Below are 43,817 nucleotides of genomic sequence, written 5' to 3' on the forward strand. Positions count from 1 at the left end.
CGATCGACGGCACCCTCGTCGACGACGTGGGCGCCGTCGACGCGCCGGTCGACGTCGCGCGGCTCGCCCGGCTGCTGGCCGCCGAGCTGACCGCCCGCACCGGGCTGGCCAACGACGAGTTCGTCGAGCAGGTGCTCGGCAGTCGCGACGCGCTGGCCACGCTGTTGCGTGACCGCCCGTCCCGCGACCCCACCCCGACCGGCGAGCCGGTGGTGGACGGCTACGTCGACTCCGAACATGCCCTCGTGCACGGGCACCCGCACCACCCCAGCCCGAAGTGGCGCAGTGGTGATCCGGCGAGTTGGGGCCGCTACGCCCCGGAACTGCGCAGCGCCTTCCGGCTGAGCTGGCTCGCGGTGCCCGCCGATCTGGTGGCCGGTGACGGACCGGTCGACGAGCTGATCGCACCGCTGGATCCGCCGGACGCGCCACCCGGGCACCACCTGCTGCCGGTGCATCCGTGGCAGCTGGACCTGATGCCGCCGACCGACCCGAGATTGCGCCGGCTCGGCCCGGCCGGCGTACCGGTCCGCCCGACCGCCAGCGTCCGTACGCTCTACGCCCCCTCGGTGGACCTGTTCCTCAAGACCAGCCTGCACGTACGCATCACCAACTGCCTACGCAAGAACGCCCGCTACGAGTTGACCGGAGCGGTGGCGTTGACCCGGTTCCTGTCCAGCGTGCCGCTACCCCCGCGGGTCGGGTTGCTGCGCGAACCCGGCTACCGGACCGTCGACCTGCCGGGGGCGGACGAGGCGTACGGCACGATCCTGCGGACCGGCGTCCGCGAGCACCTGCGGCCGGACGAACGGGTCGTGCTGGCGGCGGCGCTGACCACCGCGCCGCTGGTCGTGCCGGAGCCGTTCGACTGGTGGCGGGCCTACGTCGAACTGTTGGTGCCCACCGTGCTGCGACTGTGGATCGAACACGGCGTGGTCCACGAGGCACACCTGCAGAACGTGCTCGTGGTGCTGGATCGCGACGGCCGTCCGGTCCGCCTGATCCTGCGTGACCTGGAGGGACTGAAGCTGGATCTGGGCCGGTTGGCCGCCTGGCCCGACCGGGTTCCCCGGCAGGCCGCCTACACCACCGCGCAGGCGACCCGGCGCGTGGTCTACTGCCTGTTCGTCAACCATCTCGCCGGTCTCGCCGGTGCGCTCGCCGACGGTCACCCCGGCATCGAGCCCCGGCTGTGGCGGACGGTCAGAGAGGCCGTCGAGGCGACGTACGCCCAGCTCGGTGCGCCGGCCGAGCTGATTGCGCTGCTCGACGGCGCTCCGCTCGCCGCGAAGGCGAACCTGCTGGTCCGCTGGCACCGGGCCGCCGACCAGCAGGCGCCCTACGTCGCGGTGCCCAACCCGATCGGCGCTACCGGATGAACCACCCCACCTACGTCTACGACCTCGCCGCCCTGGCCACGCACGCCGCCGCCGTCCGGGCGGCGCTGCCGGAACGGGTCGAGTTGCTCTACGCGGTCAAGGCCAATCCCGACCCGGGGATGCTGCGCACCCTCGCCGCCACTGTCGACGGTTTCGAGGCGGCTAGTCGCGGCGAACTGCGCCACCTCGCGGCCGTGCTGCCCGGCCGGCGGGTGGCCGCCTTCGCCGGACCGGGCAAGACCGACGCGGATCTCTCGGCCGCACTGGCTGCCGACGTGCACCGGGTACACGTCGAGTCCGCCGCCGAACTGCACCGGCTGGCCGCCCTGGCCCGGGCCGCCGGGCGTACCGTCGACGTGCTGCTGCGGGTGAACCTGCCGGTGGCCACACCGGGCGCGGTCCTGGTGATGGGCGGGCGGCCCAGCCCGTTCGGCATGGACCCGCAGCAGGCGGTCCGGCTCGCCGCCGATCCGCCGGACGGTGTCCGGGTCCGGGGCGTGCACGCCCACCTGGCCAGCGGGCTCGACGCGGCGACCGCCGGCGTGGTGGCCCGCGAGGTGACCGGCTGGGCGGTGCGGCAGGTAGGCGCGGAGGAGGTCAACGTCGGCGGCGGCATGGCGGTCGACTACCGCCACCCGGAGCACCGCTTCGACTGGCCCGGCTACGGTCGGCTGCTCGCCGAGGTGGCGGACACCTACCCGACCGTCCGGCTACGGATCGAGCCCGGCCGCGCCGTCGCGGTCTACTGCGGGTCGTACGTCACCGAGGTGATCGACGTGAAGCGGTCCCAGGGTCAGTGGTTCGTGATCGTGGCCGGCGGCACCCATCACCTGCGGACCCCGGCGGCCAAGGGGCACTCCCAACCCTTTCTGGTGGTGTCCCGGGCCGGCACCGGGCCCCGGACCGACGGGGGCCCGGTCACCGTCGTCGGCCAGCTCTGCACCCCCAAGGACGTGCTGGCCCGCGACGCCGACAGCGGCCCGGTCGCCGTCGGCGACGTGCTGGTGTTCTCGATGGCCGGCGCCTACGCGTGGAACATCAGCCACCGCGACTTCCTCCTGCACGATCCGCCCGACTTCCGGGCCGGAGATCCACTTGCCGTCGCCCGGAACTGGGGGCGTTGATCACCGTGATCCGCTGACGCCCTCAGCTCGACAGGGCCGACACCCGGCATGACGATCCTCGGAACCACTGCCGTCCGGCGCGTCGCTGCTGGTCGCCGCCGTGCTCTGCTCGATGATCGGCTACCTGACCGTCGTCGGGCGACGCCTCTACCAGTGCCCGATCTCGGCGCCCTGTGCTCCGTCGTGGTGCTGCACGACCTGAGCCCCGCCGCGTACTGGACCGGCCCGGCGATGACTGACAGGACCATCGCCGAGCCGGACCCGGTCAGTGCGGGTGGGGCCGTCAGAAGTCGTCGTCGAAGGCGACCGTGCCGGTGACTCCGACCTGGTAGGCCGACACCCGCCGTTCGAAGAAGTTGGACAGCTCCTGCACGTCCTGCAACTCCATGAAGGCGAACGGGTTCTTCGACCCGTACCGCGGCGCGATCTCCAACTGCGCCAGCCGGCGGTCGGCGACGTGCTGGAGATACTCGCGCATGTCGGCCAGGGACAGTCCGGACACGCCCTGTTCGAGCAGGTCGGCGGCGAACTGCACCTCGCACTCGACGGCCTCGGCGAGCATGTCCCGGACCTGCTGCTCCATCTCGTCGTCGAACAGGTCCGGCTCCTCGGCGCGTACGGTGTCGACCACGTCGAAGGCGAAGGCCATGTGCATCGACTCGTCCCGGAACACCCAGTTGGTGCCGGAGGCCAGACCGTGCAGCAGGCCCCGGGACCGCAGGAAGTACACGTAGGCGAAGGCGCCGTAGAAGAACAGGCCCTCGATGCAGGCGGCGAAGCAGATCAGGTTCAGCAGGAACGCCCGCCGGTCCGCGCGGGTCCTCAGCTCCCGCAGCTCGAAGATCGAGTCGATCCACTTGAAGCAGAACTCGGCCTTGCGGGCGATCGACGGGATGTTCTCCACCGCCGCGAACGCCGCGAACCGTTCCCGCTCGTCCGGCACGTACGTGTCCAGGAGGTTCAGGTAGAACTGGACGTGCACCGCCTCCTCGAACAGTTGCCGGGACAGGTAGAGCCGGCCCTCCGGGGAGTTGACGTGCTGGTAGAGGTTGAGCACGAGGTTGTTGGCCACGATGGTGTCGCCGGTGGCGAAGAACGCGACCAGCCGGGACACCAGGTGCTGCTCCGCCGGGGAGAGCTTGGCCAGGTCGGCGAGGTCGGAGTGCAGGTCGACCTCCTCCACGGTCCAGGTGTTCTTGATGGCGTCCTTGAACCGGTCGAAGAACTGCGGGTAGCGCATGGGCCGCAGGGTCAGGTCCATGCCGGGGTCGAGCAGCATCTGCCGCTGACCGGTGTCGGGTTCGGAAACAGTGGTCACTGGCACGCCTCGCAGCTCTCGGGGTTTTCCAGGGAGCAGACCAACGCCTCGTCGTCGCTTACCGCGACGATCGGCTTGACGGCGACGGTGGCCTGCTGGATCCGGGTCGCCGGACGCGACCGCAGGTAGTAGGTGGTTTTCAGCCCGGCCTTCCAGGCGTACAGGTACATCGAGGAGAGCTTGCCGATGGTCGGCGCGCTCAGGAACAGGTTCAGCGACTGCGACTGGTCGATGAACGGAGCCCGGGCGGCGGCCAGGTCGATAAGCGCCCGCTGCGGCAGCTCCCACGCGGTCCGGAACAGCTCCCGCACCTCCGCCGGCAGCTCGGCGATGCCCTGCACCGACCCCTCGGCCCGCTTGATCTGCTCCCGGATCGACGCGGTCCACAGTCCGCGCGCCTTCAACTCCCGGACCAGGTAGGTGTTGATCTGGAGGAACTCGCCGGACATCGTCTCGCGCTTGAACAGGTTGGACACCTGCGGCTCGATGCACTCGTAGCACCCGGCGATCGAGGCGATCGTGGCGGTCGGTGCGATCGCCACCAGCAGCGAGTTGCGCAGGCCGTGGCGGGCGATCCGCTCCCGCAGCGCGGTCCACCGCGACGCCTGCGTCACCTCCGCGCCGCACAGGTCGGGATGCAACTCACCCTTCGCGGCGCGGGTTTCGGCGTACGCGGGGTGCGGGCCGAACCGCTCGGCCAGCCCGGCCGACGTCTCCAGCGCGGTCAGGAAGATCTCCTCCTGGACCCGGGTCGACAACTCCCGGGCCGGCGCCGAGTCGAACGGCAGACGCAGCGTGAACAAGGCGTCCTGCAGCCCCATCAGGCCGAGCCCGACCGGTCGCCAGCGCGGGTTCGACACCGCCGTCTGCTCGGCCGGGTAGTAGTTGATGTCGATCACCCGGTCGAGGAACACCACCGCCGTGCGTACCGTCGCGCGCAGCTTCTCCCAGTCGACGCCGTCGGCGGTGACGTGCGCGCCCAGGTTGACCGACCCGAGGTTGCACACGGCCGTCTCGGTGTCGCTGTTGACCTCCAGGATCTCGGTGCACAGGTTCGACAGGTGGATCGTGTTGCCGGGCGCACCGGTCTGGTTGGACAGCCGGTTCGCCGCATCCTTGAACGTCATCCACCCGTTGCCGGTCTGCGCGAGCGTACGCATCATCCGGCCGTACAGGTCGCGGGCCTTGACCGTCCGGACGGCCTTCTTCTCCGCCGCCCGGTACGCCTCGTCGAACGCCTCACCGAACAGGTCCGGCAGCTCCGGCGCGTCCGACGGGTCGATAAGCGACCAGTCGGCGTCGGCCTCGACCCGGCGCATGAACTCGTCCGGGATCCAGTTGGCCAGGTTCAGGTTGTGGGTGCGCCGGGACTCCTCCCCGGTGTTGTCCCGCAACTCCAGGAACTCCTCGACGTCCGGGTGCCACGGCTCCAGGTACACGCAGGCCGCGCCCTTGCGGCGGCCACCCTGGTTGACCGCCGCCACCCCGGCGTCGAGGGTCTTCAGGAACGGCACGATGCCGTTGGATTTGCCGTTGGTTCCCCGGATCAGCGCGCCCCGGCCCCGGATCCGTGACCAGGAGATGCCGATGCCGCCGGAGAACTTCGACAGCTTCGCCACCTGGTGGTAGCGCTCGTAGATCGAGTCGAGTTCGTCGCGCGGGGAGTCGACCAGGAAACACGACGACATCTGGGTGTGTCGGGTGCCCGAGTTGAACAGCGTCGGCGAACTCGGCAGGTAGGCCAGGCTCGACATCAGCCGGTAGAACCCGATCGCCTCACCCGGTGTCTGCGACAGCCCGCAGGCCACCCGCAGCAGCCAGTACTGCGGCGTCTCCACCACCAGCCGGGTCTGTGGATGCCGCAGCAGGTAGCGGTCCGCGACGGTGCGCAGCCCGAAGTACTCGAACCGCAGGTCACCGTCCGGGTCCACGGCGTCGTCCAGCTTGCGCGCGTTACGGGCCACGAACGCGGCGGTCGCGTCCCCGATCAGCCCGAGGCCGTGCGCGTACCGGATGGACTGGCTGAAGCTGGCCACCTGCTGCCCACGGACCTCCTTGTCCACGTACGCGGCCAGCAGCCGCGCCGCCAGCTTCGAGTACTGCGGCTCCGTACCGATCAGCTCGGCGGCCGTCTGGATGGACAGCTTGTCCAGCTCGGCAGTGGTGGCACCGTCGTACAGGCCGCTGATGGTCTTGGTGGCCACCCGCAGCGGATCGACCTCGTCGAGGTCGGCCACCCACCGCTCCACCGCCCGGACGATCTTGTTGACGTCCACCGGTTCCGTGGCGCCGTCGCGCTTGCGGACCTGCATCACCTGCCGGCGCTGCTCCGACACACCCGCGTCGGAGGCCGGCATCTCCCGCACGACCGTCACGTCTCTCTCCTCGCGCCGTCTACCGAGGGCCTCGGACACGCGGGAGGACGCCACGGGAACCGCGCAGGCGGCACGGCCCGTTCCTGGCGTCGGCCGTCCCACGCGGCCTGCGGCCGCCGCCCACGAGTGCGGGCGGCGTGCTGGCAGGTCTTCGGACTCGTGGGCGTGCTCGCGCGCTCCTACTGGCCGTCGCTTCCCAGGCCGGAGCCCAGTGCTGTGTGACGGCTGTCGTTCCCACTCACCGCTGCGGGGCAGCCCCGGATTTCCACCGGGTTCCCTCTTGCCTCGGCCGCCCCGGATGGGCGCCGAACCAGCTACGGGAGACACCATATATGGGCGGCCGGCGAACGCAAGACACCAGATGGTGTGTCGGCGTGTCCGTGCAACAGAGGTCACATCCGGCTACGCCGGCCGGCCGGTCCGTGCTTGACCGGTCCCCGGCAGGCGGGCGTACGAAAAGGACGGCGAATGCGCCGGGGCGCCGATCGTCGGTCACGCCCCGGCGTGGCTACCCGCCCCGCAGGTACACCTCAGCCACGCGAGGAACCTGGTCGTCAGCTCGCCGGGATCCTCGCGCGGCAGGTCGTCCAACGCCGCCGTCAACAAGGCACCCGCGTACATCGACAGGCCCACCCGGTCCCGGCCGTACGCCTCGGCGAGCCGCACCCGCGCGGGTGCGCACGGCCACGACGGTTCGCCCTCGCAGCTGGCGCACGTCCACTCCGGCCGGCGCGGCAGGTGCTCGTCGGCGAGCCGGGCGGGCAGGGCGTCGACGGCCCGGCCGATTCGCACCGCCTCGGCGGCCATCGCGTCTCGATAGCTGACGGCACGCCCAGTCATGCTGGCCACCGGGTGTTGCGCCGGGTCGAGCAGGCGTTGCCGGGCGGCCTCCTGCTCGACGGTCTCCCGCCATTGCCCGCCGTTTGCCAGCGGCATCGGCCGCCGCCGCAGCCACCGCCAGAACCTGTGCCACCTGCTCACACCATCACCTCCGCCGAAGTTCGGGGACGGGGGCGGCGGTACGTGGGGGCGCACCGCCACCACCCACGTGAATCGTGCGATTGCGGTGGGCACTCAGGGCAGGTGCGAGGCGTCCGGCGTCCTGTCCGGGACGGTTGACGGACAGCTCAGCCGGTGGCGACCGCGAGTGCCTGCCGGTACTCCTGCGTCCATGCGGCGTCCCGCTGGTCAGGCGGCAACCCGGCCAACCCGGCCCGCAGGTTGTCGATGCCGGCCGACGTGTCGCCGAGCGCCAGATAGGCCAGCCCGAGACCCATCCTGCTGAACGTGGGCGTCAGCCAGTAGGCCAGGACCGGTGCCTGCTCGCGCTCGGCCGCCTCGGTGAGGTCGCTCGCCTCTCCGAGGAGCCCTGCTGCTGAGCGCCGATCGCCGAGTAGCGCGTATCCGTGGGCGGCCTGGACCGCGTCGCCGACGCGTTGCAGCGCCGTCGCCCCGGGTGTGTGGTACGCGGTGAGAAAATGGCGCACGATGCCGCGCGGGTTGCCTCGCTGCCGCTCCAGGTAGCCCCGGAAGTTCTCCACCTGCGCCGCGAGCGGGCCACTGTCAACGGCGTCGGCCTGCCTGGCGGCCTCGATCAGCACCTGTATCGCCTCACCGTCGTTGCGGGCTTCGGCATGCAGCCAGCCGACGAACTGCGTCCACTCCGCCACCAACTCGTGCAGCTGGCCGACGTAGGGGCCAGCGGCCCGCTCGGCGAGGTGCTGCACAGTGGACCGCTGCGCCACCATTGCCGGCAGTGTCACCGGAGCCGGCAGGACGTCGTCAAGGCGACGTTGCGCAGCCAGCACTTCGGCGAGCAGCCGCACGGCAGCGGCGTCGAGGCGGGTCGGTTCGGCGAGCACGTACGCTAGGCGGTCGTCGTCGTCGGGGGTGGTCACGGTTGGTGCATCGACGACCATCGCGGCCAGCGTCCCACCGGCCTGAAGGGTGTCGTCAAGGTGCGCGGCGAGTTCGCGGGACGGTCGGGTACGACCCGTCTCGAGGTCGTGCACGTAGCTCTTCCCGACGTACGCAAGGCGAGCCAGATCGCGCAGCGACAGGCCACGGAGACGGCGAAGTCGGGCAAGCTCAGCGGGGAACCGTGGGTCAACGACGGTACGCGCGCTCGGCGGCATGGCGAAGCTCCCGGGTGAAGGACAAGGCGGCGATCTGCTGGCCTCCACACCAGCGAGCCGCCACAATCGACGGTACCCGGCTCCGACAGGCAGCGGCAGCAAGCGCCGGACGAGCCGGGCCGTGTCGGCAACATGGCGACTCGCACGGACCTGCCGATTCCGGTCATCGGCGGAGGCACGCCCGCCGCATCATCGTCATCGGCCCGAGATTCAGCCGAGGTCGGAGGTCGACCCTGCTCCGCGATCGTTGGAGCATGGTGGCTCGAACGCGCGCGAGGACACGACGGATCGTCGCCACGCTGGCCGCCCCACTGCTCGTGCTGACCGCCCTGACCGCCTGCACGCCAGAGATCAAGGGCATCACTGGCCTCACCGTGGATGCTGACGGCCGGCCGCTCGCGGCACTGGCCTGGTGCGCGGACAAGCCGCCGGACGTGATTGTCCTTGCCACCGAACGCGCGGTCTCGCCCACCCCGTCCCTCGCTCCGGAACCATCCGCGAATTGGCCGAGCTGGCCGGGCCGGGACTACGACGTACCCCGGGACGCGACCTCGCCGGCCACCGTCCAACTGCCGGGATTCCCGCCCGATCCTGCCCCTGATCGGCGCGCCGCCTTTCGCATGTGCGGCGTCGCCGGCAACAACAGCTTCACCACCCACTCGGTTACCTTCCGGCTGCCCGAACTGGTCGGCCTGCAACCAGGATCAGTCATGATCACCGCAATCGTGAACAACGACGAGTTACCGAAGTACGTCTCCCTCGACGAGTTCGCACGCCTCGGCAGGGCCGAGTGCTGACCTCGCGCGGTTCTGCCATCCTGGCCGGGTGAAGCCCAACCTGGAGAGAATCCCAGGGAAGCAGGACCGACTCGCGGAGGAGATCCTCGCCCGCGCTCCGCGACGCATCGAGCAGAGCTTCGTACGCTCCCTCGACCCCTCCAACGCGCTCGCCCTCGGCCGCTACGGCGCCCGCCTCGCCACCCTGGCATTGCGCCAGAACTCCGTCGATCTGCTACGCCACTCAGTGCTCGCGACCGGCCTCGCCCGATCTGACGTCCGACGACGACCGGGACTTCATGGTGGCTCTGGCGGTGCCGTGGATCGTGGCACAACAGCTCGGCGGAAACCCGGCCGAGGTGTTCGCCACGGTCGGCGACAGCCTGCCGGACGGGCCGGTCGCCAGACTGGTCCACACCTTCGGAGCCCGTACCGACATCACCCTGGACGCCTTCGGCTGGGAATTGGTGACGACAGCCGACGGCCCGGACTTCCGGCCGGCGTCCTGATCACAGAAGCACCTCGGGAGTGCCGGCTTGCGCTTGGCCGACGGCCTGAGCGATGGCGAGGGTGTGCTGATACTCGCGCCACTGGGCCAATTTGCCGCCCAGGGCCCGTGGATTGCTGCAGAGCGCGTACATCCCTGTAGGCTGCCAATTTCCTCCCAGGACTCTCCATGGCTCCGTCCGACCGCTTCGAACGGGCGGGACTTCGAGCTGCACTGCCCGAGACACTTTCAACGCACTCGTCGACATCGCTCGACAGCTACAGAGCGCCTGGCCGGGCCGGCGCCGACCCTGAGGCCCGGGGCGGCCTAGCGACCGCATGATGAGGGCTAACCGTCTGCCGTAGGTGCAGTTCACCGCACCCACGGCCGTCACTCTGCATCATTCGAATCAGTCCGTTTACGCTCGATTTCTGCCTTGATCTCCGACGCCCGCCGTTGCAACGGCAGGGCCTCCTCCGCCCGCCTCAGGGCTGTCAGCGTGGCCGCCAGGTTGTTCAACCGGAGCGCGATAGTGGGGTGTCCTGCCGGCAACGCCGCCTCGCTGATCTCCAACGCCCGCCGCTGCAACGGCAGCGCCTCCTCCGCCTGCCCCAGCGCCCTCAGCGTGCCCGCCAGATTGTTCAACCGGGTGGCTATGTCGGGGTGTCCTGCCGGCAACGCCGCCTCACTGATCTCCAACGCCCGCCGTCGCAACGGCAGCGCCTCCTCCGCCTGCCCCAGGGCTTTCAGCGTGCCCGCCAGGTTGTCCAACCGGGTCGCGATAGTGGGGTGTCCTGCCGGCAACGCCGCCTCACTGATCTCCAACGCCCGCCGCTGCAACGGCAACGCCTCCGCCGGCCGCCCCAGATCGCTCAGAGTGCCCGCCAGGTTATTCAACTGGATCGCGATGTCGGGGTGTTCTGCCGGCAACGCCGCCTCACTGATCTCCAACGCCCGCCGCTGCAACGGCAACGCCTCCGCCGGCCGCCCCAGACCCGCCAGCGTGTATGCCAGGTTATCCAACCGGGTCGCGATAGTGGGGTGTCCTGCCGGCAACGCCGCCTCACTGATCTCCAACGCCCGCCGCTGCAACGGCAACGCCTCCGCCGGCCGCCCCAGATCGCTCAGAGTGCCCGCCAAGTTGTCCAACCGCAGCGCGATGGTGGGATGTCCTGCCGGCAACGCCGCCTCACTGATCTCCAACGCCCGCTTCTCAGCTTGTAGAGCCTGGTTGTACCTTGCCTGCGTGTAGTAGTAGAACCCCAGTTGGCCCAGCAGGTACGCGAAGGTCAGATCTACGGTGTCCTCGGGAATGTGGTGTGCGATCGCTTCGACATGTGGGGCTAACACCCTCCACTGCGGCCAGGCATCGACATTATCTGATGGATTGCCCGGCGGGCGGGCTTGGTCGAGCAGGGCCAACGCATTATTAATCGCCTTTTGCCACAACGACTCGGGCAGGTCGCTGCCCTCGTCGTGGTAGTCAGCCTCGGCCTGCGTCTGCGCTTGGCTGCGGACCACCGTCTGGAGAAGCCGGTGAGTGCTCACTGTCGTCTGCGTGAGCGTAACCAGGTTGTACGACGCCAACGCTGATAGCGCCTGGTCAACAGCACCGTGCTGTTCGGAATATCCGGCCAAGATTGAGCGCGGCACCTCGTCGGCCGCGTAGCACGACAAGATTCGCAGCAGGTCGATCGCTGCGGGCCGGATGTCGCGCAGCCGGTCGAGGGTAAGTAGCCAAACCTGGGCCACCGCCCGTTCCGCCTGGTCCCCCTCCGCGATCGTGTTCAACACCTCGGCAGGCTGGGCACGCAGCCGATCCAGATAGACCGACACTGGCGAACGGGTCTGCCTTAGATAACCGGCCGCCTGCTGCAACGCCAACGGCAGATACCCCAACTCGTCGGCCAACACCGCCGCCGCCAACAGATCCTGCTGTTGCCCAGGCTCCAGCAACAGCCGCACTGCGGATTCACGATCCAGCATGTCCAGATGCAGACACCCGTCGACCAGTGTCTCCCAGTTCACGTCACGCCGCGTCGTGATCAAGAGGTGCCCGGTGTCCAACTGGGCTACCAGCGGCTCGACATCCGAGCGCTGCTCCACATTGTCCAGCACTAGCAACCAACCCGACTGGTTCTGCAACCAGCCGATGGCCCAGCCCGCAGCCTCCGCTGCCGTCACCGTCAGCACCAACTCCGGGTTCAACCGGGCCGTCAACGCCGCCAAACCGCTCTCGATCGCCGCCGGGCTGTCAGCAGTCACCCACCACCGCACCAGATACCGGTTTCGCCACCGGTGGGCGTACTGCAACGCCAACTCGGTCTTACCCACCCCACCGAGACCATGCACCGCCTGACAAATCACCCCGCTGCCGGCCGACATCACCTCCTCCAACTTGGCGAACTCGTCCTCACGGCCCACAAACAACCGTGTCGCCGGCTTGGGCAGGTTATGCAACCGCTCCCCCACCTCGGGTGCCGTCGATGCCCGATGCACCTCGATCCTCCGCGCATCGACCTTCGCACCGTCGCCCGTGATAGCAAGCCCGCTGATCTCACCTGCCGCGATCGACCGGCCGCCCTCAGCGCTCACCCCACCAGGGTCGGCAGCATCCTCATCGGTCATCGCGTCACCTGGCCGCCATCCCCGGTGATCACCACCCCGCTGACCGTCTGGCCGGCGACAGAACGCTCACCCAATGCCGTGATCGTCACCCCCGCTGACGCCAGCATCTGCGACAACTCAGTAGCCAACCGAGCGTCGGCAGCCACCGCCTTGCGGATCTGCAACCGCAACGCCGCCAACCGATCCTGATCAGCCGGATCCTCGGCTACATCCATCACCGCCGCTTCCACCAACGGCGCTGACTCCTTTCGTCCCAGCAACCGGCGCAACAACCGACCACCTAGGCCGACCGTCGCATCCGCCGCCACCTCCTGCACCCTCGCCACCACACCCGCCCCGTACGCTCCGGCAGCCGCCGCCACGTACGGCACCACCGCACCAGCCAACGCAGTCACATCCGGATCCATGAAGCCCCACCACTCTCCGAGCCAGCTACCAGCGACCTCGATCAGTACCACACCAGGGCACGCAGTGTCACGGTGCAACCACAACCGCCGCCATCCCGTCCGCCCGTCAACCCGACCTCCTGGGGATCGGGCCGCCGCCCGGTCCGTCATCTCAAGACAGCCTTGACGCTCGTACGGACGCGGGCGCGTCGGGCGGTGGTCTGCCCGGCTCGCCCGGGTCAACGGCGGGCGGAGTGCATGTCCTGCGGCACACCTACACCTTGGTCCTGCTGGATGCCGGGGAGAGCGTCAAGGCCCTGTCGACGTACCTGGGCCACGCCGACCCCGGATTCACCCTGCGGACCTACACCCACCTGCTGCCGACCAGCGAGGACCGCACCCGCCGGGCCATCGACAAGGCGTTCGGTGACGACCAGGCCGACGATGACGAACCAGAAGCCCGTGCGTGCCTGGAAACGGCATGATCATGGTCCAATGCCCACCGCAGGTGCCTGACGTACAGGTCACGGCACCTGCGGGCGTCACTTGGCGTTGAAGTAGCTGGCCTCGGGGTGGTGGACGACGATGGCGTCGGTGGCCTGCTCCGGCATCAGCTGGAACTCCTCGGACAGTTGCACCCCGATCCGCTCGGCGCCGAGCAGGTCCACGATCTTCGCCCGGTCCTCCAGGTCGGGGCAGGCCGGGTAGCCAAACGCGTACCGGCAGCCCCGGTAGTCGGTGCGCAGCAGGCCGGCCAGGTCGGCCGGGTCGTCGTCGGCGACGGTACGACCGTCGGGCAGCCGCAGCTCGGCCCGGACCCGCTTGTGCCAGTACTCGGCGAGGGCCTCGGTGAGCTGCACCGACAGGCCGTGCACCTCCAGGTAGTCGCGGTACTCGTTGCGGGCGAACAGCTTGGCCGCGTACTCGCTGACCGGCTGGCCGACGGTGACCAGCTGCAACGCGACCACGTCAGGGTCGTCGCCGCGTGGGCGGAAGAAGTCGGCCAGGCACAGCCGCCGCTCCTGCCGCTGCCGGGGGAAGGTGAACCGGGCCCGCTCGGCGTGCCCGTTCTCGTCCAGGACGACCAGGTCGTTGCCCTCCGAGTACGCCGGGAAGTAGCCGTACACCACGGCCGCCTCCAACACCTGGTCGGCGATCAGCCGGTCCAGCCAGTAGCGCAGCCTCGGCCGGCCCTCGGTCTCCACCAGATCCTCGTACGACGGGCCCTTGCCGCCGCGCGCACCGCGCAGCCCCCACTGGCCCATGAAGGTGGCCCGCTCGTCCAGCAGCGCCGCGTAGTCGGCAAGCGGCACCCCCTTGATCACCCGGGTGCCGTGGAACGGTGCGACCGGCACCGGCACGTCGACCGCGACGTCGGAGCGTACCGAGGTGTCGTGCAGTTCCGGCAGCGACTCGGCGACCACCGCGCGCTGCCGTTCGCGGCGGGCCCGCCGGGCCGCCAGGGCCGCCTCCCGCTCGGCGTCCACCACGGGGGCGCCGCCGCGCTTGGCGGCCATCACCCGGTCCATCAGGGACAGCCCCTCGAAGGCGTCGCGGGCGTAGTGCACCTGGCCGGGGAACATCGACCGCAGGTCGTCCTCGACGTACGCCCGGGTCAGCGCCGCGCCGCCGAGCAGGACCGGCCAGCGCTCCGCGACCCCGCGCGACGCCATCTCGACCAGGTTCTCCTTCATGATGACGGTGCTCTTGACCAGCAGACCCGACATGCCGATGGCGTCGGCGCGGTGCTGGTCGGCGGCGTCGAGGATGGCGGAGATCGGCTGCTTGATGCCGATGTTCACCACCTCGTAGCCGTTGTTGGACAGGATGATGTCGACCAGGTTCTTGCCGATGTCGTGCACGTCGCCCTTGACCGTGGCGAGCACGATGCGGCCCTTGCCGCCGTCGTCGGCCTTCTCCATGTGCGGTTCGAGGTACGCCACCGCGGTCTTCATCACCTCGGCCGACTGCAACACGAACGGCAGCTGCATCTGACCGGAGCCGAACAGCTCACCGACGACCTTCATGCCGTCCAGCAGGATGTCGTTGATGATGAGCAGCGGGGCGGTGCCGGCCGCCATCGCGGCGTCGAGATCGGCCTCCAGGCCGTTGCGCTCGCCGTCGATGATCCGCCGCTTGAGCCGCTCGTTGAGCGGCAGGGCCGCCAACTCCTCGGCCCGGGTGGCGCGCGCCGAGGCGGCGTCGACGCCCTCGAAGACCTCGATGAACCGCTGCACCGGGTCATAACCCTCGCGACGCCGGTCGTAGACCAGGTCGAGGGCGATCTCGCGCTGCTCGTCGGGGATCTTCGACATCGGCAGGATCTTGCTGGCGTGCACGATCGCCGAGGTGAGCCCGGCCTGCACGCACTCGTGCAGGAAGACCGAGTTGAGCACCTGCCGGGCCGCCGGGTTCAGTCCGAACGAGACGTTCGAGACGCCCAGCGTGAAGTTCACCCCGGGCCAGCGGCGGGCGATCTCCCGGATCGCCTCGATGGTCTCGATGCCGTCGCGGCGGGTCTCCTCCTGACCCGTGGCGATCGGGAAGGTAAGCGCGTCGATCAGGATGTCCGAGCGGTGCATCCCCCACCGACCGGTGAGATCCTCGATCAGCCGCTCGGCCACCCGTACCTTCCACTCCGCCGTGCGGGCCTGGCCCTCCTCGTCGATGAGCAGCGCGACCACGGCGGCGCCGTGCTCGGCGACCACCGGCATCACCCGCGCGTAGCGGGACTCCGGGCCGTCACCGTCCTCGAAGTTCACCGAGTTGACCACGCACCGGCCGCCGAGCATCTCCAGGCCGGCCTCGATCACCGCCGGCTCCGTCGAGTCCAGCATGATCGGCAGCGTGGAGGCGGTGGCGAACCGGCCGGCCAGCTCACGCATGTCGGTGGTGCCGTCCCGGCCGACGTAGTCGACGCAGAGGTCCAGCAGGTGCGAGCCGTCGCGGGCCTGGCTCCGGGCGATCTCCACGCACGCCTGCCAGTCGGCGGCGAGCATCGCCTCCCGGAACGCCTTGGAGCCGTTGGCGTTTGTCCGCTCCCCCACCATCAGCACGCTGGCGTCCTGCGCGAACGGCACATGGTGGTAGATCGAGGAGACACCCGGATCGGTACGCGGCTCACGGGCCACCGGCCGGGTCCCGCCCAGCCGTTCGGCGAGCAGCCTGATGTGCTCCGGTGTCGTGCCGCAACAGCCGCCGACCAGGGACACGCCGTATTCGGTGACGAAACGTTCCATGGCGTCGGCCAGTTCCACCGGGGTCAGCGGGTAGGCCGCGCCGTCGGCGGTGAGCTGCGGCAGGCCCGCGTTCGGCATCACCGACAGCGGGACGGTGGCGTGTTGGGAGAGGTAGCGCAGGTGCTCGCTCATCTCCGCCGGACCGGTGGCGCAGTTGAGCCCGATGAGATCGACGCCGAGCGGCTCGATCGCGGTCAGCGCGGCACCGATCTCGCTGCCCAGCAGCATCGTGCCGGTGGTCTCCACGGTGACGTGACAGATCAGCGGGACCTTGCGGCCCAGCTCCGCCATCGCCCGGTGCGAGCCGACCACGGCGGCCTTGACCTGAAGCAGGTCCTGGCAGGTCTCGATGATCAGCGCATCCGCGCCACCCTCGATCAAGCCGGCGGCGTTCTCCTGGTACGCGTCGCGCAGCGTGGCGTAGGCGGCGTGGCCGAGGGTGGGCAACTTGGTGCCCGGGCCGATCGAGCCGAGGACGAACCGGGGCCGCTCGGACGAGGTGTAGGCGTCGGCTGCCTCGCGGGCGATCCGCGCACCGGCCTCGGACAGCTCCCGGATCCGGTGCTGGATGTCGTACTCGCCGAGGTTGGCCAGGTTCGCGCCGAAGGTGTTCGTCTCCACACAGTCCGCGCCCGCCGCCAGGTACGCCTCGTGCACGCCACGGACGACGTCCGGCCGGGTGACGTTGAGGATCTCGTTGCACCCCTCCAGACCGTCGAAGTCGTCCAGGGTCAGGTCCGCAGCCTGCAGCATCGTGCCCATCGCCCCGTCGGTGACGAGGATCCGGTCGGTCAACGCGTCGAGCAACGAAGTACGCACCAACCCAGGTTAATGCGATTGGGCGGGCCCGCACCCCTGCGTGCCGTCCGATCCCACATTGTGTCATCGGGATCACGCCGCCCGTTTTCGCCGGCAATGCCCAACACCGTGGTCTACGCGCAGTCCGACGGCGGCGCCGACGCCCGGCCCATCCGGCGCGGCCGGCGGGCCGGGTCCGGGCCCGGCACGTAGGCTGACTGACGTGAAGGACTACAGCGACACCGCCACGCACCGTGGGCGGACGACCGGGACCGCGTCCCGGACCGCCGGTGACGAGCAGGAGGTGACGGCGTGACCGAGTTCGACGGGCTGCCGGTGCTGCGGTCCCCGGTCGCCATCTGCGCCTTCGAGGGGTGGAACGACGCGGCGGACGCGTCCACCGCGGCGGTCGAGCACCTGGAGCAGGTGTGGGAGGCCCGGCCCGTCACCGAGCTGGATCCGGAGGACTTCTACGACTTCCAGGTCAGCCGGCCCACCATCGCCATGTCCGACGGTGCCACCCGTCGGGTGGAGTGGCCCACCACCCGGTTCACGGTCGCCAGCCCCGCCGGCACCGAGCGGGACGTGGTGCTGATCCGCGGCATCGAGCCGAGCATGCGGTGGCGGACCTTCTGCGAGCAGGTGCTGGAGATCTGCCACAGCCTGGAGGTCGAGCGGGTGGTGCTGCTCGGTGCCCTGCTGGCCGACGTGCCGTACACCCGGCCGCTGCCGATCAGCGGCAGCGCCTCCGACGCCGACGCCGCACGCCGCTACCAGCTCACCCCCACCCGGTACGACGGGCCGACCGGGATCGTCGGCGTGCTGCACGACGCCTGCACCCGGGCCGAGGTCGACGCCGTCTCGTTCTGGGTCCACGTGCCGCACTACGCCAACAACCCGCCCTGCCCGAAGGCCACCCTCGCCCTGCTGCACCGGGTCGAGGAGGTGCTCGACCTGCCGGTACCCATGGCCGACCTGGCCGAGGAGGCCGCCGAGTGGGAACAGCGGGTGCGCAGCGCGGCCGAGCAGGACGCCGAGTTGGGCGAGTACGTCCGCGAGTTGGAGGAACGCGTCGGTGACGCGGGCATCACCCCGTTGACCGGGGACGAGATCGCCCAGGAGTTCGAGAAGTACCTGCGCCGCCGGGGCGGATCCGCCGGCCCCACCGCCGGTTCCTGGTAGCCCACTTCCCGTTCACGAAACCCCGGGCCCACGTCGGCCCGGGGTTTCGTGGTCTGTGTCGGGGTGGCGGGACTCATCCCGCGTAGGGCATCCTAGGAACCTAGCTGAAATGAGGAGGCCGGGATGCAGATCAACCCGGGGGCGGCCGAGTTTCCGCACCGGCAGATCGCAGCGCAGCTCAAGACCCAGATCCGACGGGGGGACTGGGCACCGGGCGAACGCCTGCCGTCCATCCCGGCCATCGCCGAGATGTTCGGCGTCGCCAAGCAGACCGTGCAACGCGCCGTCGACCAGCTGCGGGTCGAGGGCGTCCTGATCACCAAACCCGGTTCCGGTACGTACGTGCGGGGCACCCGGCGACGACTCAACCGCCTCTCCCGGGGCCGCTACGGCGGCTTCCGCGGCTACCACACCGACCTCGCCGCCCGCTATCGTCAGCAGCTCGTCTCCGTCGGCCGCTCCCCCGCGCCGCCCGAGGTGGCCGACGCGTTCGGCGTACCCGACGGCACCGAACTGCTCTGCCGCCGCCACCTCGTCCGCACCGAGGACTCACCGGTGGAGGTGGGCGCCTCCTGGTTCCTGCCCGCCGACACCGCCGGCACCACGCTGGAGCGGGCCGAGGCGTTCGGCCGCCCGCTCTACCAGGAGGCCGAGGAGGCCACCGGCCGCCGGTACGCGACCGCCACCGACACCATCACCGCCCGCCAGCCCAGCCGCGAGGAGTCGGAGACCCTCCAGATCCGACCGGACACCCCGGTGCTGCACCTGCTTCACGTGGCGTACGACCCGCACCGCAAGCCGATCGAGGTCGCCCAGGCCACCTGGCCCGGCCCGGTCACCACCCTCACCGAGGAGTACCAGATCCCCGCCCCCGCCGAATCCCCCGACCCGGACCCCGGCCTCGTCCTCGGCTGACTGCCACCTCACGTCCGCCACCCCCTTGGGGGCCGCCCCCGGCGGGAACAGGAAGCAGCAACATCCCCGATGTTGTCCCCTCACGTGCACGCGAGGCAGCAACATCGGGGATGTTGCTGCCTCAAGGCGTCCGGGCACGGCGCGCACCACAACACGTTGCCTTACGGCGTCCGAAGCAGCGACATCAGGGATGTTGCCCCCTCACGGACACGCGAGGCAGCAACATCAGGGATGTTGTCCGCTCGGGCGAGAGGGGCCCGACCGCGAGAGGGGCCCGACCGCGAGAGGGGCCCGACCGCGAGAGGGGTGACGTCGGGGGACGTTCCCGGATCGGTCAGAGGTGGATGCCGAGCAGGGCGTCGACGGTGTCGGCGAACAGGCGCGGCGCGGCCGGGTCGTCGTCGGTACCGGCGAGGGTCCGCTCGGCCCACTCGTCGGCCAGCCGTAGGGCTCCGGGGGTGTCGAGGTCGTCGGTGAGTCGTTCGCGTACGCCGGCCAGGAACGCCGAGCCGGACGGCCCGGCGGTCGCGGCGGCGGCCCGCCGCCAGCGGCCCAGCCGCTCCTGGGCGGCGGTGAGCAGGTCGTCGGTCCAGGACCGGTCGGCGCGGTAGTGCCCGGAGAGCAGGGCCAGCCGGACCGCCATCGGATCCACCCGGTCGGCGCGCAGCCGGGAGACGAAGACCAGGTTGCCCCGGGACTTGGACATCTTCTCGCCGTCCAGCCCGATCATGCCGGCGTGCACGTAGTGGCCGGCGAACGGTGCCGCGCCGGTCAGCCGCTCGGCGTGCGCGGCGGAGCACTCGTGGTGCGGGAAGAGCAGGTCGTTGCCGCCACCCTGAACGTCGATGGTGGAGCCGAGCAGGCCCAGGGCGATCACCGCGCACTCGATGTGCCAGCCTGGCCGGCCCGGGCCGAGGTCGCCACCCGGCCAGGACGGCTCGCCGTCGCGGGCGCCGCGCCACAGCAGCGGGTCCAGCGGGTCACGTTTGCCGGCGCGGTCCGGGTCGCCGCCGCGCTCGGGGAAGATCTCCAGCATCTCCGCGCGGGACAGGTTGGACTCGTAGCCGAAGCTCGGCGTGGCCGCGATGTCGAAGTAGACGTCGCCGGTGCCGTCGTCGAGGCGGTAAGCGGCACCGTCCTTGAGCAGCACCAGTACCTTCTCGGCGATGTCCGGGATCGACTCCACCGCGCCGACGTAGTGGGCGGGTGGGATGATCCGCAACGCCTCCATGTCCTCGCGGAACAGCGCCGTCTCCCGCATCGCCAGGACCTTCCAGTCCTCCCGGTCACGTTCGGCCCGCTCCAGCAACGGGTCGTCGATGTCGGTGACGTTCTGCACGTAGCGGACCTCGTGGCCGGCGTCGCGCCACATCCGCTGCACCAGATCGAAGGTGATCATGGTGGCGGCGTGACCGAGATGGGTGGCGTCGTACGGGGTGATGCCGCAGACGTACATGGTGGCGGCGCCGTCCGGGTCGCTCGGCTGCACACTTGCCCGCGCCGAGTCGAACAACCGCAACGGCTCGCTGCGGCCCGGCAGCCGCGGCACCTCGTGCCCCACCCAAGACTCCATGACCGTCAGCCTAACCAGCCGTCGGGCAACGTCACGCCGCCCCGAGAGTGATCAACGCGACAGGCTCAGATCGGCGGCCAGGGCACCGCCGGCCAGTCCTGGGACGGCTGCGGAAAGCGACCGCTGCCGCACAGCCGGTCGATCCGGGCGGCCAGCTCGGCGAGCTCACCGAGGGTGAGGTGCTCGGCCAGTTCCTCACCGAGCGGGCCGGCGAGCTGACGGGCCAGCCGGCCGAGCATGTCGACCGCGTCGTCCGGCAGCGACCGGCCGGCCCAACCCCAGAGCACCGTACGCAGCTTCTCCTCCACGTGGAAGCTGACCCCGTGGTCGACCCCGTGGAGCCGGTCGTCCGGGCCGACCAGGACGTGGCCGCCCTTGCGATCCGCGTTGTTGATCACCGCGTCGAGCACCGCGAGCCGGGCCAGCCGCGGGTCGTCGGCGTGCGCGAGGGCGTACGCGGTGCCGTCGTCGTCACGGGCGGCCGCGATCGGGAACCAGCGGGGTGGCACCGAGTCGGCCGGCACGAACCCCACCAGCGGCTCGGCGTCGGCCGGCTCGTCGATCCACAGCTGGCAGGAACCGGGCCCGAACGGCCCGTCCCGCAGCACCGTCGGCGGCACCAGATCCCAACCGGTGGCGGCAGAGACCAGGTAGGCGGCCACCTCCCGGCCGGCGAGGGTGCCGTCCGGGAAGTCCCACAGCGGCCGCTCGCCGCGCACCGGCTTGTACACGCACCGGGCCGACATCCCGTCCAGGGTCAGCACGCCCCGCAGGGTGGTGTTCGAGGCGTCGACGAGTCGCCCCTCGACGGTCAGGTCACCGTCGCGTAGCAGGCGCAGCGCGGCACCCCCGTCCTGTCGGGGAGCCACGCCGGAGGAGGTCACCGGTGGTAGCCGTTGTTCCGGGGGCAGAGGTGGCCGGCCGGGTCCAGGGGCTGACCGCAGAGCGGGCAGGGCGGCCGGCCGGCGTTGACCACGCGCCGGGCCCGCTCGATGAACGCGCGGGTCGCCTCGGGGGTCAACCGGACCCGGAGCCGGTCGAGATCCTCGTCGGGCTCGACATCGTCGGGCTCGTCCTCCGCCTCCGCCTCCGCCTGGCCAAGCTCGATCTCGGTCTCCGCCTCGCCGACCGCGATCGCCTCGATCACTACGGTCGCGCTGTCCGCGTCGAAGGCCAGGCCCAGCGTGCCGACCCGGAACTCCTCGTCGACCGGTGTCTCCAGCGGGTCGTTGTCACCGACCGGGACGGTAGCCTCGGGCAGTTCGACACCGAACCGACGCTGGGCCTCGGTGAGCAGTTCCTCCAGCTTCTCGGCGAGCAGGGAGACCTGAACCTTCTCCAGCGCGACGCTGACCAGCCGACCACCGCCGCGCGCCTGGAGGAAGAACGTGCGCTCCCCCGGCGGCCCGACGGTCCCGGCGACGAACCGCTCCGGCGGTTCGAAGGCGTGCACCTGGTGGGTCATACCCACGACCCTATCCGGCGGCCCCACGCAGCGCGCACCCCACCGACCCGAATCGCGACCCACCGGAACGTGCCGGGGTGCGGAGCCGGACGGCTCACCGGGACGCCCCCGCGCCGCCGCCGACCGCGGCGTCCGAGTCCGTCGGCCGGCGGGCCCGCCGACGTCGCTTGCCGGGCGGCGGTACCAGGCCGGCCAGGTCGCCGCCGATGTCGTTGAGGCGTACCAGGAAGGGCCGCAGGGGGGTGTAGCGGATCGCGGTCACCGACGCCGGGTCCACCACGATCCGTTGAAAAAGATCCAGGTGTACGCCGAGCGCGTCGGCGACGATGGCCTTGATCACATCACCGTGGCTGCACGCCAGCCAGACCGCCTCGGGGCCGTGCTCGGCGGTCAGTCGGTCGTCCCAGGCGCGTACCGCCGCGACCGCCCGGGTCGACATCTGCGCCATCGCCTCGCCCTCGGGGAAGACCACCCCGCTGGGATGCTGCTGCACCATCGGCCAGAGCGGCTCCTTGGCCAGCTTCTTCAGCGGCTGGCCCTCCCAACTGCCGTACCCGCACTCGATCAGACCGTCGTCCACCACCGGCGACGCCTCGGGCAACGCCAGCTCCAGGGTCTGCCGACAGCGAATCAGCGGGCTGGTCACCACGGCCGCCAGCGGCACCACCCGCAACCGTTCGCCCACCGCGGTGGCCTGGGCGCGGCCGGTCTCGTCCAGCTCGACGGGCTGCCGACCGGCGAGGCCACCGTCGGCGTTCGCGGTGGTGCGTCCGTGCCGCAGGAGCAGAAGTGTCGCCACTCGCACCACCCTAGGCCCTCGCCCCACACCGCTCAGGGCGGTACCGAACTCCCAGACGGGACACCGGGAGGCCGCACCCGCCGCCGGATCCCGCCCCGGCCGGCTCGGAACCGTTGGGGCTGAGCTGCCCGGATGGGCGCGGTGTCCGGTTTCCCGGGGTCGGCGGCGGGTGAGCCGGCGGAATCATCGGCCGGTGGCCGGCGTTGTAACCGGTGGCTGACCAAGCAGCACCCGTCCCGCCCCCGGGCGTGGGCCGCCGGATGCGGGAATCACCCGCCCCGGCCGGTCGTTGCACATGGTCCCGGCGCGCGATCTGCCCCCGCCCCGCGCACCTGCGGGACGCGCCCCGGCCATCCCCCTGAAACGCCCGGCACCACCACGGCCGGGCCTACGCCCCCGCTGTCTTCTGGCGCTCGACCGCGCCCGGCCGTACCCCGTCATCCCCCCGGATGCAGCGGGCGAGGCCCACCCCCAACGCGAAGGAGCCCCCGATGAACACCATGCTGCGCAAGAGCATCCTCGGCATCGCCGGCCTCACCGCCGCCGCCGGACTCGCCGCCGGCCCGCTGAACCACGGCACCACCACCGGCAACGAGTTCACCCCGACCACCCCGATCGCCGCCGTCCAGGCCGACAAGCCGGACACGGGCACCCTGCTGCCGCACGGCACCCCCACCAACCAGTCCCACGTCGACCTGAACGACGAGCAGATCGACAACGTCAAGGCGATCATCGCCGCGACGAAGAAGGCCGGCATGGACGAGCGTGCCGCCGTCGTGTCGATCGCGACCGCCCTACAGGAGTCGAAGCTGGAGAACCTGGGCCACCTCGGTGACCGCAACGACCACGACTCCCAGGGCCTGTTCCAGCAGCGCCCGTCGTCCGGCTGGGGCACCGTCGAGCAGATCACCGACCCCGAGTACTCGACCCTGGCCTTCCTCAAGGCGTTGAAGCAGGTCGACGGCTGGCAGGACATGCCCCTCACTGAGGCCGCCCAGACCGTGCAGGTCTCGGCCTACCCCGACCACTACGCCCAGTGGGAACAGCAGGCCGCCGACCTCGTCACCGAACACTGGACCAGCTGACACCAGCCGACAACCGAAGACATTCCTCGACAGGGGGAGCAAGAACCGCCGGCCGGCACCCGAACCAGGGTGCCGGCCAGCGGCATACCCACACCACAGACCAACCGGACAGCAGCATCACAACCGAACCGTCGAACAGACAACAGACAACAGACAACAGACAACCAAACCCCACCCCGGCTGGCCCACACCCGCACGGAGGCCGACCAGGTCAGGCTGGGGGCGACCGTGCCCGGCGCAGGGATCAAGCCTGACCGCCCGAAGCCGGGCACGGTCGCCCCCAGCCGCACCGCAACCACCCACAAACCAGAACTCAGGTGGCGCTTATCGTCCCGGTCAGTAGCAGGGCCAGGACGAGCGTGCCGATCGCGACCCGGTACAGCACGAAGATGTACAGAGTGTGGTGCGCGACGTAACGCAGCAGCCAGGCGATGGCCGCGTAGCCGACGCCGAACGCGATGAGCGTGGCGACGACCATCTGCGCGACCGTGGGTACCGAGGTGCCGGGCGCCGCCGGTTCGAAGACGTCGCCCAGGCTGAAGATCCCGGACATCACCACCGCCGGGATGGCCAGCAGGAACGAGTAGCGGGCCGCGGTCTCCCGGGTCAGGCTCAGGAAGAGACCGAAGGTGAGCGTCGCGCCGGACCGGGAGACACCGGGGATGAGCGCCAGCGCCTGGGCGAACCCCATCACCACGCCGTCGCGCATCCGGAAGTCCCGCAGGGTCCGGGTCTGCCGTCCCCAGTACTCGGCGAAGGCGAGCACGAAGGCGAACACGATCAGGGTGGTGGCCACCACCCACAGGTTGCGGGCGGTCTCGCGAATCTGGTCCTTGAACAGGAAACCGAAGATGCCGATCGGGATGGAACCGATGATGACGTACCAGCCCATACGGTAGTCGAGGCTGGAACGCACGGATTTGTCCCAGATGCCGACCACCCAGGTCCGGCCGATGCGCCAGATGTCCTTGGCGAAGTAGAGCAGCACCGCCGCCTCGGTGCCCAGCTGGGTGACCGCGGTGAAGGACGCTCCGGCGTCCTGCTCGAAGAAGATCGCCGAGGTGATCCGCAGGTGACCGGACGAGCTGACCGGAAGGAACTCGGTCAGGCCCTGGACGATGCCCAGGACGATGGCTTCGATCCAGGTCACTCCCCGACTCCCGAGAGATCCAGCGCCTCGGCGACGGTCCGCAGGGTCTGCACACCGGTGTCGCGGTCGGCGGCGAAGAGAGTCACCGACAGGGTGGTGACCCCCGCCTCGGCGTACTCGCGCATCCGCTCGGCGATGCGCTCCTTCGGTCCGAGCAGCGAGGTCCGGTCGATGAACTCCATCGGCACGGCCGCCGCGGCGTCGCGCTGCCGCTTGGCCAGGTAGAGCTCCTGCACCTCGCGGGCGGCGTCACCGTAGCCCATCCGGGTGGCCAGCTGGTTGTAGAAGTTCTGCTGGCGGCTGCCCATGCCACCGACATACAGCGCGGCGTACCAGCGGACCAGCTCGGCGCAGGAGTTCAGGTCGTCGCCGACCACGACCGGCACGGAGGGCACCACGTCGAAGCCGGCCAGCTCCTTGCCGGCCGTGGCCCGCCCGGCCCGCACCGCCGCGAGCTGCTCCTGGGCGAACTCGGGGGCGTAGAAGACCGCCAACCAACCGTCGGCGATCTCGCCGGCCAGTTCCAGGTTCTTCGGGCCCACTGCGGCCAGATAGATCGGAATGTGCTCGCGCGGCGGATGGAAGCCCAACCGCAGTGCCTTACCGGGGCCGTCGGGCAGCGGCAGCGTGTAGAACTCGCCGTCGTAGGCGACCTCCTTGCGGCCGACCGCCAGCTTCACGATGTCCACGTACTCCCGGGTGCGGGCCAGCGGCCTACCGAAGCGGACGCCGTGCCAGCCCTCGGAGACCTGCGGGCCGGACACCCCCAGGCCGAGCCGGAACCGCCCCCCGGAGAGCGAGTCGATCGTGGCCGCGGTCATCGCGGTCATCGCGGGTGTCCGGGCGGGGATCTGCATCACCGCGCTGCCGATGTCGATCCGCTGGGTCTGCCCGGCCATCCAGGCCAGCATGCTCGGCGAGTCGGAGCCGTACGCCTCCGCCGCCCACACCACCGAGTAGCCGAGCCGGTCCGCCTCCTGAGCCAGGGCCAGGTGATCGGCCGGCGTGCTCCACGCTGTCTGGTATCCGAGGCTAAGCCCGAGTCGCACAGAGTCCTCCCCCATCCGCAGTCGCATCAGGTTACGCGGTGTCGGCGGCAGGGACGATCACCGGCTCACCCCGATCCCCGGGCAGACTCGGCGGGAGCGAGGATATCCGTCCGGCCCTGGTTCGAAATAAGGTTCACCCATGCAGCAGCGACCGCTCGGCCGCAGCGGGCTGGCGGTTTCCCGGCTCGCACTCGGCACCATGACCTGGGGCCGGGACACCGACGCCGACGACGCGGCCGCGCAGTTGAAGAGCTACCTCGACGCCGGCGGCAACCTGATCGACACTGCCGACGTCTACGGCGACGGTGACGCCGAGTCGGTGATCGGCTCGCTGCTGGGCAGCCTGGTGCCGCGCGAGGAGTTGTTGATCGCGACCAAGGCGGGGCTCCGGCCGGGCGGAGCCCGACGCCGGGACGGCTCCCGCGGGCACCTGCTGCGTACGCTGGACGCCTCACTGCGACGGCTCGGCACCGACCACGTCGATCTGTTCCAGGTGCACGGCTACGATCCGCAGACCCCGTTGGAGGAGACCCTCGCGGCACTTGATCACGCGGTCGCCAGTGGCCGGGTGCGCTACGTCGGCGTGTCGAACTTCTCCGGTTGGCAGACCGCCCGGGCGGCGGCCTGGCAGGCGGCCTGGCCGGGCCGGGCACCGGTGGTCGCCGCACAGGTGGAGTACTCCCTGCTGGAGCGGGGGGTGGAGCGGGAGGTACTACCCGCCTGCGAGGCGCTCGGGTTGGGTGTACTGCCCTGGTCGCCGCTCGGTCGGGGCGTGCTGACCGGCAAGTACCGGCACGGCCGGCCGGCGGACTCCCGGGCGGTGTCGCCGCATTTCGAGCGTTTTGTCGCCACCTATCTGGAGCCCCGCTGCTCCAGCATCGTGGAGGCGGTGGCCACCGCCGCGAGCGGACTCGGCGTCTCCCCGCTGGAGGTGGCGCTGGCCTGGATCCGGGATCGGCCAGGCGTGACCGCGCCGATCCTCGGTGCGCGTACCTCGGGGCAGTTGCTCGGTGCGCTTCAGGTGGAACGGATGACCCTGCCTGAGGAGATCACCACGGCGCTTGACGACGTCTCGGCGCTGGAGGTCGGCTATCCGGAGCGCGACGGTTGAGCATCACGTGCCGAAGGGTGGCGCTTCGGGGGTCTGGCTGGGCAGCATAGGCCCCATGGACTACGAATACGCGCCGCTGCGGTTACCGCCGAACGTCGACCGGTTGACCGCCGCGGCGCAGCTGGCGATCCAGGCGGAGTTCTCCGGTTGGGAACTGGCCCGGGTTCGGCTGTTCCGTGACGGCACGCGGCAGGTGGTGCTGCGCCGCCGACGGGTCAACCAGCCGCAGCCGGGCCTGTCGTACTGACCGTCGACGGCGCGCCGGGCAGCGGGCCCATATGTGGCCGGCCGCAGACGGACGCCGGCCCGGAGAAAGTATGTCTCCCTCGTGCGCTGTCGAGCTGAGTCGTTTGCGCTCTCATCCCGCCGGCCACGCGCCTTGTCGGCCCGGATCATCTCCGGGCCGCACCCGGTCGGGTCGGTCAGACCCGATCCCGACGCGGGGCCCTTGCGAACCCGCCGTCGGGCCGCGTCACCCGAGCCGGCCGAGAAGCGCGACTCAGGCAAGCATCCGCTCGACGCGCGTCGGTGATCGCCGCGACGATCCGGCGCCCGCTGGTATCCGCACCAGGCGACCCGATCGCACCAGCGAACCCCGGGACCGCACCATCGATCCGTCCGCGCCCTCAGCTCGACAGCACGCACACGACAAACCACCGGGTCCCCACCGGACCAACCGCGACCGCGCGTGGCACCCCACCGACCGATCCGTCCGCGCCCCCAGCTCGACAGCACGCAGCCGACAATCACCGGGCCGACCGTTGCGGCCGGCCCGCTGACCGATGGGCGCCCACGCTGTCAGTGCACGTGGTCGTGCTCGTCGTCGAGTTCCAGGAACGGGTGCTCGTCGAGGCGGCCGACCAGGCGGTCGTCGGCGCCCGGCTGGAACGGACCCAGCGGGTCGTCGTCGGCGAACGACTCCAGGTCGACCGGGATGCCGACCTCGCTGACCATCACCACGCCGTCGAGCGGCTCCAGCTCCGGCACGTCGAGCGCGCCCAGCGAACCGTCGCCGCTCTGCAGCAGCTCCAGCACCGCCTCGCCGACACCCTCCACCGGCGGCACCTCCTCGTCTCCGGGTACGCCCTCCCGACGGGCCGCCTCGGCGACCCGGATCAACGCGGAGACGCTCGGCACCCGGTAGTCACGCCGCTGGCGTACGGAGATCACCTGCGGGTGCGGGTCGGTGGACTCGACGCCCTCGCCAGCGGCGAAACGCTGGTCGGCCTCGTCCGGGTCGATGGACTCGACGTCCCACGGGGTGACCTCGCCGAAGGCGTCCATGAGTTGCTCGTCGTAGGCGAACGACGCATTGTTCAGCGCGACGTACGCCTGCCAGACGTCGTCGTCGTCGATCCGGCCCTGCGCGGCCCGGACGGCGGCCAGGTGGTGGCGGGCCGCTTCGATCACGCGCTCGAGGGCGGCGTCCAGCTCACCGTGCTGGTCGGTCATGTGAGGCGTCCCCTTCACGAAGAATCCAGGATGTCTAGCAGGTACGCAGGAACCGGTCGAGAACCCGCACGCCGAACTGTAGTCCGTCCACCGGTACCCGCTCGTCGATGCCGTGGAACAGCGCCGAGAAGTTCAGGTCGGCCGGCAACCGCAGCGGCGCGAACCCGAAACACCTGATGCCCAGCTGCGCGAAGGCCTTGGCGTCGGTGCCGCCGGAGAGCATGTACGGCACCGGCCGGGCGCCCGGATCCTCGGCCCGCAGCGCGGCGGCCATGGCCGCCACCAGGTCGCCGTCGAAGGTGGTCTCCAGCGCCGGCTGCCGTTGGACGTACTCGATGGCGATGTCCGGACCGACCAGCTCGCGCAGCTGCCGCTCCAGCAGCTCCGACTGGCCGGGCAGGCTGCGGCAGTCGATGGTGGCGCTGGCCCGGCCGGGGATGACGTTGTCCTTGTACCCGGCGGCGAGCCGGGTCGGGTTCGCGGTGTTACGGATGGTGGCGCCGATGATGTTCGCGATCGGGCCGAGCTTGGCGATGGCGGCTTCCGGGTCGTCCGGGTCCAGTTCGATGCCGAGGACCTCGGAGACCTCCTCCAGGAAGGCGCGCACGGTGTCGGTGACCACCACCGGGAAGCGGTGCCGGCCGATCCGGGCCACCGCCTCGGCCAGCGCGGTGACCGCGTTGTCGTCGTGCAGCATCGAGCCGTGCCCGGGCCGGCCCTTGGCGTGCAGCCGCAGCCAGTCGATGCCCTTCTGGGCGGTCTCGATCAGGTAGAGCCGCCGCGACGGGTCCACCGTGTACGAGAAGCCACCGACCTCACCGATGCCCTCGGTGCAGCCGTCGAAGAGGTCACGGTGCCGGGTGGTCAGGAAGTGGGCGCCGTACTCGCTGCCCGCCTCCTCGTCCGCGGTGTACGCGAGCACGATGTCCCGTGGCGGGCGCACCCCCGTACGCTGCCAGTCCCGCACCACCGCGAGGACCATCGCGTCGAAGTCCTTCATGTCGATGGCACCGCGGCCCCACAGATAGCCGTCGCGCAGCTCGCCCGAGAACGGGTGCACCGACCACTCGTCGGCGTCCGCCGGTACGACGTCCAGGTGCCCGTGCACGAGCAACGCACCGCGACTGGGATCGGTGCCGGGTATCCGGGCGACCACGTTGGCCCGGCCGGGCGCGGACTCGTGGACGACCGGGGTGATGCCGACGTCGGCGAGCTTCTCCGCGACGTACTCGGCCGCGCCGCGTTCGCCGACGCTGGTGTCGTTGTCGCCGGTGTTCGTGGTGTCGATGCGCAGCAGGTCCCGGCACAGCTCGACGACCTCGTCGGTCGGCGCGGGGAGGGCGGCGTGGGCGTCGCTCGTCATCGTGCCTTCATATCAGCCTAGAGTTTCGGTTCGGGCGGCTGCGGGTACTGCCGCGCCTGCCCGATGCCCGTCGAAGCCATCTCGTCGCTCCGCCCGCCCGCCCAGGAGGCGACCATGTCCGTCCACCTGCCGCCGCTGCCGCCCACCCCCGGGGACGAATACCAGCCCCCCGGCCGCAGCATCGCCGACCTCGTCGCCGAGGAGCACCGGCAGTTGCTGGAGTTGACCCGGCGGCTGATCGAGCCCGGGCCGGACCCGGAGCACGGCCGCGACGTCCTGGTCGCCGCCCTGTCGCGGCACCTCTCCGGGGAGGAGCAGTACCTGCTGCCCGCCGTCCGGCACGCCGTGGACGGCGCGAACCCGCTCGTCGACGAGGTGTTGGCCGGCGACGTCGAGCTGCTGCGGGCCCTGCAGGGGCTGACCGACGAGGCCCTGCCCGACGTGGCCGCCCGGGTCGAGGCGCACGCCCGTGCGGTCGACCCGTTGGTGCAGCGGCTGTGCGCCGCCGCCACCGAGGAGGAGCTGATCCGGCTCGGCAACCGGTTGGAGATCGCCGAGGAGGCGGCACCGACCCGCCCGCATCCGGCGGTGCCGCACAACCCGCCGTGGAACCGGATCGTCGAGCCGGCGGTCGGGGTGGTGGACAAGGTTCGGGACGTCCTCGCCGGCCGGCACACCCAGATGAGTGAGCTGACCGAGCCGCCACCTCGGTGAGAGACCCGCGCCACGTTCATGGTCGTTGATCCGTCCAGGCACTACCGCCAGCTGCGCCGTGGCCCTACCGTCACGCTATGAATCTGGAGTTGCGCCACCTGCGGGTGGTCTGCGCCATCGCGGAGACGGGGAGCGTGACCAAGGCGGCCTCGACGCTCGGGCTGGCCCAGCCGGCGCTGACCGCCCAGCTCCAGCGGATCGAACGTACCCTCGGCGGGCCGCTGTTCGAACGGGACCGGCGCGGCGCGCGGCCCACCGCGCTCGGCGAGTTGGTGCTGGCCCGGGCCCGGGTGCTGCTGCCGGCCATGAAGGGCCTGCAGGACGAGGCGGCCCGGTTGGCCGGCGCGGGGGACGCGCCCCGCCGGTACCGGTTCGGCGGGGTGAACAGCCCGATCCTGGGTCGGTTGGTGCACCGGCTGGCCGCCGAGCAGCCGCAGGCGCAGATCAGCACGCACGCCTCCTGGTCGGTCGACGAGCTGGCCCAGCTGGTCGCCGGCGGCCGGCTGGACTACGCGCTGACCGGGGTGTGTGGTGACTCGACACCGTCGGCGGATTACGGGCTGAGCTGGCGGGAGGTCGCCGTCGACCCGGTCATGGTGCTGCTGCCGGAGACCCACCCGCTGGCCGGGCGCGACGAGGTGGACCTGGCCGACCTGCGGCACGAGCAGTGGGTGGCGGCGCCGGGGGACGGCTGCTTCGGCGACTGCTTCGCCGCCGCCTGCGCCCGGGCCGGGTTCACCCCCCGCAAGGTGTACGAGGCCGACGTACGCAGCTGCATCGACCTGGTGGACGCCGGCGAGGCGGTGGCGCTGTGCCAGGCCACCTTCCGGCCGGTTGCCGGTCTGGTGACCCGCCGGCTGGTCGACACGCCGCTGCGCTGGCGGCTGATGCTGGGCTGGCATCCGGAGTCCGCCGCCGCCCGCACCGCCGACCTGGTGCTGGAGACCGCCCTGGTCGCGTACACCGACGCCCTCGCGCCGCATCCGGCGTACCTGGCCTGGCTGCTGCGCAACCCGGCGTTCGGTGTCCGGCGACCGGCGCCGGTGGTGGCTGCGCACCGGGTGCGAACCGGCTGAGCGCGGGTAAGGGGCGGGTATGACCGACCTCTATCCCGCCGCCGACGAGCGCGAACTGCTCCGTCGGGCCGCCGCCGCGCACACCGCCGCCGTCCGGGAGTGCGAAGCCTTCCTGCGCCGGTTGCCGGAGGTGCCGGACCCGGCCGACCTGGCCGAGTACGCCAACCTGCTCACCCGCGAGGAGCAGACCCGCGCCGACCGGCAGGCCGCCGCCGACGCCGCCGGGCTGGCCATCGCCAGCCTCGAAGCCGAGTGAGCCCGTCAGTCTCTGTCACGCTTGCGGCGGGTGAGCGAGTAGGCGGTCGCGCCGGCAAGCAGGCCGGCCACCGCGCCGAGCAGCGCGGTGCCGACGGCCGAGTCGATCGCCTCGTAGTCGCTCGCGGACCAGCCCCAGAGCCAGCCGGCGGCCGCGCCCGCGACCAGCCCGATCAACGGCCAGCCCGCTGATCTCATGGGTTCACGCCCGTCGCCGGTCGGCGCGACGTCGGCTGCCGGTCAACAGCAGGAAGGCCACGCCGACGAGCATAACCGCTCCGATCACGGCGGCCAGCCCCGGGCCGCGCCGGCCCGCGGGTTTGACGTCCACCAGGACGGTTCCGGCCGCGGGATTGTAACCGCCGTTGGCGGCGACCCGCAGCTCGTAGCGCCCCGGCTGGGTGGCAGTTCCGGTGAACTCCCCGGTCTGTTTGGTGCCAGTGGTCGAGAACGTGTCTTGATCGCGGTCGAGCTCGAGCGGTCCACCCGCACTCTCGACCAGGACGCTCAACGGACGGTCAGCCCGCTCGGCTCGGCTCGACACCTCGTAGGGCAGGGTGAACTGCTCGCCGACCTCGGCGCTCAGCTTCTTTGGGAGAGCGATGCTGAGCTGTTCGGGTTGGATGGTGGTGGCAGTGAACCCGCTCGCGGGGTCGATCTCCACCCGGTCGACCAGCCCGTCGCCGTCCTGCAGGGCGACCTTGAAGGTGTTGGGCCCCGGGCTGACGGAGCCCGCCCTCGGATAGTTCTCGTAGTCGACGACGATGGAGTCCTCCTTCGTGACGGTGGTGACCGGCCCGGACAGGTATCCGTCGTAGAAGACCCGTGTGCCGCCACCGGGCTGGGCCCGCAGCGTCACCAGGGCGGCCGGGCTGTCGTTGAGCGCGCCGACCACGCGGGCGGTGCCGTCGGCTGGCGCGCCGCGGGCGAAAGTGATCCGCATCTTCAGCCGCGTCGTGAACCAGGGCGCGAGGTCTCCGGCGGTCAGGGTCCAGCGCGCCGAGAATTGGGTCCGGTCGCCGGTCAGGGTGCGTTCCCGCGTCGCCATCTCGCTGACGGTCCACTCTGTGGAGCCGGCGATTGCCGGCCCTCCGGTGGTTGCAACGCCGGAGGGCACGACGAAAAGGGCGACGAGGACGACCCGCGCAAGCCGGTGTCGGCTCCGCGTCATCGGTGCCTCACCCGGGGTAGGGTGTGGCGATGTAGGTGGCGTAACCGCTGTTCTCCCAGGTGTGGTCACCCTCGACGCGGTAGGGCTCCCAGTTGTCGAAGTCGGACCACTCGCGGTCGACCCAATAGCCGCCTGCCTCCATCCGGTCAGCGATGGTTTGCTCGGCCTCCTCGCTGCCGTAGTGGCGCTTGCCGATCGGCGGGCACTCGTTGGCGTCCCAGTGTGTCGATCCGACGACGAAGTACCCGAGGCCAGGGTGATACATATAGTCGGTCGAGGGAGGCGCGTAGATGCGGTAGTGCCGCGTCTCCAGACCGACGGCCGGGCAGGCGATCTCCTTCTTGCCGCCGTCGTCGTCCCAGACCGCGGCGGTGTTGCCGGTGCGGACCGGCATGTACATGTCCTGCCAGCTCGAGTCCTCGAAGCCGAAGTCGTCAAGCGTGCTCTTGACGAAGTCGATGTCGGCCCAGTCCCAGAACACGACGCTGGTGGCCCAGTCGACCGCATTGCAGTCCGACACCTTGTCGAGATAGTCGTAGTTGTGGAACTGGATGCCGTCGAAATCGAAGTAATAGCATTGGATGCGCGATGTCGCCGCAGTTGCCGGGTTGCTGGAGGGCACGCCGACCAGGGCCGCCGTCACGGCGACGAGCACCGCCGTGAGGACGGCCACACGGCTGCGGATTCCGCCGAGTGCTTCACTCATTTCGGGGCCTCCTTGGGCAGCTTCGCGATCCATTCGTTGCCCGAGCCCTGCGTCGGCACGGCCTCCTCGTCGGGGGTGAGCCCGACGATGCCGGCCGTGTCGTCGACGAAGATGGTCACGCCGGTGACGTTCGACCAGGAGGCGTTGTAGCTGTACTGCTGGTAGGTGTCGCGGGCGTCATCCCAAACCATGACCGGCCACCCGCGCATCGGCATATCGACCGGCTTGGCGAGCTCGATTTCCCGCACGACGCCGATCCGCTCGGTGCTCACCGCCCGGCTCCAGGTGCCTTCCTTGACCACCTTGTACGTGGTGCCCTGAAGCAACGCACGCAGGGCCGGGTCGGCGGCCATGTGCCGGTCGGCGGTGAGCTTGAGTTCGGCGGAGACGCCGACCGACAACGGTCGAGGCACGGGCTTGTGGGCGGCGGCCTCCGCGCGGGACTTCGGCGGAGCCACCCGCTCGAGGGCCCCGTTCGACACCGGCTTTGCCAATTGGGGCGCCGGGGCCGGTTGGCCGGTCACGGCATTGACCGGCATGACGAGGAGTGCGGCACCGACCAACGCCGCCACTCCAGCAACCGTTCTGATTTTGGGCATGCTGATTCCTTTCAGCGCAGCTTAGAGCTTGTGCTCAGCAGTGGGCAGCCGCAGCCGGTAAATCGAGATCCGGAAATGCGCGGCGCGTGCGCAAGAAAAGTCTGTTTCTCCGACCGATCACCCCCCGTAGGGATCGTCGTCAGCAGATGCGAGTTACCGCAAATATTGGCCAAACGTATCTACGAAACTCACTTCAAGTCAACCCCAGCCGAGTTCAGAGGGTTGGGGAAAGCCAGCGTGCCAGACGCCCCAGCCGGCAACGACCAGCAGCGCGGGCAGCGACGCGATCAACACGAGTTGACCAGACCCGGCGCGGGTGAGCCAGCCCCAGACGGCGAAGCAGGCGAAGGCCGCCAGGCCGAGAACAGCGGTGCCACCCTCCAGCGCGTTGGTCGCAGCAGTCGTCCCGACGGCCAGCGCCAGCAGCGCCGGGACCGGCCCGCGCGGTGGATCTCGCCGGATGATGATCGTCGCGAGCGCGGCCCAGACCAGCATCGCACCGGTGAACCACAGGTAGTGGCCGACGACCTCGTCCCACAGGTGGGCTGCCTCGGCGGACGTGGCGTTGCTGATCGAGTTGGCGGACAGGTGGACGCCGTGTCCTTCGACGTAAGTGACGGCGCCTGCGAGGTAGACGAGCCAAACCACGGCCGAGGTCCCTCCCGCGCGCCAGAGGGAAGCGGCGGCGGGCAGGAGGAACGCGTAGGGCGTCGCCAAATCGATCCAGTCGGCCCAGCGGGTCGACCCGGACCCCACCGGTCCCAGCCACGCAAACCCGCTGCCGACGTGGTGAAACACGGCATAGGCGATCGCGGAGGCCGCGAACCACCGGACGGAGCAGAGCACCCCCACATGGTCTGCCGAGGACGTCAGGTGCGCCAGCCCGGTGGCTAAATGATCAGCTCGACGATGCCTGCGACCCGGGCGTCACGTTCGAGCAGACCGGCATCGACCACGTGTCGAACCCCGGGTCTGATGGAGAGTTGGTCGACCCGAAGCCGAGTAGCCCGGCCGGACGTGCGGGTGTCTCCGGCGCGGTGCGGCGGCGCCGGGGACACCCGTGGCGGGGTCACCGTTCGACGAGCACGTCGTGGCCCAGGTCGAGCAGGCTGTGTCGCCATTCGTCGTCGGCGTTGCCCCGGCCGGGCTTGGCGGCGGTCAGCGAGCGGATCCGCTCGACGGCGTCCCGCATCACCTCGACGTCCTCCGGCGTCAGGTCGACCTTGCGCTTGCGCAGCACGGCGAGGATCTGCCGGCCCGGCTCCGGCAGGTTCAGGTCCGGGTCGGGGCCGAACGCGGCCTCGCCGGAGCCGCGGGTCAGCAGCCACTGTCGCAGTTGCTCGGACGGCACGTTGACCTCGGCGTGGAAGTCCTCCCAGAGCACTTCCACCTCCGGGTCGAGTCGCTGTTCGCGTGCCATCAGCCCTCCTCTGCCGGCGGCGACCCGGACTCCTCCGGGTGCCCCTCGTCGGTCTGCCCACCCAGCCCCTCCGGCGGCACCTGCACCCGGGCTGGGTTGGCCGTCGGTGGCGCCAGGATCGCCTCGGTCCGCTCGTCCTCGCGGGCCTCGTCCGGTTCGGTCATCGGTGCCCTTCCGGTCAGCGGGGATGCGAGGTCGTCGCCCGGGCGTGTCCCCGGCCGGCCGACACGTCGAAGGCCAGCCGGTCGTCCCGGGCGTCGACGGTGACCCGCTGACCGGGTGAGATCTGCTGTTCCAGCAGCATCCGGGACAGATGGTTGTCGACCTCCCGTTGGATCACCCGGCGCAGTGGCCGGGCACCGAACTCCGGCTGGTAGCCGCGCTCGGCGAGCCAGTCGATGCCGGCGGTGGTGAAGTCCACCTCGATGTCCTGGGCGTGCAACCGGCGACGGGTCTCCTCCAGCAGCAGCTCGGTGATCTGACGCAGCTGCTCGGCCTCCAGCCGGCGGAAGATGATCACCTCGTCGATCCGGTTGAGGAACTCGGGGCGGAAGTTCTCCTGCAACCGGCGCATCAGCCGCTCCCGCAGTTCGTCGCTCTCCTGGGGGCTGCCCGGCTCGCCGGCACCGAAGCCGACCGCCCGCTGCGCGCCGGTGATCAGCTCGGAACCGATGTTGCTCGTCATGATGAGCACGGTGTTCTTGAAGTTGACGGTGCGGCCCTGGCTGTCGGTCAGCCGCCCGTCGTCGAGCACCTGCAACAACACGTTGAACACGTCCGGGTGGGCCTTCTCGATCTCGTCGAGCAGCACCACCGCGTACGGACGCCGACGGACCGCCTCGGTGAGCTGGCCGGCCTCCTCGTACCCGACGTAGCCGGGCGGCGCGCCGACCAGCCGGCTCACCGTGTGCCGCTCCTGGAACTCGCTCATGTCCACCCGGACCATCCGGTCCGCCTCGCCGAACAACGCCTCGGCCAACGCCCGTGCCAGTTCGGTCTTGCCGACGCCGGTGGGGCCGAGGAACAGGAAGCTGCCCATCGGCCGGTTCGGGTCGGCCAGGCCGGTACGGGAGCGCCGGACCGCCTCGGCGACCGCGGTGACCGCGTCGTCCTGCCCGACGACCTTCTCGTGCAGCTGGCCCTCCAGCCGCAGCAGTCGGTCCCGTTCCTCCTCGGTGAGCTGGCTGGCCGGGATGCCGGTGGCCCGGGAGACCACCTCGGCGATCTCCTCCGGCCCCACCTCCGGCACCTGGCTGCCGCCGCCGTCGTCGCCCCGGGCCCGCTGCACCTGGCTCTCCAGTTCGGCGACCCGGTCGCGCAGCGCGGAGGCGCGTTCGTACTGCTCGTCGGCGACCGCCTGCTCCTTGTCCCGCCGTACCTCCTCAAGCTGCTGTTCCAGGTCGCGCACGTCGGCGTCCGGGGTCCGGGTACGCAGCCGGACCCGGGCGCCGGCCTGGTCGATCAGGTCGATCGCCTTGTCCGGCAGGAAACGGTCGGTGAGGTAGCGGTCGGACAGTTCGGCTGCGGTCACCAACGCCTCGTCGGTGAACCGCACCTGGTGGTGTGCCTCGTAGCGGTCCCGCAGCCCCCGCAGGATGGCTACGGTGTCCTCGACGCTGGGTTCGGGCACGAACACCGGCTGGAAGCGCCGGGCCAGCGCGGCGTCCTTCTCGATGCTGCGCCGGTACTCGTCGAGGGTCGTCGCGCCGATCACCCGTAGTTCGCCGCGCGCCAGCGCCGGCTTGAGCATGTTCGACGCGTCCATGCCGCCCTCGCTGCCCGCGCCGCCCGCCCCGACCAGGGTGTGGATCTCGTCCAGGAAGATGATCAGCTCCTCCCGGTGGGCCCGGATCTCGTCGATCACCTTCTTCAGCCGTTCCTCGAAGTCGCCCCGGTACCGGGTGCCGGCGACCAGGCCGGCCAGGTCGAGCTGGATCACCCGCTTGCCGAGCAGCGTCTGCGGCACGTCGCCGTCGCAGATCTTCTCGGCCAGACCCTCCACGATCGCGGTCTTGCCGACGCCGGCCTCACCGATGAGCACCGGGTTGTTCTTGGTACGGCGGGACAGGATCTCCACCGCCTGCTCGATCTCGTCGGCGCGCCCGATCACCGGGTCGATCTGGTCGTTGCGGGCCAGGTCGGTGAGGTCCTGGCCGTACTGGTCGAGCGTCGGCGTGCCCCGGTCCGGCCGGGGGCCGTTCGCCGGACCGCGTTCGGCGTTGGCGGCCTGCAGCGACTCCGGCTGGATCCGGCCGGCGGCGAGCATCCGGCCGGCGGGCGACTCGGGATTGAGCGGCAGGGCCATCAGGATGTGCTCGGGCCCGATGTAGTTGGCGCCCATCGCCCGGGACAACTGGTGCGCGTCGAGCAGCGCCCGCTTGGCCGCCGGGGTCAGCGACAGGTTCGGCGGCACCTCGCCGTGCGGGGCGCCGTCGCCGCGTCCGCCCAGCGCGTTGACCAGGGTGTCCGGGTCCGCGCCCGCCCGCCGGACCAGGTCGCGCAGCGGCTCCCGCTGCAATGCCGCCCAGAGCAGGTGGTCGGTGTCCAGGTCGTTGCTCTGCTTCTGCGCGGCCCGGCGCGCCGCGTCGGCGAGCATCTCCCGCGCGTCGGCGGTCATCAGTCGGGTGATGTCGACCCGGTGCGCCGGGCGCCGCCCGCCCTCGCCCCGACCGAAGTACCGCGCCAGGAACTCGTCCCACGGGTCGGAGCCGAAGTCACCGGGTCCAATCATGTCTGTCCTCCGCGGTCGGGCGCGAGACGGTCGGCACGGGCTACCCAGGCACCGGCCGGACAAACGCCACGAAGGGCCAACCCGCCGGTGCCGCCACCGGATGGCAGGCTGAACGGATGGAACCGACACCGTTGTTGATCGTGGACGCGGCAAACGTGGTGGGCTCGCGCCCGAACGGCTGGTGGCGCGACCGGGCCGGGGCCACCGCCCGACTACGCGACACGCTCGTTCCGCTGGGTGGGCGGGGTCTGCCGCCGGACCTGCCGCCACCGGTCGAGGTGGTGCTGGTGGTGGAGGGCGCGGCCCGGGGCGTGCCGGGCGTCGAGGGGGTACGCGTGGTCTCCGCCGCCGGTTCCGGCGACGACGCCGTGGTGGATCTGGTGACCCACGCCGGGCAGCGACGTCGGGTGGTGGTGACGGCCGACCGCGAACTGCGGGAACGGGTCACCGGGTACGGCGCCGAGGTACGCGGGCCACGGTGGCTGACCGGGGGTGGCGCTGGGTGAACGCCCGGCCACCGGTCCCACGAACCGGACCCGGGGCGTCTTTGGTCGACAACCGGTCAGCGGGGCAGGAACACTGACAGGGCAGTTGTTCTGTCCCCTACCGGCATAGGCTCTAATGGAGTCCTCCCCGCCCCCAGGAGGTTCCGCGTGGCGAGCGTCGCCGAGCTCAAGGCAGCCATCGATGTCGCACTTCAGCAGATCGGTGACGGCCAGAGCGCCGTGCAGGCCGCCGGCGAGAAGCTGGCCGAGGCACAGCAGACCCTCGCCGGGGCGCTGGAGGGCAGCGGTCACACCACGGTCGAGGCGGCGCAGGCGTCGTTGACCCAGGCCAGCCAGGAGCTGGAGGAGTGCCTCGCCGCGACACTCGTCGCGGTCGAGCAGGCCCAGCAGTACGTCTCGACGCTGTAGGGGCGGGCGTGTCCATCGTCGAGGAGGTCGGTGCGCAGGTCCGTGCCGCCGCCGAGGAGTTGCCGCTTGGCCTGCTCGGGCAGGCGCTGGAGAAGTTCGGGCTGGCCAGTGAGCGGCTGCGCTGGGTGCGTCAGGAGTCGGCCAACCCGATGGGAGTGCCGGAGCTGTCCAGCGCCACCGAGCACGCGGAGACCGCCGGCTATGCGTTGCGGCTGGCCCAGGAGCAGCTGACCGCGTACCTCGCCGCGATCGGGCTGGCGCCCGACGGAGCGCCACCGGCTGCCGGGCAGCCGCAGCGGCGGCCGGTGCACGACGCGCCCGGGGCGGCCGAACCGCAGGTCGCCACGCCGGAGCCGGCCGGCGAGGTGCGGCTGCGCCGCTGGTGGTCGGTGCGGGTGGCCGAGCTGACCGGCGGGCGGGAAGGCCCGGCCGAGCAACCTGACGAACGCGTCGCCGACTCCCGGGAACTGCTGCACCGGGTGGTACGCGGGGTCCGGGCCGGTGACCGGGACCGGCTGCACCGCGACCTGCGCGGCGCCCACGCCGATGTCGGCCTCGGACTGGCCGCCGTGGCCCCGCCGCTGCTGCGCGACCTCGCCAGCGAGCTGCTCGGTCATCCGCCGCGCGGCGACGACCTGGCCCGGCTGCACCGCGAACTTGACGGTCGGGTCCGCGACCTGCTGCCCGGGCTGCCGGCCCCGGTGCTGGACACACTGCTCAGCCGGGTCTGCCGGATGCCTCCGCCGCGCCGGGGCGAGGGTGAGCAGCCGCACGCCGCCGACCCGGCGGTCACCGCCGGGGTGCTCACCGGTGTCCTACTCGACCGCCTCGGCCGCGACCTGCCGTCCGAGGGCACCGGCGGCGCGGGTGGTGTCCGGCCGGACGACGGCGGGGCGACCGGCGGCCGGCCGGCCGGACGGGGCGGCGAGCCGGGTCTCGGCAGACTTTCGGAGCCCGGTCCACCGTCCGGGCCGACCAGATCCGGCCACGGCCGCGTGACACCGTGGTCAGGGGCGCCCTCCCGGCCCCCCGCCCGCGACGGAGTCGGCCGGCCGAGGCGCGGGATCGATGGCTGACCGGCGCAACCAGCTGGTCACCCGCGTCCGGGAACTGCTCGCCGAGGCGCTCGGCGCGTCCCGGGAACGGTCGGCCACGGCACAGATCACGCTCGCCGCCGCGCGCGAGCGGGCGGCGCGGGTACGGCGGGCCGCCGCCGACGTGCCGGAGCGCGTCGGCGCCGAACGCGACCGCCGCCTGGCCGAGATCGACTCGCGGCACGGCACACGGTTGGCGATGCTGGCCCGGGAGGCGGCCGAGGCCGCGGCCCGGGAGGCGCCCGGCGCGGGTTCGGCGGACTGGCCGGGGTGGCGTCCCACCCCGGCCGCACGGGCCGAACCGCCGGGAGCGACCCGGATCGGCACCGTCCGGCTGGCCGGCACCGAACCGGTGCCGGCGCTGCTGCCGCTGCTCGACGCCGGGCACGTGCGGCTGGACGGGGACGCCGACGGCTGTGCTGCCGTGGTCGCCGCGCTGCTGCTGCGCAGCCTGGGCCGGGCGGCACCGGGCAGTGTCCGGTTGGTCGGCTACGACCCGGACCGGCTCGGTGGCGGGCTGGCCGGATTCGCCCCGCTGGGCCCGGCCGGGCTGCTCACCTTCGTCGGTCCGGGCGGCCTGGGCCGGCTCCTGGACGACCTGGTGGAACAGATCCGCCGGATCAACGAGACCGTGCTGGCCGGCGAGCACGCGTCGCTGCGCGACCTGGCCGCCGCGACGGGTCGCCGCCCGGAGCCGTGGCGGGTCGCCGTGCTGCTCGGCGGGGACGAGCTGTCCCGGCACGAGCGCGGCCAACTCGACCGGGTGGTACGCGCCGGTGTGGCCTGCGGCGTACACCTGATCGTGCGGGGCGTGCCGGTGCCCGACGGCCCGACGGTCACCCGGGTGACGGTGACCGCCGACGGCGCCCGGATCGACGGCATGGCGGTGCGGCTCGACCCGCCGCCGCCGGCCGCCCTGGTCACCGAGACCTGCCGGGACATCGCCTCCGTGGTCAGTGCCGGCCCGGCGCCCACCCCGTTCACCGACCTGCTGCCGCCGGCCGAGCAGATGTGGCGGGAGGACTCGGCGACCGGGCTGACCGCGCCGATCGGCGAGGGACCGCAGGGCCGCCCGGTGCTGGTCACCCTCGGCGACTACCCACCGCACGCCTTGATCGGCGGTCCCTCGGGCACCGGCAAGACGAACCTGATCTTCGCCTGGATCGGGGCTCTCGCGGCCCGCTACTCCCCCGCCGAGCTGGAGTTCTACCTGCTGGACTTCAAGGAGGGGGTGTCCTTCGCCCGGTTCGCCCAGGGGCGGCGGGACCCGAGCTGGCTGCCGCACATGCGGCTGGTCGGCATCAACGTCAACACCGACCGGGAGTTCGGCCTGGCGCTGCTGCGCTTCCTGGCCGAGGAACTGCGCCGACGGGCGGACGCGGCCAAGAAGCACGAGGTCACCAAGCTGGCGGAGTTGCGTGCGGTGGACCCGACCGGGCACTGGCCCCGCATCGTCGCGGTGGTCGACGAGTTCCAGATGCTGCTGGCCGGCCGGGACGCGGTCGCCCGGGAGGCGGCCGACCTGCTGGAGGACCTGGCCCGTCGGGGTCGCTCCCAGGGCATCCATCTGGTGCTGGCCTCGCAGGACGTACGCGGCATCGAGGCGCTGTGGGGCCGTCCCGCGCTGGTCGCCCAGTTCACCCTGCGCATCGCGCTGCCGAAGGCGCTGCGCATCCTCGCCGAACGCAACGACGCCGCCCAGTCGCTACCGAAGTTCCACGCGGTGGTGAACGCCGAGTCGGGTCTGACCGAGGGCAACCAGGTGGCCCGGATCCCGTCGGCAAGCGACTGGGAGACGTGGAGCGACCTGCAACACCGGCTGTGGCGGATGCGCCCGGCCGAGGCTTCGCCCGCCCGTCTCTTCGACGGCGACGCCGTGCCCCGGCTGGCCGACGCGCCGGACTTCCGGGCGCTGCGGGCGCCGGAGGTCGGTACGCCCCGAGGGCCGGTCGCGCTGCTCGGCGAGATCATCGACGTGCAGGCCCGCTCGGCGGCGCTGCGCCTGCCCCGGGCGCCGGGCCGCAACCTGGCCGTCCTGGGTACGCGGGTCGACGAGGCGTGCGCGGTGCTGGACGCGGCGGCCCGCTCGCTGGCCCGGCAGCATCGCCCCGGCAGCGCCCGCTTCTCGATCGCCTGCCTGGACCCGGACGCCGACCCGGCGGCCCGGGCCCTCTACGAGGATCTCGCCGACGACGCCGCCTGGTACGACGAGGAGACCGTGGCCGAACTGATGGCCGAGACCGCCGAGGCGCTGGGCGCGCCCGGTGCCACCGGGGCACCGCACTATCTGCTGCTGTTCGCCGTCGACGCGGCGGCCGGTACGCTCGCCGCCCGCACCGGGCGGGCCACCGGGCTGGAGAACCTGCGCCGGATCCTGCACGACGGCCCCGAGCGGCGTACCCATGTGCTGGCCTGGTGGCGCGGGGTCGCCCGGATGCGCGCCGACCTGGGCGGCACCGGCGCGCGTACCGATCAGATCGGCGCCTGGGTGGCGCTCGACACCCACGGCGGTGAACTGGGCCCGTCGTTGTACCCGGGCAGTGGTGGCCCGGACTGGTACCCCCGCCCGTGGCGTGGGCTCTTCTTCGACCGGGCCGTGCACCGGACCGGGCAGACCATCATCCCCTACGGACCGGCCCGATGAACGAACCGGTCACCAGCCAGACGTACGCGGCCCAGCTGCGCCGGCTCGCCGGGCTGACGACCCGGGTGCGGGAGCAGCGCGCGGAGGCGCGGACCTGGTACGAGCAGCAGTGCGCGGCGGCGGACCGGGCGGTGGCGGAGTCCGCCGACGAGGTGAACCGGGCCGAGCGGGAGCTGGCGGCCGCGCGCGAGGCGCAGGAGCGGGTGGACGCCGAGGTGGCGGTGCTGTGGCAGGAGCTGAACACCCGGCTCGGTGGCGGCGGTCGGCGGGCCGGGGCACCGCCGGCCCCCGCGTCGGAGGCCACCGGCGACCCGGACGCGCTGCTGGAGGGGGTACGCGATCTGCTGCGCCGCACCCGTCAGCCCGGCGAGCTGCCGGGCAACGTCAACCCGCTGCTGGCGCTGTGCGGCGTCGGCGGCGCGCTGCTGGCGTACGCGCTCGGCGCCGTCGCCCGCGCCCTGGGTACCCGCAACGACGGTGACCTGGCCGTCGGTCTGCCGGTGCTGGCCCTGGTGGTGACGCTGCTCGGTCCGGTGCTGGGCCTGATCCCGGCGCGTCTGATCGCCGACCGCCGCCACGCCGTGCTCAGCCCCCGCCCCGTCCTCATCGTCGTCATCGCCGGCCTCACCACCACCCTCCTCCTCCTGACCCTCCCCCTCCCCTAACCACCCCTCCCCTCCCCTCCCCCCACCCCCCCCCCCCCC

At 71.4% G+C, this 43,817-nt stretch carries 41 protein-coding genes and 1 riboswitch (1 of these 42 cut by a window edge); of the genes, 18 read left to right on the top strand and 23 right to left on the bottom strand.

Going from position 1 to position 43,817, the window contains the following annotated elements:
• Positions 1-1,379: the 3' portion of an IucA/IucC family protein gene (locus tag KBX00_RS04650; RefSeq protein ID WP_307868061.1), read on the top strand. Its footprint begins 298 nt before the window's first position; only the last 1,379 of its 1,677 coding nucleotides appear in the window; its start codon lies beyond the left edge, outside the window; its stop codon occupies positions 1,377-1,379.
• Positions 1,376-2,503: an alanine racemase gene (locus KBX00_RS04655; RefSeq protein WP_210823499.1), complete on the top strand. Its 1,128-nt coding sequence runs from the start codon at positions 1,376-1,378 to the stop codon at positions 2,501-2,503. The genes KBX00_RS04650 and KBX00_RS04655 overlap by 4 nt, the downstream gene beginning before the upstream one ends.
• 283 nt (positions 2,504-2,786) lie before the next feature.
• Here the strand turns inward: KBX00_RS04655 and KBX00_RS04660 are convergent, their stop codons facing one another.
• The 4 genes from KBX00_RS04660 to KBX00_RS04675 form a co-directional block, all read right to left on the bottom strand.
• The gene (locus KBX00_RS04660) at positions 2,787-3,782 is read right to left on the bottom strand and encodes a ribonucleotide-diphosphate reductase subunit beta (protein WP_210823685.1); all 996 of its coding nucleotides are present in this window, start codon (positions 3,780-3,782) and stop codon (positions 2,787-2,789) included.
• A 35-nt stretch (positions 3,783-3,817) separates the two neighbouring features.
• On the bottom strand, positions 3,818-6,178 hold the full coding sequence (locus KBX00_RS04665) for a ribonucleoside-diphosphate reductase subunit alpha (RefSeq protein WP_301547375.1): 2,361 nt from the start codon (positions 6,176-6,178) through the stop codon (positions 3,818-3,820).
• A 142-nt stretch (positions 6,179-6,320) separates the two neighbouring features.
• Positions 6,321-6,526: riboswitch (cobalamin riboswitch) on the bottom strand.
• A gap of 162 nt (positions 6,527-6,688) precedes the next feature.
• Positions 6,689-7,177 (bottom strand): hypothetical protein, encoded by a 489-nt coding sequence (locus KBX00_RS04670; RefSeq protein WP_210823503.1) that lies wholly within the window; start codon positions 7,175-7,177, stop codon positions 6,689-6,691.
• A gap of 146 nt (positions 7,178-7,323) precedes the next feature.
• On the bottom strand, positions 7,324-8,331 hold the full coding sequence (locus KBX00_RS04675) for a helix-turn-helix domain-containing protein (RefSeq protein WP_210823505.1): 1,008 nt from the start codon (positions 8,329-8,331) through the stop codon (positions 7,324-7,326).
• A gap of 254 nt (positions 8,332-8,585) precedes the next feature.
• Here KBX00_RS04675 and KBX00_RS04680 point away from each other — a divergent pair, with 254 nt between their 5' ends.
• Both KBX00_RS04680 and KBX00_RS04685 read left to right on the top strand, forming a co-directional pair.
• Complete coding sequence (locus KBX00_RS04680; protein ID WP_210823507.1) at positions 8,586-9,128, top strand: hypothetical protein; 543 nt, start codon at positions 8,586-8,588, stop codon at positions 9,126-9,128.
• Positions 9,129-9,406: 278 nt separating this feature from the next.
• Positions 9,407-9,616, top strand: a complete 210-nt coding sequence (locus tag KBX00_RS04685; protein WP_210823509.1) for a hypothetical protein — start codon at positions 9,407-9,409, stop codon at positions 9,614-9,616.
• A gap of 368 nt (positions 9,617-9,984) precedes the next feature.
• On the opposite strand, the gene KBX00_RS04690 is transcribed toward KBX00_RS04685, so the two are convergent.
• Both KBX00_RS04690 and KBX00_RS04695 read right to left on the bottom strand, forming a co-directional pair.
• Positions 9,985-12,222: a tetratricopeptide repeat protein gene (locus KBX00_RS04690; RefSeq protein WP_210823511.1), complete on the bottom strand. Its 2,238-nt coding sequence runs from the start codon at positions 12,220-12,222 to the stop codon at positions 9,985-9,987.
• Positions 12,219-12,539: a hypothetical protein gene (locus KBX00_RS04695; RefSeq protein WP_307868063.1), complete on the bottom strand. Its 321-nt coding sequence runs from the start codon at positions 12,537-12,539 to the stop codon at positions 12,219-12,221. Before KBX00_RS04695 ends, KBX00_RS04690 begins: the two co-directional genes overlap by 4 nt.
• 323 nt (positions 12,540-12,862) lie before the next feature.
• Between KBX00_RS04695 and KBX00_RS04700 the strand changes: the two genes are divergently transcribed.
• A complete protein-coding gene (locus KBX00_RS04700) occupies positions 12,863-13,093 on the top strand; it encodes a hypothetical protein (protein WP_307868065.1) in 231 nt (76 codons plus the stop codon).
• A gap of 57 nt (positions 13,094-13,150) precedes the next feature.
• Here the strand turns inward: KBX00_RS04700 and metH are convergent, their stop codons facing one another.
• Positions 13,151-16,666, bottom strand: coding sequence for a methionine synthase (gene metH / locus KBX00_RS04705; RefSeq protein WP_210823515.1), 3,516 nt, complete (start codon positions 16,664-16,666; stop codon positions 13,151-13,153).
• 291 nt (positions 16,667-16,957) lie between these two features.
• On the opposite strand from metH, the gene KBX00_RS04710 reads away from it, so the two are divergent.
• Both KBX00_RS04710 and KBX00_RS04715 read left to right on the top strand, forming a co-directional pair.
• Positions 16,958-17,827, top strand: coding sequence for a PAC2 family protein (locus KBX00_RS04710; protein ID WP_093402074.1), 870 nt, complete (start codon positions 16,958-16,960; stop codon positions 17,825-17,827).
• Between the two features lie 123 nt (positions 17,828-17,950).
• Complete coding sequence (locus KBX00_RS04715; RefSeq protein WP_210823517.1) at positions 17,951-18,742, top strand: GntR family transcriptional regulator; 792 nt, start codon at positions 17,951-17,953, stop codon at positions 18,740-18,742.
• Positions 18,743-19,076: 334 nt separating this feature from the next.
• Here the strand turns inward: KBX00_RS04715 and mshC are convergent, their stop codons facing one another.
• The 4 genes from mshC to KBX00_RS04735 form a co-directional block, all read right to left on the bottom strand.
• A complete protein-coding gene (gene mshC / locus KBX00_RS04720) occupies positions 19,077-20,315 on the bottom strand; it encodes a cysteine--1-D-myo-inosityl 2-amino-2-deoxy-alpha-D-glucopyranoside ligase (RefSeq protein ID WP_210823519.1) in 1,239 nt (412 codons plus the stop codon).
• 65 nt (positions 20,316-20,380) lie between these two features.
• On the bottom strand, positions 20,381-21,199 hold the full coding sequence (locus KBX00_RS04725) for an SCO1664 family protein (protein ID WP_210823521.1): 819 nt from the start codon (positions 21,197-21,199) through the stop codon (positions 20,381-20,383).
• Positions 21,196-21,780, bottom strand: a complete 585-nt coding sequence (locus tag KBX00_RS04730) for a DUF3090 domain-containing protein (RefSeq protein ID WP_210823523.1) — start codon at positions 21,778-21,780, stop codon at positions 21,196-21,198. Before KBX00_RS04730 ends, KBX00_RS04725 begins: the two co-directional genes overlap by 4 nt.
• Before the next feature lie 94 nt (positions 21,781-21,874).
• Positions 21,875-22,588: a histidine phosphatase family protein gene (locus KBX00_RS04735; RefSeq protein ID WP_210823525.1), complete on the bottom strand. Its 714-nt coding sequence runs from the start codon at positions 22,586-22,588 to the stop codon at positions 21,875-21,877.
• Between the two features lie 482 nt (positions 22,589-23,070).
• Here KBX00_RS04735 and KBX00_RS04740 point away from each other — a divergent pair, with 482 nt between their 5' ends.
• On the top strand, positions 23,071-23,664 hold the full coding sequence (locus KBX00_RS04740) for a hypothetical protein (RefSeq protein ID WP_210823527.1): 594 nt from the start codon (positions 23,071-23,073) through the stop codon (positions 23,662-23,664).
• Between the two features lie 313 nt (positions 23,665-23,977).
• Here the strand turns inward: KBX00_RS04740 and KBX00_RS04745 are convergent, their stop codons facing one another.
• The gene (locus KBX00_RS04745) at positions 23,978-24,814 is read right to left on the bottom strand and encodes an undecaprenyl-diphosphate phosphatase (protein WP_210823529.1); all 837 of its coding nucleotides are present in this window, start codon (positions 24,812-24,814) and stop codon (positions 23,978-23,980) included.
• On the bottom strand, positions 24,811-25,863 hold the full coding sequence (locus tag KBX00_RS04750) for an LLM class F420-dependent oxidoreductase (RefSeq protein WP_210823531.1): 1,053 nt from the start codon (positions 25,861-25,863) through the stop codon (positions 24,811-24,813). The genes KBX00_RS04745 and KBX00_RS04750 overlap by 4 nt, the downstream gene beginning before the upstream one ends.
• 139 nt (positions 25,864-26,002) lie before the next feature.
• On the opposite strand from KBX00_RS04750, the gene KBX00_RS04755 reads away from it, so the two are divergent.
• Both KBX00_RS04755 and KBX00_RS04760 read left to right on the top strand, forming a co-directional pair.
• Positions 26,003-26,974: an aldo/keto reductase gene (locus KBX00_RS04755; RefSeq protein WP_210823533.1), complete on the top strand. Its 972-nt coding sequence runs from the start codon at positions 26,003-26,005 to the stop codon at positions 26,972-26,974.
• Between the two features lie 55 nt (positions 26,975-27,029).
• On the top strand, positions 27,030-27,221 hold the full coding sequence (locus KBX00_RS04760) for a DUF5703 family protein (RefSeq protein WP_053655860.1): 192 nt from the start codon (positions 27,030-27,032) through the stop codon (positions 27,219-27,221).
• Between the two features lie 551 nt (positions 27,222-27,772).
• On the opposite strand, the gene KBX00_RS04765 is transcribed toward KBX00_RS04760, so the two are convergent.
• Complete coding sequence (locus KBX00_RS04765) at positions 27,773-28,426, bottom strand: hypothetical protein (protein WP_210823535.1); 654 nt, start codon at positions 28,424-28,426, stop codon at positions 27,773-27,775.
• Between the two features lie 34 nt (positions 28,427-28,460).
• The gene (locus tag KBX00_RS04770; protein WP_210823537.1) at positions 28,461-29,789 is read right to left on the bottom strand and encodes a M20/M25/M40 family metallo-hydrolase; all 1,329 of its coding nucleotides are present in this window, start codon (positions 29,787-29,789) and stop codon (positions 28,461-28,463) included.
• A 114-nt stretch (positions 29,790-29,903) separates the two neighbouring features.
• On the opposite strand from KBX00_RS04770, the gene KBX00_RS04775 reads away from it, so the two are divergent.
• The 3 genes from KBX00_RS04775 (at position 29,904) to KBX00_RS04785 (ending at position 31,835) form a co-directional block, all read left to right on the top strand.
• A complete protein-coding gene (locus KBX00_RS04775; RefSeq protein WP_210823539.1) occupies positions 29,904-30,503 on the top strand; it encodes a hemerythrin domain-containing protein in 600 nt (199 codons plus the stop codon).
• Positions 30,504-30,580: 77 nt separating this feature from the next.
• A complete protein-coding gene (locus KBX00_RS04780) occupies positions 30,581-31,579 on the top strand; it encodes a LysR family transcriptional regulator (RefSeq protein WP_210823540.1) in 999 nt (332 codons plus the stop codon).
• A gap of 19 nt (positions 31,580-31,598) precedes the next feature.
• The gene (locus KBX00_RS04785; protein WP_164447243.1) at positions 31,599-31,835 is read left to right on the top strand and encodes a hypothetical protein; all 237 of its coding nucleotides are present in this window, start codon (positions 31,599-31,601) and stop codon (positions 31,833-31,835) included.
• A gap of 5 nt (positions 31,836-31,840) precedes the next feature.
• On the opposite strand, the gene KBX00_RS04790 is transcribed toward KBX00_RS04785, so the two are convergent.
• The 8 genes from KBX00_RS04790 to KBX00_RS04825 all read right to left on the bottom strand — a co-directional run bounded on the left by KBX00_RS04790 (position 31,841) and on the right by KBX00_RS04825 (position 38,461).
• On the bottom strand, positions 31,841-32,032 hold the full coding sequence (locus KBX00_RS04790; protein ID WP_210823542.1) for a hypothetical protein: 192 nt from the start codon (positions 32,030-32,032) through the stop codon (positions 31,841-31,843).
• Positions 32,033-32,036: 4 nt separating this feature from the next.
• Positions 32,037-32,882: a hypothetical protein gene (locus KBX00_RS04795; protein WP_210823545.1), complete on the bottom strand. Its 846-nt coding sequence runs from the start codon at positions 32,880-32,882 to the stop codon at positions 32,037-32,039.
• 130 nt (positions 32,883-33,012) lie between these two features.
• A complete protein-coding gene (locus tag KBX00_RS04800) occupies positions 33,013-33,711 on the bottom strand; it encodes a hypothetical protein (protein ID WP_210823547.1) in 699 nt (232 codons plus the stop codon).
• Positions 33,708-34,283: a hypothetical protein gene (locus tag KBX00_RS04805; protein ID WP_210823549.1), complete on the bottom strand. Its 576-nt coding sequence runs from the start codon at positions 34,281-34,283 to the stop codon at positions 33,708-33,710. Before KBX00_RS04805 ends, KBX00_RS04800 begins: the two co-directional genes overlap by 4 nt.
• Positions 34,284-34,508: 225 nt before the next feature.
• A complete protein-coding gene (locus KBX00_RS04810) occupies positions 34,509-35,156 on the bottom strand; it encodes a hypothetical protein (RefSeq protein WP_210823551.1) in 648 nt (215 codons plus the stop codon).
• 223 nt (positions 35,157-35,379) lie between these two features.
• Positions 35,380-35,730, bottom strand: coding sequence for a DUF3140 domain-containing protein (locus tag KBX00_RS04815; RefSeq protein ID WP_210823553.1), 351 nt, complete (start codon positions 35,728-35,730; stop codon positions 35,380-35,382).
• Entirely contained in the window at positions 35,730-35,894 is a 165-nt protein-coding gene (locus KBX00_RS04820; RefSeq protein WP_166458402.1) for a hypothetical protein, read from the bottom strand. Before KBX00_RS04820 ends, KBX00_RS04815 begins: the two co-directional genes overlap by 1 nt.
• A 14-nt stretch (positions 35,895-35,908) precedes the next feature.
• Positions 35,909-38,461 (bottom strand): ATP-dependent Clp protease ATP-binding subunit, encoded by a 2,553-nt coding sequence (locus KBX00_RS04825; protein ID WP_210823555.1) that lies wholly within the window; start codon positions 38,459-38,461, stop codon positions 35,909-35,911.
• A gap of 116 nt (positions 38,462-38,577) precedes the next feature.
• On the opposite strand from KBX00_RS04825, the gene KBX00_RS04830 reads away from it, so the two are divergent.
• The 5 genes from KBX00_RS04830 (at position 38,578) to KBX00_RS04850 (ending at position 43,778) form a co-directional block, all read left to right on the top strand.
• A complete protein-coding gene (locus tag KBX00_RS04830) occupies positions 38,578-38,967 on the top strand; it encodes a hypothetical protein (protein WP_210823557.1) in 390 nt (129 codons plus the stop codon).
• Positions 38,968-39,114: 147 nt separating this feature from the next.
• Positions 39,115-39,375 carry a hypothetical protein gene (locus KBX00_RS04835; protein WP_092379879.1) on the top strand — a complete coding sequence of 87 codons (261 nt, stop codon included), beginning with the start codon at positions 39,115-39,117 and terminating at the stop codon, positions 39,373-39,375.
• 8 nt (positions 39,376-39,383) lie between these two features.
• Positions 39,384-40,451, top strand: coding sequence for a hypothetical protein (locus KBX00_RS04840; RefSeq protein WP_210823559.1), 1,068 nt, complete (start codon positions 39,384-39,386; stop codon positions 40,449-40,451).
• Positions 40,444-43,113, top strand: a complete 2,670-nt coding sequence (locus KBX00_RS04845) for an FtsK/SpoIIIE domain-containing protein (RefSeq protein WP_210823561.1) — start codon at positions 40,444-40,446, stop codon at positions 43,111-43,113. The genes KBX00_RS04840 and KBX00_RS04845 overlap by 8 nt, the downstream gene beginning before the upstream one ends.
• Positions 43,110-43,778: a hypothetical protein gene (locus KBX00_RS04850; RefSeq protein ID WP_210823563.1), complete on the top strand. Its 669-nt coding sequence runs from the start codon at positions 43,110-43,112 to the stop codon at positions 43,776-43,778. Before KBX00_RS04845 ends, KBX00_RS04850 begins: the two co-directional genes overlap by 4 nt.
• The last annotated feature ends 39 nt before the right edge of the window (positions 43,779-43,817 follow it).

Source organism: Micromonospora sp. C95, from assembly GCF_018070465.1.
Lineage (GTDB): Bacteria > Actinomycetota > Actinomycetes > Mycobacteriales > Micromonosporaceae > Micromonospora.

Coding starts and splice junctions, on each gene's coding strand:
- KBX00_RS04820 (WP_166458402.1), bottom strand. CDS start 35,894: ATGACCGAACCGGACGAGGCCCGCGAGGACGAGCGGACCGAGGCGATC.
- KBX00_RS04770 (WP_210823537.1), bottom strand. CDS start 29,789: ATGACGAGCGACGCCCACGCCGCCCTCCCCGCGCCGACCGACGAGGTC.
- KBX00_RS04755 (WP_210823533.1), top strand. CDS start 26,003: ATGCAGCAGCGACCGCTCGGCCGCAGCGGGCTGGCGGTTTCCCGGCTC.
- KBX00_RS04775 (WP_210823539.1), top strand. CDS start 29,904: ATGTCCGTCCACCTGCCGCCGCTGCCGCCCACCCCCGGGGACGAATAC.
- KBX00_RS04675 (WP_210823505.1), bottom strand. CDS start 8,331: ATGCCGCCGAGCGCGCGTACCGTCGTTGACCCACGGTTCCCCGCTGAG.
- KBX00_RS04850 (WP_210823563.1), top strand. CDS start 43,110: ATGAACGAACCGGTCACCAGCCAGACGTACGCGGCCCAGCTGCGCCGG.
- KBX00_RS04660 (WP_210823685.1), bottom strand. CDS start 3,782: ATGCTGCTCGACCCCGGCATGGACCTGACCCTGCGGCCCATGCGCTAC.
- KBX00_RS04815 (WP_210823553.1), bottom strand. CDS start 35,730: ATGGCACGCGAACAGCGACTCGACCCGGAGGTGGAAGTGCTCTGGGAG.
- mshC (WP_210823519.1), bottom strand. CDS start 20,315: ATGGAGTCTTGGGTGGGGCACGAGGTGCCGCGGCTGCCGGGCCGCAGC.
- KBX00_RS04830 (WP_210823557.1), top strand. CDS start 38,578: ATGGAACCGACACCGTTGTTGATCGTGGACGCGGCAAACGTGGTGGGC.
- KBX00_RS04780 (WP_210823540.1), top strand. CDS start 30,581: ATGAATCTGGAGTTGCGCCACCTGCGGGTGGTCTGCGCCATCGCGGAG.
- KBX00_RS04740 (WP_210823527.1), top strand. CDS start 23,071: ATGAACACCATGCTGCGCAAGAGCATCCTCGGCATCGCCGGCCTCACC.
- KBX00_RS04730 (WP_210823523.1), bottom strand. CDS start 21,780: ATGACCCACCAGGTGCACGCCTTCGAACCGCCGGAGCGGTTCGTCGCC.
- KBX00_RS04790 (WP_210823542.1), bottom strand. CDS start 32,032: ATGAGATCAGCGGGCTGGCCGTTGATCGGGCTGGTCGCGGGCGCGGCC.
- KBX00_RS04795 (WP_210823545.1), bottom strand. CDS start 32,882: ATGGCGACGCGGGAACGCACCCTGACCGGCGACCGGACCCAATTCTCG.
- KBX00_RS04655 (WP_210823499.1), top strand. CDS start 1,376: ATGAACCACCCCACCTACGTCTACGACCTCGCCGCCCTGGCCACGCAC.
- KBX00_RS04825 (WP_210823555.1), bottom strand. CDS start 38,461: ATGATTGGACCCGGTGACTTCGGCTCCGACCCGTGGGACGAGTTCCTG.
- KBX00_RS04785 (WP_164447243.1), top strand. CDS start 31,599: ATGACCGACCTCTATCCCGCCGCCGACGAGCGCGAACTGCTCCGTCGG.
- KBX00_RS04715 (WP_210823517.1), top strand. CDS start 17,951: ATGCAGATCAACCCGGGGGCGGCCGAGTTTCCGCACCGGCAGATCGCA.
- KBX00_RS04760 (WP_053655860.1), top strand. CDS start 27,030: ATGGACTACGAATACGCGCCGCTGCGGTTACCGCCGAACGTCGACCGG.
- KBX00_RS04685 (WP_210823509.1), top strand. CDS start 9,407: ATGGTGGCTCTGGCGGTGCCGTGGATCGTGGCACAACAGCTCGGCGGA.
- KBX00_RS04665 (WP_301547375.1), bottom strand. CDS start 6,178: ATGCCGGCCTCCGACGCGGGTGTGTCGGAGCAGCGCCGGCAGGTGATG.
- KBX00_RS04800 (WP_210823547.1), bottom strand. CDS start 33,711: ATGAGTGAAGCACTCGGCGGAATCCGCAGCCGTGTGGCCGTCCTCACG.
- KBX00_RS04690 (WP_210823511.1), bottom strand. CDS start 12,222: ATGACCGATGAGGATGCTGCCGACCCTGGTGGGGTGAGCGCTGAGGGC.
- KBX00_RS04765 (WP_210823535.1), bottom strand. CDS start 28,426: ATGACCGACCAGCACGGTGAGCTGGACGCCGCCCTCGAGCGCGTGATC.
- KBX00_RS04680 (WP_210823507.1), top strand. CDS start 8,586: ATGGTGGCTCGAACGCGCGCGAGGACACGACGGATCGTCGCCACGCTG.
- KBX00_RS04845 (WP_210823561.1), top strand. CDS start 40,444: ATGGCTGACCGGCGCAACCAGCTGGTCACCCGCGTCCGGGAACTGCTC.